54 protein-coding genes, 3 tRNA genes and 3 pseudogenes (2 of these 60 running past the window's edge) are annotated in these 55434 nt (G+C 68.3%); 23 read left to right on the top strand and 37 right to left on the bottom strand.

Features of this window, described 5'->3' with window-relative positions:
- Positions 1 to 482: the 3' portion of an alpha/beta hydrolase family protein gene (locus HMPREF9062_RS01940; protein WP_034253520.1), read on the top strand. It extends 490 nt beyond the left edge of the window; 482 of the gene's 972 nt are visible here — the last part of the coding sequence; the start codon falls outside the window, past its left edge; the stop codon is at positions 480 to 482.
- Between the two features lie 147 nt (positions 483 to 629).
- Here HMPREF9062_RS01940 and HMPREF9062_RS01935 read toward each other — a convergent pair whose 3' ends face one another.
- The 4 genes from HMPREF9062_RS01935 to HMPREF9062_RS01920 all read right to left on the bottom strand — a co-directional run bounded on the left by HMPREF9062_RS01935 (position 630) and on the right by HMPREF9062_RS01920 (position 4996).
- A complete protein-coding gene (locus HMPREF9062_RS01935; protein WP_009748323.1) occupies positions 630 to 2123 on the bottom strand; it encodes a CoA-acylating methylmalonate-semialdehyde dehydrogenase in 1494 nt (497 codons plus the stop codon).
- Positions 2124 to 2239: 116 nt separating this feature from the next.
- Positions 2240 to 3415: an AI-2E family transporter gene (locus HMPREF9062_RS01930; RefSeq protein WP_009748322.1), complete on the bottom strand. Its 1176-nt coding sequence runs from the start codon at positions 3413 to 3415 to the stop codon at positions 2240 to 2242.
- Positions 3416 to 3725: 310 nt separating this feature from the next.
- Positions 3726 to 4559, bottom strand: coding sequence for an alpha/beta fold hydrolase (locus HMPREF9062_RS01925; protein ID WP_009748321.1), 834 nt, complete (start codon positions 4557 to 4559; stop codon positions 3726 to 3728).
- 101 nt (positions 4560 to 4660) lie between these two features.
- Entirely contained in the window at positions 4661 to 4996 is a 336-nt protein-coding gene (locus HMPREF9062_RS01920) for a DMT family transporter (RefSeq protein WP_009748320.1), read from the bottom strand.
- 152 nt (positions 4997 to 5148) lie between these two features.
- Here HMPREF9062_RS01920 and HMPREF9062_RS01915 point away from each other — a divergent pair, with 152 nt between their 5' ends.
- Entirely contained in the window at positions 5149 to 5694 is a 546-nt protein-coding gene (locus HMPREF9062_RS01915) for a TetR/AcrR family transcriptional regulator (protein ID WP_009748319.1), read from the top strand.
- Positions 5695 to 5776: 82 nt separating this feature from the next.
- Here the strand turns inward: HMPREF9062_RS01915 and HMPREF9062_RS01910 are convergent, their stop codons facing one another.
- The gene (locus HMPREF9062_RS01910; RefSeq protein ID WP_050795301.1) at positions 5777 to 6169 is read right to left on the bottom strand and encodes a YvaD family protein; all 393 of its coding nucleotides are present in this window, start codon (positions 6167 to 6169) and stop codon (positions 5777 to 5779) included.
- 182 nt (positions 6170 to 6351) lie between these two features.
- Here HMPREF9062_RS01910 and HMPREF9062_RS01905 point away from each other — a divergent pair, with 182 nt between their 5' ends.
- Complete coding sequence (locus HMPREF9062_RS01905; protein WP_034254512.1) at positions 6352 to 6843, top strand: S-ribosylhomocysteine lyase; 492 nt, start codon at positions 6352 to 6354, stop codon at positions 6841 to 6843.
- Between the two features lie 76 nt (positions 6844 to 6919).
- Here HMPREF9062_RS01905 and HMPREF9062_RS01900 read toward each other — a convergent pair whose 3' ends face one another.
- Entirely contained in the window at positions 6920 to 9814 is a 2895-nt protein-coding gene (locus HMPREF9062_RS01900) for a hypothetical protein (protein WP_009748316.1), read from the bottom strand.
- Complete coding sequence (locus HMPREF9062_RS01895; protein WP_009748315.1) at positions 9811 to 12786, bottom strand: MMPL family transporter; 2976 nt, start codon at positions 12784 to 12786, stop codon at positions 9811 to 9813. Before HMPREF9062_RS01895 ends, HMPREF9062_RS01900 begins: the two co-directional genes overlap by 4 nt.
- A gap of 193 nt (positions 12787 to 12979) precedes the next feature.
- On the opposite strand from HMPREF9062_RS01895, the gene HMPREF9062_RS01890 reads away from it, so the two are divergent.
- Both HMPREF9062_RS01890 and mtnN read left to right on the top strand, forming a co-directional pair.
- Positions 12980 to 13660: a TetR/AcrR family transcriptional regulator gene (locus HMPREF9062_RS01890; protein ID WP_009748314.1), complete on the top strand. Its 681-nt coding sequence runs from the start codon at positions 12980 to 12982 to the stop codon at positions 13658 to 13660.
- Between the two features lie 72 nt (positions 13661 to 13732).
- Positions 13733 to 14530, top strand: a complete 798-nt coding sequence (mtnN, locus tag HMPREF9062_RS01885; protein WP_009748313.1) for a 5'-methylthioadenosine/S-adenosylhomocysteine nucleosidase — start codon at positions 13733 to 13735, stop codon at positions 14528 to 14530.
- 35 nt (positions 14531 to 14565) lie between these two features.
- On the opposite strand, the gene HMPREF9062_RS01880 is transcribed toward mtnN, so the two are convergent.
- The 11 genes from HMPREF9062_RS01880 to HMPREF9062_RS01830 form a co-directional block, all read right to left on the bottom strand.
- On the bottom strand, positions 14566 to 15177 hold the full coding sequence (locus HMPREF9062_RS01880) for an Imm5 family immunity protein (protein WP_009748312.1): 612 nt from the start codon (positions 15175 to 15177) through the stop codon (positions 14566 to 14568).
- 32 nt (positions 15178 to 15209) lie between these two features.
- Positions 15210 to 15821: an Imm5 family immunity protein gene (locus HMPREF9062_RS01875; RefSeq protein WP_009748311.1), complete on the bottom strand. Its 612-nt coding sequence runs from the start codon at positions 15819 to 15821 to the stop codon at positions 15210 to 15212.
- Positions 15822 to 15854: 33 nt separating this feature from the next.
- Entirely contained in the window at positions 15855 to 16457 is a 603-nt protein-coding gene (locus tag HMPREF9062_RS01870; protein ID WP_034254504.1) for an Imm5 family immunity protein, read from the bottom strand.
- 37 nt (positions 16458 to 16494) lie between these two features.
- Positions 16495 to 17106, bottom strand: coding sequence for an Imm5 family immunity protein (locus HMPREF9062_RS01865; RefSeq protein WP_172634822.1), 612 nt, complete (start codon positions 17104 to 17106; stop codon positions 16495 to 16497).
- Between the two features lie 33 nt (positions 17107 to 17139).
- Positions 17140 to 17751, bottom strand: a complete 612-nt coding sequence (locus tag HMPREF9062_RS01860; protein ID WP_009748308.1) for an Imm5 family immunity protein — start codon at positions 17749 to 17751, stop codon at positions 17140 to 17142.
- A gap of 21 nt (positions 17752 to 17772) precedes the next feature.
- Entirely contained in the window at positions 17773 to 20052 is a 2280-nt protein-coding gene (locus HMPREF9062_RS01855) for a hypothetical protein (protein ID WP_009748307.1), read from the bottom strand.
- Positions 20053 to 20573: 521 nt separating this feature from the next.
- Entirely contained in the window at positions 20574 to 21953 is a 1380-nt protein-coding gene (locus tag HMPREF9062_RS13405; RefSeq protein ID WP_009748306.1) for an Acg family FMN-binding oxidoreductase, read from the bottom strand.
- A complete protein-coding gene (locus HMPREF9062_RS01845; RefSeq protein WP_009748305.1) occupies positions 21950 to 22720 on the bottom strand; it encodes a TetR/AcrR family transcriptional regulator in 771 nt (256 codons plus the stop codon). The genes HMPREF9062_RS13405 and HMPREF9062_RS01845 overlap by 4 nt, the downstream gene beginning before the upstream one ends.
- Positions 22721 to 22830: 110 nt before the next feature.
- Positions 22831 to 23787, bottom strand: coding sequence for a siderophore-interacting protein (locus tag HMPREF9062_RS01840; RefSeq protein ID WP_009748304.1), 957 nt, complete (start codon positions 23785 to 23787; stop codon positions 22831 to 22833).
- 144 nt (positions 23788 to 23931) lie between these two features.
- Complete coding sequence (locus HMPREF9062_RS01835; protein WP_009748303.1) at positions 23932 to 24360, bottom strand: carboxymuconolactone decarboxylase family protein; 429 nt, start codon at positions 24358 to 24360, stop codon at positions 23932 to 23934.
- Positions 24361 to 24375: 15 nt separating this feature from the next.
- The gene (locus HMPREF9062_RS01830; protein WP_009748302.1) at positions 24376 to 25017 is read right to left on the bottom strand and encodes a MerR family transcriptional regulator; all 642 of its coding nucleotides are present in this window, start codon (positions 25015 to 25017) and stop codon (positions 24376 to 24378) included.
- A gap of 88 nt (positions 25018 to 25105) precedes the next feature.
- Between HMPREF9062_RS01830 and HMPREF9062_RS13400 the strand changes: the two are divergent.
- Positions 25106 to 25207 (top strand): annotated as a pseudogene (locus HMPREF9062_RS13400) (thiamine-binding protein); the annotation flags it as partial.
- Here HMPREF9062_RS13400 and HMPREF9062_RS01825 read toward each other — a convergent pair.
- Positions 25207 to 26070, bottom strand: a complete 864-nt coding sequence (locus tag HMPREF9062_RS01825; protein ID WP_009748301.1) for an SDR family oxidoreductase — start codon at positions 26068 to 26070, stop codon at positions 25207 to 25209. The pseudogene HMPREF9062_RS13400 and the gene HMPREF9062_RS01825 overlap by 1 nt on opposite strands.
- A gap of 65 nt (positions 26071 to 26135) precedes the next feature.
- Here HMPREF9062_RS01825 and HMPREF9062_RS01820 point away from each other — a divergent pair, with 65 nt between their 5' ends.
- Complete coding sequence (locus HMPREF9062_RS01820) at positions 26136 to 26492, top strand: winged helix-turn-helix transcriptional regulator (RefSeq protein ID WP_009748300.1); 357 nt, start codon at positions 26136 to 26138, stop codon at positions 26490 to 26492.
- A 12-nt stretch (positions 26493 to 26504) separates the two neighbouring features.
- Here HMPREF9062_RS01820 and HMPREF9062_RS13755 read toward each other — a convergent pair whose 3' ends face one another.
- From HMPREF9062_RS13755 to HMPREF9062_RS12350, 4 genes and pseudogenes are all read right to left on the bottom strand, one after another.
- Complete coding sequence (locus HMPREF9062_RS13755) at positions 26505 to 26639, bottom strand: hypothetical protein (protein ID WP_301280139.1); 135 nt, start codon at positions 26637 to 26639, stop codon at positions 26505 to 26507.
- Positions 26640 to 26971: 332 nt separating this feature from the next.
- Entirely contained in the window at positions 26972 to 27616 is a 645-nt protein-coding gene (locus tag HMPREF9062_RS01815) for a DUF4276 family protein (protein WP_009748299.1), read from the bottom strand.
- Positions 27613 to 28764 (bottom strand): AAA family ATPase, encoded by a 1152-nt coding sequence (locus tag HMPREF9062_RS01810; RefSeq protein WP_009748298.1) that lies wholly within the window; start codon positions 28762 to 28764, stop codon positions 27613 to 27615. Before HMPREF9062_RS01810 ends, HMPREF9062_RS01815 begins: the two co-directional genes overlap by 4 nt.
- Before the next feature lie 9 nt (positions 28765 to 28773).
- Positions 28774 to 28944, bottom strand: a pseudogene (locus tag HMPREF9062_RS12350) (phosphorylase family protein); the annotation flags it as partial.
- A gap of 207 nt (positions 28945 to 29151) precedes the next feature.
- On the opposite strand from HMPREF9062_RS12350, the gene HMPREF9062_RS13870 reads away from it, so the two are divergent.
- Together HMPREF9062_RS13870 and HMPREF9062_RS01805 are read left to right on the top strand one after the other, a co-directional pair.
- Positions 29152 to 29559, top strand: a complete 408-nt coding sequence (locus tag HMPREF9062_RS13870) for a hypothetical protein (RefSeq protein WP_441293812.1) — start codon at positions 29152 to 29154, stop codon at positions 29557 to 29559.
- A gap of 30 nt (positions 29560 to 29589) precedes the next feature.
- Entirely contained in the window at positions 29590 to 30192 is a 603-nt protein-coding gene (locus HMPREF9062_RS01805) for an Imm5 family immunity protein (protein WP_009748295.1), read from the top strand.
- A 104-nt stretch (positions 30193 to 30296) separates the two neighbouring features.
- Here the strand turns inward: HMPREF9062_RS01805 and HMPREF9062_RS13395 are convergent.
- A pseudogene (locus HMPREF9062_RS13395) lies at positions 30297 to 30404 on the bottom strand (5'-methylthioadenosine/S-adenosylhomocysteine nucleosidase); the annotation flags it as partial.
- A 101-nt stretch (positions 30405 to 30505) separates the two neighbouring features.
- On the opposite strand from HMPREF9062_RS13395, the gene HMPREF9062_RS01800 reads away from it, so the two are divergent.
- The 3 genes from HMPREF9062_RS01800 to HMPREF9062_RS12345 all read left to right on the top strand — a co-directional run bounded on the left by HMPREF9062_RS01800 (position 30506) and on the right by HMPREF9062_RS12345 (position 33904).
- Positions 30506 to 31108 carry a phosphoribosyltransferase gene (locus tag HMPREF9062_RS01800; RefSeq protein WP_009748294.1) on the top strand — a complete coding sequence of 201 codons (603 nt, stop codon included), beginning with the start codon at positions 30506 to 30508 and terminating at the stop codon, positions 31106 to 31108.
- A gap of 98 nt (positions 31109 to 31206) precedes the next feature.
- The gene (locus HMPREF9062_RS01795; RefSeq protein ID WP_009748293.1) at positions 31207 to 33603 is read left to right on the top strand and encodes a carbon starvation CstA family protein; all 2397 of its coding nucleotides are present in this window, start codon (positions 31207 to 31209) and stop codon (positions 33601 to 33603) included.
- Positions 33604 to 33664: 61 nt separating this feature from the next.
- Complete coding sequence (locus tag HMPREF9062_RS12345) at positions 33665 to 33904, top strand: YbdD/YjiX family protein (RefSeq protein WP_253270631.1); 240 nt, start codon at positions 33665 to 33667, stop codon at positions 33902 to 33904.
- A 49-nt stretch (positions 33905 to 33953) separates the two neighbouring features.
- On the opposite strand, the gene HMPREF9062_RS01785 is transcribed toward HMPREF9062_RS12345, so the two are convergent.
- Positions 33954 to 35156, bottom strand: coding sequence for a TIGR04053 family radical SAM/SPASM domain-containing protein (locus HMPREF9062_RS01785; RefSeq protein WP_009748291.1), 1203 nt, complete (start codon positions 35154 to 35156; stop codon positions 33954 to 33956).
- A 298-nt stretch (positions 35157 to 35454) separates the two neighbouring features.
- A complete protein-coding gene (locus tag HMPREF9062_RS01780) occupies positions 35455 to 36456 on the bottom strand; it encodes an alpha/beta hydrolase (RefSeq protein ID WP_253270630.1) in 1002 nt (333 codons plus the stop codon).
- Positions 36457 to 36540: 84 nt separating this feature from the next.
- Here HMPREF9062_RS01780 and HMPREF9062_RS01775 point away from each other — a divergent pair, with 84 nt between their 5' ends.
- Positions 36541 to 36975 carry a VanZ family protein gene (locus tag HMPREF9062_RS01775; protein WP_009748288.1) on the top strand — a complete coding sequence of 145 codons (435 nt, stop codon included), beginning with the start codon at positions 36541 to 36543 and terminating at the stop codon, positions 36973 to 36975.
- A gap of 63 nt (positions 36976 to 37038) precedes the next feature.
- Here HMPREF9062_RS01775 and HMPREF9062_RS01770 read toward each other — a convergent pair.
- A tRNA-Leu gene (locus tag HMPREF9062_RS01770) sits at positions 37039 to 37122 on the bottom strand.
- Between the two features lie 262 nt (positions 37123 to 37384).
- Here HMPREF9062_RS01770 and HMPREF9062_RS01765 point away from each other — a divergent pair.
- Genes HMPREF9062_RS01765 through pknB form a run of 7 tightly spaced genes read left to right on the top strand, consistent with a single transcriptional unit; the run spans position 37385 to position 46264 of the window.
- Entirely contained in the window at positions 37385 to 38092 is a 708-nt protein-coding gene (locus tag HMPREF9062_RS01765; RefSeq protein ID WP_009748287.1) for an FhaA domain-containing protein, read from the top strand.
- Entirely contained in the window at positions 38089 to 38559 is a 471-nt protein-coding gene (locus HMPREF9062_RS01760) for an FHA domain-containing protein FhaB/FipA (protein ID WP_009748286.1), read from the top strand. The genes HMPREF9062_RS01765 and HMPREF9062_RS01760 overlap by 4 nt, the downstream gene beginning before the upstream one ends.
- Complete coding sequence (locus HMPREF9062_RS01755) at positions 38556 to 39926, top strand: PP2C family protein-serine/threonine phosphatase (RefSeq protein WP_009748285.1); 1371 nt, start codon at positions 38556 to 38558, stop codon at positions 39924 to 39926. Before HMPREF9062_RS01760 ends, HMPREF9062_RS01755 begins: the two co-directional genes overlap by 4 nt.
- A gap of 11 nt (positions 39927 to 39937) precedes the next feature.
- Positions 39938 to 41617, top strand: a complete 1680-nt coding sequence (locus HMPREF9062_RS01750; protein WP_034254481.1) for an FtsW/RodA/SpoVE family cell cycle protein — start codon at positions 39938 to 39940, stop codon at positions 41615 to 41617.
- On the top strand, positions 41614 to 43107 hold the full coding sequence (locus tag HMPREF9062_RS01745) for a peptidoglycan D,D-transpeptidase FtsI family protein (protein WP_009748283.1): 1494 nt from the start codon (positions 41614 to 41616) through the stop codon (positions 43105 to 43107). The genes HMPREF9062_RS01750 and HMPREF9062_RS01745 overlap by 4 nt, the downstream gene beginning before the upstream one ends.
- Complete coding sequence (locus HMPREF9062_RS01740; RefSeq protein ID WP_009748282.1) at positions 43104 to 44366, top strand: serine/threonine-protein kinase; 1263 nt, start codon at positions 43104 to 43106, stop codon at positions 44364 to 44366. The genes HMPREF9062_RS01745 and HMPREF9062_RS01740 overlap by 4 nt, the downstream gene beginning before the upstream one ends.
- Positions 44363 to 46264 (top strand): Stk1 family PASTA domain-containing Ser/Thr kinase, encoded by a 1902-nt coding sequence (gene pknB, locus HMPREF9062_RS01735; RefSeq protein WP_009748281.1) that lies wholly within the window; start codon positions 44363 to 44365, stop codon positions 46262 to 46264. The genes HMPREF9062_RS01740 and pknB overlap by 4 nt, the downstream gene beginning before the upstream one ends.
- Before the next feature lie 251 nt (positions 46265 to 46515).
- Here pknB and HMPREF9062_RS13070 read toward each other — a convergent pair whose 3' ends face one another.
- Together HMPREF9062_RS13070 and HMPREF9062_RS01725 are read right to left on the bottom strand one after the other, a co-directional pair.
- Complete coding sequence (locus HMPREF9062_RS13070; RefSeq protein ID WP_009748280.1) at positions 46516 to 46671, bottom strand: hypothetical protein; 156 nt, start codon at positions 46669 to 46671, stop codon at positions 46516 to 46518.
- Positions 46671 to 47432 (bottom strand): class E sortase, encoded by a 762-nt coding sequence (locus HMPREF9062_RS01725; protein ID WP_034253516.1) that lies wholly within the window; start codon positions 47430 to 47432, stop codon positions 46671 to 46673. Before HMPREF9062_RS01725 ends, HMPREF9062_RS13070 begins: the two co-directional genes overlap by 1 nt.
- A gap of 165 nt (positions 47433 to 47597) precedes the next feature.
- Between HMPREF9062_RS01725 and HMPREF9062_RS01720 the strand changes: the two genes are divergently transcribed.
- Entirely contained in the window at positions 47598 to 47930 is a 333-nt protein-coding gene (locus HMPREF9062_RS01720; protein ID WP_009748278.1) for a cell division protein CrgA, read from the top strand.
- Between the two features lie 37 nt (positions 47931 to 47967).
- On the opposite strand, the gene HMPREF9062_RS01715 is transcribed toward HMPREF9062_RS01720, so the two are convergent.
- The gene (locus tag HMPREF9062_RS01715) at positions 47968 to 48834 is read right to left on the bottom strand and encodes an aldo/keto reductase (RefSeq protein ID WP_009748277.1); all 867 of its coding nucleotides are present in this window, start codon (positions 48832 to 48834) and stop codon (positions 47968 to 47970) included.
- A 126-nt stretch (positions 48835 to 48960) separates the two neighbouring features.
- Positions 48961 to 49521 (bottom strand): hypothetical protein, encoded by a 561-nt coding sequence (locus tag HMPREF9062_RS01710; RefSeq protein ID WP_009748276.1) that lies wholly within the window; start codon positions 49519 to 49521, stop codon positions 48961 to 48963.
- A gap of 162 nt (positions 49522 to 49683) precedes the next feature.
- Between HMPREF9062_RS01710 and HMPREF9062_RS01705 the strand changes: the two genes are divergently transcribed.
- A complete protein-coding gene (locus HMPREF9062_RS01705) occupies positions 49684 to 50205 on the top strand; it encodes a peptidylprolyl isomerase (protein WP_009748275.1) in 522 nt (173 codons plus the stop codon).
- Between the two features lie 154 nt (positions 50206 to 50359).
- On the top strand, positions 50360 to 51202 hold the full coding sequence (locus tag HMPREF9062_RS01700) for a rhomboid family intramembrane serine protease (RefSeq protein ID WP_009748274.1): 843 nt from the start codon (positions 50360 to 50362) through the stop codon (positions 51200 to 51202).
- Positions 51203 to 51747: 545 nt separating this feature from the next.
- Here the strand turns inward: HMPREF9062_RS01700 and HMPREF9062_RS01695 are convergent.
- The 6 genes from HMPREF9062_RS01695 to gyrB form a co-directional block, all read right to left on the bottom strand.
- Positions 51748 to 51820 (bottom strand) — tRNA-Ala (locus HMPREF9062_RS01695).
- Positions 51821 to 51825: 5 nt separating this feature from the next.
- Entirely contained in the window at positions 51826 to 51960 is a 135-nt protein-coding gene (locus HMPREF9062_RS13190) for a DLW-39 family protein (protein ID WP_009748272.1), read from the bottom strand.
- 29 nt (positions 51961 to 51989) lie between these two features.
- Positions 51990 to 52063, bottom strand: a tRNA-Ile gene (locus tag HMPREF9062_RS01690).
- Between the two features lie 49 nt (positions 52064 to 52112).
- Positions 52113 to 52583 (bottom strand): DUF3566 domain-containing protein, encoded by a 471-nt coding sequence (locus HMPREF9062_RS01685; protein WP_009748271.1) that lies wholly within the window; start codon positions 52581 to 52583, stop codon positions 52113 to 52115.
- Positions 52580 to 55225: a DNA gyrase subunit A gene (gene gyrA / locus HMPREF9062_RS01680; protein WP_009748270.1), complete on the bottom strand. Its 2646-nt coding sequence runs from the start codon at positions 55223 to 55225 to the stop codon at positions 52580 to 52582. The genes HMPREF9062_RS01685 and gyrA overlap by 4 nt, the downstream gene beginning before the upstream one ends.
- A 102-nt stretch (positions 55226 to 55327) precedes the next feature.
- A protein-coding gene (gene gyrB, locus HMPREF9062_RS01675; protein ID WP_034253513.1) for a DNA topoisomerase (ATP-hydrolyzing) subunit B crosses the window boundary here: on the bottom strand, positions 55328 to 55434 show its final stretch. 1990 nt of this gene lie beyond the right edge of the window; only the last 107 of its 2097 coding nucleotides appear in the window; its start codon lies off the right edge, out of view; its stop codon occupies positions 55328 to 55330.

Here is a 55434-nt window from a genome sequence, read left to right as displayed (position 1 = left end):
CCGCCGCCGACGGCTGGGAGGCCGTTGACCCTCGGCGAATCGTTCTGCAGGGCGTCAGCCAGGGCGGAACGGTCAGCACCATCACCGCCGCCCGCCACCCGGAGGAGATAGCGGGACTGGCGCTGTGGTACCCGGCCTTCTCCATCACCGAGGACCTCCACCACGTCTTCACCTCCCTGGACGAGGTTCCCCAGTCCGTCACCCTCGGGGGATACAGCCTGGGCCGCATCTACGCCGAGGACATGTGGGACTACGACGTGTACGCCGATATGGGCCGCTATCCCTCACCGGTCCTCATCGTCCACGGCACCGCCGACCCCACCGCGCCCATCAGTTACTCCGAGCGGGCCGTGCGCACCTTCCCCGATGCCGAGCTCGTCACCATCGACGGCGCGGGTCACGGTTTCTCGGGGCAGGCGTGGGACCGGGCCATGGGAGGCACGACCGCCTACCTGCAGCGGATCGGCATGCTGGGCGACTGAGCCCCGGGGGCGGACCGACCGACAGACTGCCCGGCTCGGTCGCCCGGCCGAAGCCGAGCGGCCCGAGGCGGACCGCCCGACCCGCCTCGCCTTCGTCACGCCGCCCGATCGGGGCGGCGTGACGAAGGCGATGACGGCGCGAATCGCTCACTCCTCGCGCTGGAAGGACATAGTGGCGGCGTAGGTCTTCTCCGTGGGCCAGCGGCTGGTGACCGCCTTGGCCCGGGTGTAGAACCGGACGCCCTCGGGGCCATGGATGTGGGTGTCACCCAGGAGCGACTCCTTCCACCCGCCGAAGGAGTAGTAGGCCACCGGGGTGGGGATCGGCACGTTGATGCCCACCATGCCGGCCTCGACGTCGAGTTCGAAGCGGCGGGCCACACCGCCGTCGTTAGTGAAGACGGCAGCGCCGTTGCCGAACGGCGAGGAGTTGACCTGCCTGATGGCCTCCTCGTAGGTGTCGGCGTGGACGATCGCCAGGACCGGGCCGAAGACCTCCTCGGTGTAGAGCGAGGACTCCAGCGGGACGTTGTCGACGATGGTCGGGCCGAGGAAGTGGCCCTTCTCATGGCCGGGGATGACCAGCGGGCGACCATCGAGGACGATCTCGGCGCCCTTGGCCTCGGCGTCGTCGATGAGACCGACGATGAACTTCTTGGACTTGGCGTCGATGACCGGCCCCATCTCGACGCCCTCGTCCATGCCGTAGCCGACCTTGATCCTCTCGGCGTGGGCCTTGACGCGGCGGGCCAGATCCGGACCGCAGCCGCCGACGGCGACAACGACTGGCAGGGCCATGCAGCGCTCGCCGGCGGCGCCGAAAGCGGCGGCGGAGATGTGCTGGGCGGCGAAGTCCAGATCGGAGTCGGGCATGACGATGGCGTGGTTGTTCGCCCCGCCCAGCGCCTGAACGCGCTTGCCGTGGGTGATGCCCGTGTTCTGGACGATGTGAGCCACGGGGGTGGAACCCACGAAGGAGATGGCGTCAATACCGGGGTGCTCGAGCACTTTGGAGACCATGGTGCGGTTGCCGGAGACGACGTTGAAGACGCCGTCGGGCAGACCCGCCTTCTTGTAGAGCTCGGCGGTCAGCAGGGCGGCCGACGGGGTGGCGGAGGCCGGCTTGAGGATGAAGGCGTTGCCGGTGGCGATGGCCAGCGGGTGCATCCACATCGGCACCATCGCCGGGAAGTTGAAGGGGCAGATGCCGGCGACCACGCCCACGGGCTGGCGGAGCGTGTGGATGTCCACGCCGGTGGACACGTCGAAGGAGTACTCGCCCTTGAGAGCCGCATTGATGGCGGTGGCGAAGTCGAGGGTCTCGCGACCGCGCTGGATCTCGCCGACGGCGTCGGAGTAGTTCTTGCCGTGCTCGGCCACGATCATGCGAGCCATCTCGTCCTGATGGTCCAGGACGAGCTGACGCATGCGGAACATGATGGCCGTGCGCTTGGCCAGCGGCACCCGGGCCCACTCCTTCTGGGCGCGACGGGCGACGTCGACCGCGTGATCGAGATCGGCGTCCGAGGCCTGGAGAAGCTCCGCCTCGATATCGCCCGTGCCCGGGTTCTCCACCTCGAAGCGCCCGGTGGGGCTGCCCTCGTAGTACTGGCCGTTGATCCAGTGGGGAATCGTCTTCATTCGCACTCTCCTCGCACCCTCCGGGCGTCTTCGTCGACAGTCGCGCGACCGGACATCCGCGACGAGGACCAGCATAGGGCCTTCCTGTCACTTTGTCATTACATATGTCGTGATATTCACTCGTCGTTCACGCGCCGGACGACCGACTCCCGCACGTCGGCGCCATCCAGATCGAGCTCCTCGACGACATCAGGGTCGAGCTCGTCGGGCCGCAGCACCGGATTGTCACCGGCCGACAGGAAGATGCTCACCCAGCGCGAGCGGTCGTCGGAGTCGATGAGCATGCATTTGACGAACAGCGTCAGCGGCACCGCCAAGATCGCCCCGAGCGCACCGATGACCTGGCTCCACAGGAGCAGGGACAGGAAGGTCGTCGTCGTGTTCAGACCCACGGCGTCACCGGTGAACTTAGGCTGAATGAGGGACTGGATGACGAAGTTGAGAACGGAGTAGATGACGATCACCCACAGGGCCGTCCACGGCCCCGAGTCCACCAGGGCCAGCAGAGCCGGCGGAATGACGCCGATGAAGAAGCCGATATTGGGGATGTAGTTCGTGATGAACGACAGCACGCCCCATGTCACCGCCATGGGCACCCCGAGCAGGCCCAGAGCGACGGCGTCGAGCACCGCCACGATCAGGCCGAAGATCGTCGAGACCAGCCAGTAGGAGCGCACCGCTCCGGCGAAGTCCGCGAGCGCGGCGGCGATGCCGGGCTTGAGGATCGTCAGCGCCCGGGCGCGCGCCTCAATGCGGGACATGTCGAACATGAGGAAGATGACCGTCAGCGCCATGACGCTGAGGATGGAGCCGAGGCTGCTGATCTGGGAGAGGAGCCCCTGAGCCACCATGACGATGCGGCTCGTGTCCACCGCCTTCGAGATCTGGTCGAACAGTGAGGACCAGTCCACGCCGAAGCGCTCCAGGAGGGTCTGCGAGTTATGCCAGATCGTCTGGAACTTGGCCGTGTAATCGGGCAGGGTGTCGATGAGCTGGATGACGGCCACGCCCAGAGCCGCGAACATCGCCAGCACGAAGGCGTAGATGAGGAGGATCGCGCCGATGGCGGACACCGGTCGGGGCACGTGGTGACGGCTGGCCAGGCTCACCAGGGGGCGGACGGTGATGACCAGTGTGAGGGCGAAGAAGGCGGGCCCGATCAGGTCGCGCGCGCAGTAGACACCGACGCCACTGATGACGAGGGTGGCGATGGTGATCGCGATGGACTCGCCCTGAAGTCGACCAGTGGTTGCGGACTCGTATCCTCGGGCGGGTGCACAGGTGTCACTCATGGACGCATCCTCCCACGGGGAGGCGGTCGCCCCGCCGCGCCCGCCCCCTGCACGGCGCGTTCCGTCGGCGGACGGGGCGAGCCGTCCTGTGCGCGAGGTGTGGGAACGATCAGAGAGGCGAACCGGCCGATGGAGAAGGCGGGCGAGGATCTGATGGGCGCCGGTGATCCGGCGACCAGCCCCGCGGGCTCTCAAGGAAGCTCGGCGCCTTTGCCGAGCCGGGTCGATCTTACGCGTCCGGCTCGAGTCCCGTTACGGGGCCGCCGCCCACCCGACCGCTCCCGTCCGACTCACGCTCGGGATTGGTCGTTCACCGCAGGTGGTCGGCCAGCCAGGGATCGACGACGGCGTAGAACCCGTCGGGTCGACTGCGCCGCACGTCGTGGGCGGCCCCCGGCACGAGCGCCGTCGTCACGTGCGGGTTCGCGATTCGCTTCACGACCTCCAGTCCCTCGGGCCCCACGCGCGCCGCGCCGGGCCGGTCGCCGGTGACCAGGAGCGCGGGGACGGCCAGTGCCGCCATCGTCTCCGCCCACTCGGCCTCCGGGGCGACGACGCCGGTGCGCAGCAGCGCGGGGTCCATGCGCTGGCCGGCCCACACCCCTACGACCGCCTCGGAGTCGGGAATCTCGGCGTCGGCCAGCGCCCGCCTCACCGCTGCGGGCGGATCGGCGAGCTCAGCGGCGCGGGCCCGTTCGCGCGCGGCCCCGCGGGCCAGCAGCTCGGCCGGGCTGCGGGAGCCGTAACGGGCCGGGTCCGCCAGTACGACGCCGGTGAGCAGCTCGGGGCGGCGCGCCGCGACCACCATGGCGGTGGCCGCACCCATGGAGTGGCCGATGACGACGGGCGGGTCGGTTGCGGGCAGCCCCAGGGCGCGCCGACCGCGGTCCTGGACGAGGAGATCCTCCAGGACCGCGACGGCGTCGTCGACGAGGACCTCACCGGCGCGCTCCAGCTCCTGCGGCGCCCAGCGCGGTGACAGACCGTGGCCGCGGGCGTCGACGGCGACCACCCGGTAGCCCAGGGCGGTCCAGTGGTCGATGGCGTCTGTCTGGGAGAGCGCCGACGCCGTGATCCCGTGGAGGAGCACCAGGGTGGGGGCGTCGACGGGCCCGGCGGTGATGCGGGCGAGAGGATGACTCATGCCCTCATCCTGCCCCTCCGTCCGGTCCTACGTCCTGTGGTCGCGCGTGCCCGCGGCCGTCGCAACCGGCGGGAGCCGCGACGCCATCGGATCACATCGGATCAGGAATGGCCTCCGCGCCCGCACAGCTCGATGAGAAGAACGCCCGAGACGACCAGACCTATGCCGGTGATCACGGCGAACGACATTCTCTCCGAGAACACCAACCAGCCGACGACCGCCGTGGCGGCCACCCCCAGACCCGCCCACACGGCGTATGACTCCGCCAGCGGCGCACCGTGACGCAACGCGGCGAAGAAGAGGGCGAACGACGCCCCGTACCCGCAGACGGCGATCACCCACCAGATCCACGCCGCCGCGGCGGCCGTCGCAGCGCGCAGTGAGCTCGTCGCCAGCACCTCGGCGCCGATGGCGGTCAGCAAGAACCAGATGTGCATGCAGATGACTATACCGGACGTCCGGTATCACAATGTCGTCCATCCCGTCGAACGCTCCGCGTTCGTCGCGCAGGCCCTTGCCCGGCCCCGCAGTACCTGTAGGCTGAGATTGGAAAGCACGTCGCAAGGGGAAGCACGAGGAGGGCGATTCGGTGCCGGAATCTCAGCAGACCCTCACTCGTGACAGGATCCTCGACGCGGCGCAGAGAGTCCTGGTCCGCGATGGAGGGGATCGCCTGACGATCGCGTCCGTGGCCGAGGAGGCGCGTATCAGTAAGGGCGGCCTCTTCTACCACTTCGCGTCGAAGCAGGAACTCGTCGAGGGGCTGATCGAGAGGTACACCCAGGAGTTCGATCGTCTCCTCGAGGCGGCGGACGGCTCTCCGGGCTCGGCCGTCGAGGCCTACATCCAGTCGGCGAGCAGGTCCGACGGCCCGGCGTCCCGAGGGGTGATAGCGATGCTCGCCGCCGTCATCGTCAACTCGGAGGCGCTGGGGCTCCTGCGCCGGAAGTACGACGGCTGGAACGAGCGCCTGCACTCCGACGGAATTCCGCCTCACGTCGTCTCCACTGTGCGCTACGCCGTGGACGGGCTCTGGTTGGCCGACACGTTGCAACTCGCCGCCCCCAGCCAGAACTCCCGTGCCAAGACCATCGAGCTCCTCAAGGAGATGGTCAGGCCCTACCGGAAGGGCTGAACGGACCGACTGGTCCGGCGGGGCCGGTCGGGTCGAGCGGCGTCGGAGCAGACCGGAGCAGACCGGATCCATGTCCGGTCGACTACCGGTGAGGATCCTCGCGGAGGAGTGTCCCGCACACAACGCACGGAACGATCATCAGCATGATATTCGGCGCCCACCACCCGAGGTTAATGTCCCCGTAGAGCGCCCAGAAGGACACGGCCATGAGTCCCGCGCAGAAAGTGAGGGTCAGCCCGACTATCAGGATCTCCCTCCCGAACGGCCGCCCCCTGCCGACGAGGTGCGTCCCCCAGCAACCGAGCGTCGCGGCTAGAGAGTCCAGGGGGAGGAAGGACCAGTTCCAGGCCTGGATGGTGGCGTCCTCGTAGTCCTTGAAAGCTTTGTCGAGCGGAATGAGATGCATCGCGGTCGCCGCCCAGTAGGCCATCAAGCAGACATCCACGACCACGAGCACGACCCTGGCGTGACGCATCATCCCTCCCGATTCGTGCGATGATCCTCGCGCAGGACCTCATTCCCCAAAGGCCCGGCGGGCCTTCCCTGGTGCGGCGACCGAAGCCGACGAGGACCTCCCGGGGCGCATTCGACGACAACTATACCGGTCGTCCGGTTTACTTGTGAATGTGGGTCGGCCCACAGGTCTATGCTGACGACATGAGCGAGCGGAGCACGCACCGGATGAACGTGGAATCCTTCAACCTCGACCACACGCGGGTCGTCGCGCCCTTCGTGCGCATCGCCGACCGCAAACGCCTGCCGGGCGGCGACGAGCTGGTCAAGTACGACGTGCGCTTCTGCCAGCCCAATCGCGAGCACCTGGAGATGACGGCGGTTCACTCCATCGAGCACCTGACCGCCGAGCTCATGAGGAATCACACCGACCGGCTCATCGACTGGGGTCCGATGGGCTGCCAGACCGGCTTCTACGCCCTGACCCTGGGTCTGGAGCCGGCCGAGTTCCTGCCGTTGCTGGAGGCGACCTTCCGCGACATCCTGACGGCCACCGAGGTGCCCGCCGCCAACGAGGTGCAGTGCGGCTGGGGCGCCAACCACTCTTTGGAAGCCGCACAGGCGGCCGTGCGGGACTTCCTCGCGGCGCGCGATGAGTGGTCCGTCGTCGAGATCGACATGCCGAGCCGAGATTGACGGCGGCGACGTCGATCTCGTGCCGAAATGTCGATCTCGACGACGGGGCGCCGGGGCGGGAGCGATGCGCGCCTGCTCAGGCGCCCTGCGGCTCGGCGAGCTCGCGCCGCAGCGCTTCGACCGATGTGCTCCGTCGACGTCGTACCGCCAGGGTCATGGCCAGGGCCGAGGCCGCGGCCCACGCCAGGAGGACCGCCGTGGCGGCACTCACGCCCTCGCCGACCGTACCCAGCATGAGGCCCGACAGCGCCGAATGGAGCACGCCGACAGGTGCCACCAGAAGCGCACCGCTCGCCCGCGCCGCACTTCCGCCCAGAACCAGCACGCCCTGAGCGACGAGGGCCAGGAGGGAGACCGCCGCCCCTCCGCGCGGCCCGAAGACCGCCATGAGGGCCGCGTGCAGCACTGTCATCGCGACCGCGCCGACGGCGGTCAGCAGCACGGCTGGTCCGACGGACCCCGTACGGGCCCCGGCCAGAACGACGACGCCGATCAGCACGGGCGCCTGAACCAGGGCCAGACCGACGGCCGGCTTCAGCGAAGCGCCGGCAAGACGAGCCGGACTCATCGGGGCCTCGACCCGGCGCCGGGTCATCAGCCCCAGCCCGGAGACGACGACGAGCGCTCCGATCCACGAAGCGATGGCGATGGCGGCGGGGGCCGCCGAGGTCTCCGGTCGGGCGGAACCCGCCGCGCTCGTATCGACGCTGACCGGCTGAGCCAGCGCGGCGGCCAGGTCGGCGGCCTGCTGATCGGTGTAGGAGGGGACGGAATCCTCAGCGGTGCTCAGTCCGGTGGACAGGTCGTCGGCTCCGGTGGACAGGGTGCTCGCCCCGTCAGACAGCTGGGTGGCGCCGGAGGACAGGCTGCTCACGCCGTCGGACAAAGTGGTGGCTCCATCGGCCGCCGAGGTGGTGCCGGCGGCGAGCGAGGACGCGCCCGTCTCGAGTCGGGACAGGCCCTGGGAGAGGGTGTCGGCGCCGCCGGACAGTCGGGTGGCCCCGGTGGACAGACTGCTCGCGCCCGACGACAACTGCGACGTGCCGTCCGCGAGCGTGCTGGCGCCGTTGGACAGACTGTTCGCTCCGGTGGACAGCCGCGAGGTCCCGCCCGACAGGCTGCTCGCGCCCGACGACAGGGTGGAGGCGCTCGACGACAGAGTACTGGCCCCGCCCGACAGGGTGCTGGCCCCGCTGGACAGATTCGAGGCGCCGGCCGTCAGGTTGGAGCCCTGGCTGACGAGGGTGTTGAGGACTCCGGCCAGGGTTGCGCTGGAGGGGTCGGTCGGGTCGTAGAGGTCGGTGGAGCCGCCCAGACCGGTGCTGACGGCGGAGGCGGCGTCGGACAGGGTCTCCGACTGGTCGGACAGCGCTCCCAGGGCGCCGACCACGGTCGTCGGGTCGGTGGACGAGGGGTCGGTGCCGATCGCCTTCGATAGCCCGGACGCGCCAGTGGCGACCTCGGAAGCGCCCGAGGTGAGCCCGGCGCGCGGGGAACCTGGGGCTGTCGAACTCAGGGTGTTGAGAACACCGAGCATGGTGGCCCGCGACCCGTCGGTGTTGGCACCCGTGGCGGGGTCGTAGACGTCGGTGCTCCGGCCCATGCCGGCCGTGCTCGCCGCCAGGTACTGGCAGGTGGCGTCCTGCTCGCCGTGGTCGGAGACGCACTGCCGGTAGGCGGTCTCCAGCCCCGTGCCGGCCTGATTCGCCTGAGAGGCCAGGGTGTCGACGCCGGAGGTGTAGGAGTCGATGCCGCCCTCCAGCCGGTTCGCCCCGTCGGCGAGCGAGGACGCGCCCGTCACCAGGTTCGTGCCCGTGGCCGGATCCGTCGCGGTCAGCCTCTGGTGCAGCTGGTCGACGCCGGAGGTGTAGGAGTCCACGCCGCCCGCCAGCTGGGCCGCGCCGTCGACCAGGGAGGCGGCGGCGCCGTTCTGGGGGACGGTCAGGGCATCGCGGGCCCCGGTGACGCCGGTGACGTAGGAGTCCACGCCGGTGGAGAGGTTCGAAGTGCCGGTGGCCAGGGTGCTCGCACCGGAGTCCACCGTGGCCGCGCCGTCGGCCAGCGTCGAAGCTCCGGACGACAGACTCGACGCACCCGAATCCACCGAATCCGCACCATCGGCCAACGTCGAAGCCCCCGACGACAAACTCGACGCACCCGAATCCACCGAATCCGCACCATCGGCCAACGTCGAAGCCCCCGACGACAAACTCGACGCACCGTCGGACAGGTCCGCGGCCCCCGAGGAGGCCGAGGAGGTCCCGTCGGCCAGCTCGTCGGCGCCCGACTCCAGCCGGTTCAGCCCGTCCGCCAGCGTCGTGGCGCCCTGGGAGGCCTGGTCGGCGCCGGTGCTCAGGTCGTCGGCGCCCGACTCCAGAGAGTCCGCACCGGTGGACAGTCGATCGGCACCGCCGGCCGCCCGGCCGAGCTGATCCTTCATGTCGCTCAGCGACGTCAGCGACGCGTTGAGGTAGGCGACGGAGACGGTCGTGCCCAGGGAGGCGGCGGCCGCGGAGACGATCTCCTGACTGGCGGCACCGACCTCGGGGGAGGCGGTGCCGTTGGTCTGGACGTCGACGGTGGCGTCGCTCGGGGTGCCGCCGAGGGTGTCGACGACGGCCTGGCTGAAGCCTTCGGGGATGGTGATGACAACGTCGTACGTACCATCGGACAGACCCTGAGCGGCGGCGTCGGCCGTCACGACCGAGTAGTCCAGGGTGTCGGTGGTGGCGCCGGTGGAGGAGGAGGCGGTCAGAGCCGCGTCGGGGTCGGTCAAGCGGCCGAGCAGCAGTCGGCCGGCGGGCATGGTGGTGCCGTCGGAGGTGGTGGCGGGCGAGTCGAGATTGACGACGGCCGCGGGGATGGAGGCCGCCTTCGCCTTGGGCGCGGTCGCGGCGGAGACGACCATGAAGCCGGCGAGCGCCGGGACGAGAATGACGAGGATGGCCAGAATAATGGAGCGTCGTGTCATGAGGAGACCTCGGTTCCTTCGATTCCTTCCAGGGTGGGCCGGGTCCGGCGCGCGCGCCGGACCGTGCTCGGGGCGTTCGGGGCATCCGGGCCGCCCGGAGTGTCGGGGCTGTACGGGCCGTCGAGGCCGGCGATGCCCGGGTCGCCGGGGCTCTCGCCCTCGGACGGCGATCGGTCGGCCTGCGCCGGGGCCACGGCGCGGCGCTCGGGGGCGCGGCGGGTGTGCGCCGATCCGTCGGAGGCGATGTCGACGATCGAAGCGGGATCGACGTCGACGGGTGCGACCGAGGGCATGTCGGCGCCGCCGGTAACGACGACGGCGACGCCGTCGGCAGCGAGCTCGGCCACGCGCTGCCAGCGCCTGCCGCCGGGATCGTCGACGACGACGATGCGCACGTGCGGGGCGACATCGTCGTCGTAGGCGTGCACGGAGGTGGTGACGGTCTGGATGAAAGCGGTGCCGTCGGGCAGCACGTGGCCGTCGACGACAAGGACGCCGCTCGTCGGCTGGAGGCGCCCGCCGATGGCGGCGGCCAGCGCCCGGCGGGCCAGCGGGGTGGCGGCGCGCACGAGGGCGACCTCACCGGGAGCTACCGTCAGGTCCAGGTCGCGTACGGCTGCGCCGACGGCGTCGGCGAGGGTGACCGCCCGGGCGCGCAGGACGACATCACCGTGGGCGGCCGTCCACCTCTCATGCTCGAGGGTGCGCTCGAGCCCCTCGCCCTCGACGTCGATGACCGGAAGCTGGCGCTCCAGCCACCGGGGCAGCCACCAGGCCCTGGGCCCCAGGGCGGCCATGACCGCGGGGATGAGAGTCATGCGCACGATGAAGGCATCCGCGGCGATGCCCGCGGTCAGGGCGACGGCGATGGGTTTGACGTAGACGTTGTGACTGGGGACGAAAGCGGCGAAAACGCCGGTCATGATGAGAGCGGCGGCGCCGACGACGACCGCGGAGCCGGTGAAGCCCGACTCGACGGCGCGTCGGGCGTCATCAGGACGGCCCTGGCCGCGGATCCACTCCTCACGCATGCGCGAGACGAGGAACACCTCGTAGTCCATGGCCAGGCCGAAGAGCACGCCCATGACGATGACGGGCATGAAGGAGATGACCGCGCCGGTCCTGGACACGCCGAGGGCGTCGGCCATCCAGCCCCACCCCCATACCGCTCCGGCGGCGCCCATGCCCGCGGACAGGGAGAGCACGTAGCCGAGCGTAGCCGTCAGCGGCACCGCCACCGAGCGGAAGACGATCATGAGTAGGACGACGGACAACCCGACCACGACGATCCCGAACGGCAGCAGCGCCGCGTTCAGGGAGGTCGACACGTCGATGGCGACGGCGGTCTGCCCGGTGACCATGACATCGGTGATGCCGTACCGATCCTCGTAATCGGTGGCGCGGGAGCGGATGGCGCGCACCAGGTCCATGGTCTGCTCGTCGGCCTGCCCGGCGTCGGGGCGGATCTGGACGAGTCCCAGCGAGCCGTCCTCATTGGGGGTGGCCAGGGCGATGGAGGCGACACCGGGCAGAGAGCTGAGGTCGTCGGCAAGGTCGTCGACGACGCCGACGGGATCGGTGGTGGTGACGATGTCGGCGATGACAATGATGGGCGAGTTGTAGCCGGGGCCGTAGACCCGGGCGATGGCGTCGTAGGTCTCGCGCTGCTCGGTGCCCTTGTTGGCGAAGCCGTCGTCGGTCAGGGCCAGGTGCAGACTCCTGGCGGGGACGGCCGCCGTCCCCAGGATCACGACGACGACGGCGATGGTGGCCCACGGACGGCGGGTCACCAGGCCCACCCAGCGCCGGGAGGCGGGGGAGCGGGCGGCGGTCCGGCCGCTCCCGGCACGGCGGCCACCGCGCCGGGCCCCGATGTCGCGACGGTCGGCGCTGCGGCCGCCGGTCCCGACGCGTCGACGACTCGGACGCATCCGAGTGCCGGCCACGCCGATGAGGGCGGGCACGACGCTCAGGGCGACCGCGACGGCGACCGCCACCACGGCGGCGCTGGCCACGCCCATGACGGTCAGGAAGGGGATGCGGGCCACGGACAAGCCGCACAGGGCGAGGATGACGGTGGTGCCCGCGAAGACGACAGCGGACCCGGAGGTGGCTACAGCCCGTCCGGCGGCCTCATCGGGGGCCACGCCGTCGGCGAGGTACTCGCGGGCGCGGGAGATGATGAACAGGGCGTAGTCGATGCCGACGGCCAGGCCGATCATGACGGCCAGCACCGGGGTGGTGGAGTTGATGGAGGTCGCGCTGGCGGCCAGCAGGATGCCGAGCATGCCGACTCCGACGCCGATGAAGGCCGCCACCAGCGGGGCGCCGGCGGCCACGACCGAACCGAAGGTGGCCAGCAGGACGACGGCCGCGATCCCGACGCCGATGAGCTCGGTGGGGCCCAGCCCGATATCGGCGCTCTCGCCGATGGTACCGCCGAGCTGGATGGACAGATCGGGGTCGCCCGCCTCAGTGGCGGCGACGAGCTCGTCGAGAGCCTCGGACAGAGTAGCGGCCTTGTCCGTCTGCCCGGAGGTCATGCTGCCCACGGAGATGTCGGCCTGGATCTGGATTAGAACGTGGGCGCCGTCGTCCGAGACGGTGGAAGCGGTGGCCGGGGTGCTGCCGGAGGCGTCCGAGCCGAAGGGCTGGGAGACCAGGGCGACGCCGTCGAGGTCGGAGGCGGACTGGACGAAGCCGTCGACGGCGTCGCGGTGGTTCTCGATGTCACCGTCGTCGGCGGTGATGAGGACCTGTTCGGAGGTGCCGGCCGCTTGGGGGAGGCGCTGGGCGAGGATGTCCAGACCCGTCATGGACTCGGTGCCGGAGATGGTGAAGGTGTTGTTGAGCTTACCGCCGGTCAGCACGACGGCACCACCGAGCATGAGGATGATGAGGAGCCAGGCAGCCAGCACCCGGACGGCGTGTTCGGCGCACCAGCGGCCGAACCTGTACAGGAGTGCGGACACCCGGGATCCTTTCACATGTCGCGACGACGAGGCGGAAACAAGTTCAGTACAGGAACGTACTCGATACACTTCTGTATGAAAAATTCAGATGGTGTGAGCCCACTTACCACCGCTGCCCGGTACCATCGGTTCTAGCACTCGCCGTGCCGCCCTGACCGTCCTGATCGTCGACCCGAGACACCTGGAGCCCGCCATGCCGCCTACCGCGCGCCGCGCCACTCGCGAGTCCCGCAGCGGGCGCGGTCTGCGCAAGAGGGAGAACACCCGGGCTCGCCTGCGGGAGGCCGCGGCCGAGGTGATCATGGCCAAGGGGATGGAGGGCGCCCGCATCGACGACGTCGTCAGGCGAGCCGGTTTTACCCGGGGCGCCTTCTACTCCAACTACTCCTCGCTGGACGAGGTCCTCAACGAGGCGATCGTCGAGCGCCTGGCGGCGATGGTTGAACGGATCGAAGCCGCCGCCGACGCCATTGAAGGGGAGCCCACGATCGACTCGCTCATGGAGATGCTGGACTCGCTGCGCTCTGAGGCCCGCGTCATGTACATCATCTGCACCGAGCACATGCTCCATCGGATGCGCCATCCCGATTCGCCGCAGGTTCCCGCGGCCGGCCGTCGGGTCCTGGACACGGCCATCGCAGGCTGCGTCGAGTCCCTGCTGGCGCGGATGGGCAGGCGGCCGGTGGTAGCCGCGCAGGGCATCGGCGACGCCGTGTGCCTGTTCTTCCTCGACTCTCTGGCCGAGGAGGCGACGGGGATGACGATCGCGGGCCACGACGCCGACGACCCACGGGCCTACCTGCGGCACATCATCGGGGCGATCATCATGGCGCTGTCCGCTCCCGTGACCGAGGGCGACGCCGAGGCGAGCTGATGGCGCGGGAATGGTGCGGGTCGGCGGGGTGCACCCGACCGCTGCGGGCGGCACCCGCATAGGCTCAGGGCCATGAGCACGACTCCCGCATCTTCCCATCCCCGCCCGGTCGCCGCCGTCGTCGCCGTCGCCATGCCCGAGGAGGCCCGGCCGTTTTTGAAGGCTCTGCCCCGCTCCGACGCCGCCGAGCCCGTGGCACTGCACGGTGATGCCGAGGCGATCGCGCTCGTTGCGCCCAGTCCAGCCGGCAGCACAGTGCAGGGCGTCGGTCCGCGCGAGCTGCTCCTCGTGCGCAGCGGCATCGGACTGGTGGCGGCCGCCAGCGCCCTGGCCACCGCACTCACCCGGGTGACGCCCGACGTCGTCGTCTCGGCGGGCACGACGGGCGGGCTCGGGCTCGACGTCGAGGTCGGGGACGTGTGCGCCTCGACGGCCCTGGCCTTCACCGATGCCGACGCCACCGCCTTCGGCTACGCCTACGGGCAGACGCCGGGCCAGCCGGCCGTCTTCGAGGCGGACGCGGCACTGCTGACGCGGGTGGAGGAGGTCGGGCCCGCCGCGCTGGCGGGGGCGACGCCGTCGTCGGGTTCGGCGCGCATTCGCGTTGGCCGGATGCTGGCGGGGAATTCGTTCGTCACGGCGGCGACGGCGGGCCGAGTGCGCAAGCTGTTCCCGCGGGCGGTGAGCACGGACATGGAGTCGACGGCGTTGGCGCAGGTGGCCGCGGGGGCCGGGGTCCCGTTCGTCTCGATCCGCGGCGTCTCCGACCTGTGCGGACCGCGGGCCGGGCAGGACTTCCACATCGGCGTCGACGAAGCCGCCGCCCGCAGCGCCGCCGTCGTCCTGGCGGTCCTGGGCGGAACGCGCTGACGCGGCGACCCCTCACTCATCCTCTTCGTCGTGTTTTAGGTGGTCAGGGCCCAGGGGATGGCTTCGTCGAGGTACCAGGTCCAGAAGGCGCGGCGGGCTTCGATGTCGAGCTCTTCGGCGGGCTGCCAGTTCATACCACCGGCAGCAGCACTCGCACACGAATAGCTCGGCTCAAGAGCGTCAGGAAGAAGCTCATCATCGTCATCCTCATCCTCCGCAGTGTCATAGTCGGGGTTACGACAACACGCCGAGAAAACAGTCTTCGAAGCCGCATCAGCGACCCTAATAGCCGGCTCAAGATCAGGAGTCACATCGGTGCGGACAATAATGTCGTCGAAGAACTGCCCGGCTCGCTTCTCGGCCTGGCCGGGGTCCGCTTTGCGGTCGATGAGGGCCTGCGTCAGGGCGAGCATCTCCTCCACGCCCGGGTTCGACGGGAACGTGCGGTCCCAGTAGTGCTGCACATGACGCACGCACGCGATCTTCAAGTAGGTCCGGTGCCGGTAGGACGCCTCCGGATCATCCGGATCATCCATCGCCACCCAGATCCGCGTCCGCTGCGCAATACCGAGAATCCCCTCGCTGCTGGCGGCCAACTCGGCCCGACCGCGCTCAACCTCCCTATTCACAGCAACCATATCAATCATGAGTCTCGCCCCCTCCTTTCCTTCGTCGCATCTTAGGTGGTCAGGGCCCAGGGAATGGCTTCGTCCAAATACCAGGTCCAAAAGGCGCGGCGAGCTTCGATATCGAGCTCTTCGGCGGGCTGCCAGTTCATACCGCCGGCAGCAGCACTCGCACACGAATAGCTCGGCTCAAGAGAAGCCGGGAGAAGCTCATCATCGTCCTCCGTGCCATCTGCAATGTCATAGTCAGGATTACGATAGCAGGCAGTCATAGCCGTACCCGAAGCCGCATCAGCAACCCTAATAGCCGGCTCAAGATCAGGAGTCACGTTGGTGTGGGCCATAATGTCGTCGAAGAAGTCCTCGGCCCGCTCCTCGGCCCGCTTGGGGTCTGCTTTGCGGTCGATGAGGGCCTGCGTCAGGGCGAGCATCTCCTCCACGCCCGGGTTCGACGGGAACGTGCGGTCCCAGTAATGCTGCACATGACGCACGCACGCGACCTTCAAATACGTCCGGTGCCGGTAGGAGGCCTCCGGGTCATCCGGATCATCCATCGCAATCCAGATCCGCGTCCGCTGTTTGAGCGACAAGATCCCCTCGCTGCTGGCGGCCAACTCGGCCCGACCGCGCTCAACCTCCCTATTCACAGCAACCATATCAATCATGAGTCTCGCCCCCCTCCTTTCCTTCGTCGCATCTTAGGTGGTCAGGGCCCAGGGAATGGCTTCGTCCAGATACCAAGTCCAGAAGGCGCGGCGAGCCTCGATGTCGAGCTCTTCGGCGGGCTGCCAGTTCATACCACCGGCAGCAGCACTCGCACACGAATAGCTCGGCTCAAGAGAAGCCGGGAGAAGCTCATCATCGTCCTCCGTGCCATCCGCAATATCATAGTCAGGATTACGATAGCAAGCAGTCATAGCCGTACCCGAAGCCGCATCAGCAACCATAACGGCAGGTGCTGTAATCCTCGTAATGTCAGTGTGGGCCATAATGTCGTCGAAGAACTGCACGGCCCGCTTCTCGGCCCGCTTGGGGTCTGCTTTGCGGTCGATGAGGGCCTGCGTCAGGGCGAGCATCTCCTCCACGCCCGGGTTCGACGGGAACGTGCGGTCCCAGTAATGCTGCACATGACGCACGCACGCGACCTTCAAGTAGGTCCGGTGCCGGTAGGACGCCTCCGGATCATCCGGATCATCCATCGCCACCCAGATCCGCGTCCGCTGCTTAAGCGACAAGATCCCCTCGCTGCTGGCGGCCAACTCGGCCCGACCACGCTCAACCTCCCTACTCACAGCAACCATATCAATCATGAACCTCACTCATCCTCTTCGTCGCATCTTAGGTGGTCAGGGCCCAGGGGATGGCTTCGTCGAGGTACCAGGTCCAGAAGGCGCGGCGGGCTTCGATGTCGAGCTCTTCGGCGGGCTGCCAGTTCATACCACCGGCAGCAGCACTCGCACACGAGTAGCTCGGCTCAAGAGAAGCCGGGAGAAGCTCATCATCATCCTCCGTACCATCCGCAATGTCATAGTCAGGATTACGATAGCAAGCAGTCATAGCCGTACCCGAAGCCGCATCAGCAACTCCGATAGCCGGCTCAAGATCAGGAGTCACGTTGGTGTGGGCCATAATGTCATCGAAGAAGTCCTCGGCCCGCTCCTCGGCCCGCTTGGGGTCTGCCTTGCGGTCGATGAGGGCCTGCGTCAGGGCGAGCATCTCCTCCACGCCCGGGTTCGACGGGAAGGTGCGGTCCCAGTAGTGCTGCACGTGACGCACGCACGCGATCTTCAAGTAGGTCCGGTGACGGTAGGAGGCCTCCGGGTCATCCGGATCATCCATCGCCATCCAGATCCGCTGCCGCTGCGCAATACCGAGAATCCCCTCACTGCTGGCAGCCAACTCAGCCCGACCGCGCTCAACCTCCCTACTCACAGCAACCATATCAATCATGAACCTCGCCCCCCTCCTTTCCTTCGTCGCATCTTAGGTGGTCAGGGCCCAGGGAATGGCCACGTCCAAATACCAGGTCCAGAAGGCACGGCGGGCTTCGATGTCGAGCTCTTCGGCGGGCTGCCAGTTCATACCGCCGGCAGCAGCACTCGCGCACGAGTAGCTCGGCTCAAGAGCGTCAGGAAGAAGCTCATCATCGTCATCCTCGTCCTCCGCAGTGTCATAGTCGGGGTTACGGCAGCACGCCGAGAAAACAGTCTTCGAGGCCGCATCAGCAACTCCGATAGCCGGCTCAAGGTCGGGAGTCACATCGGTGTGGGCCATAATGTGGTCGAAGAATTCGTAAGCCTGCTTCTCGGCCCGCTTGGGGTCTGCTTTGCGGTCGATGAGGGCCTGCGTCAGGACGAGCATCTCCTCCACGCCCGAGTTCGATGGGAAGGTGCGGTCCCAGTAGTGCTGCACGTGACGCACGCACGCGATCTTCAAGTACGTCCGATGCCGGTAGGACGCCTCCGGATCATCCGGGTCATTCATCGCCACCCAGATCCGCTGCCGCTGCGCAATACCGAGAATCCCCTCACTGCTGGCAGCCAACTCGGCTCGACCGCGCTCAATCTCCCTATTCACAGCAACCATATCAATCATGAGCCTCACTCTCCTCCTTCACTAATGGTTCAGATACTTGCCCGGGAAAAGCTCCCCGAATGCGATCTGCTGCCCGGAGGGCATGGTGACGGAGCCGTCGGCACCGAAGATCCAGGTACCGTCCGGGTCAGTAACATACCAGGTCCGCCCCCGATGCTGGGCGAAATGACGGAACCAGTCGGGGCAGTCCTCGCACAGCTCCTTGGAGACGCCAACGGCCGGCGTCTCAGCGGTCAACGCCTCCTGTCGCTCCGCATGAGATGCATAATACCGCCCCGGCTCGCCATGATCTCTGCATCCTTTGGGTTCACGAGGATAACCCATGTCGTCCGTCACCCTGAGCACCTCGTCAACATTGGGATCTTGGAAGCCGCCCGGTCGCCGGCCCAGTCTCCACCCGCTGAGCGACTGAACACGATCAGCTGAAACAGTTTTGGTATTATACCGTTCAATCTTCGGCAACGACTCCTTCGCCCGCACCGCCCGTTGGTACGCGTCCCGCGACTCGAGGACCAGCTCGTTGTGGAACGCGTCAGCCGCCTGCCTGACCGCCTGCTCCTGAGCCTCAATGCCCTCCCTCATCGCCCGGCTCGCCGCCAGAGACTCCGCCGACGTCCGCACCCCCAGCCCCAGGGCCGAGCCGGGAATGAAAGTCAGAGCGAAGTCAAGCAGGTCGAGGGCCAGCTGGCCCGGCGTCACCGTCATGACATAGCCGCGGGCCGCGGCCCTTGGACTGCGCAGGAATGAGGCCAGGCCGTGCCCGTGGGAGAAGGCCCAGGTACCCACACCCACCGCACCGAGCGCCAGCGCCAGGGACAGGCCGCTCGCCGTCAGCACCAGCACACCCAACGCAGTCACGAGGATCTGCCCGGCAAGCCCCAGCGACTCCCACCACGCCGCCAGCCCGTCGAGCAGGCCCGCGAAGAACACGCCGTCGCCGTCGGCTATCACCGAGTGGCCGATGCCGCGGGCCACCAGCGTCCCGTACCAGCCGCACGCCGCCGCCCCCGCCACACCGACCACCAGCGCGACCAGCCGGAAGCGCCACCGCGCCCCGGGCTCGGATCCGGGGGTCGTGGCCGCCATCGCGTCGGCTCGCACACCGCGCACCTGCACTCCCATGGCCCGGCCGTTCGCCATCCGTGCGGCCCGGTCCATCGCGGGGTCCGCGTAGGCGCCCAGAACCACCGCCGCATCACTCCACGTGAACGCGACCAGCGCCACCACGGCCTGCACCACTACCCGCACCGGCGGCGGTGCACCGGCCAGACCGGGCATCGGCACCCGGGGCGCCTCGAACACGGTCCGCCCGGATGGGCCCGCCCCCAGCCGACGGTAGGCGTCGACGAGCAGGCAGACGAGGAACAGGCCCACCGAAACTCGCACCTGAAGGTGACCCCGCCCACCGGTCAACCACATGAGCCGCAGCCAGGCCGGGATCCCCTCGCCCGAGTCGACCCACGAGGAAGAGGAGGAGACGGTCGCGTTGTACCCGGCGTGGTCGGCGACCGCCATCGCCAGGGCCCCGACAGGGGGCACCCAGGACAGAAGACGACCGGCCGCCCTCAGCGGACGGCGCGCGCGCCACAGGGCGATGCCCAGACCGATCCCCATAGCCAGCGTCATCGTCGAGACCTGGTGACCCACGGTCATGATCGCCGAGGAATGCTTCCCGGTCAGCAGGTCGGTCAGGCCCGAGCCGGAGGTCGAGAAGCTGCCGGCGGTCCACGGGTTGAGCGAGTACCCGACCCTGTTCTCCCCCAGGATCGACTGCAGCAGCCCGGGCGCATTCAGACGGCGCACTCCGTCCTCGGCGATCGTGTACCCCGCCCCGGCCGCCAGACCCAGTAGCGCCCAGTCCGCCAAGGCGAACCGGCGCACCCGTCCCGGCGCCACCAGCGCGACCACCAGCAGCGGCATCAGCTTGCCCGGCTCCTCGACGAAGGCGGCGAGCGCGATCTTCATCCCGTCGTCCAACGGCGTCAACCCGCAGGCACTGCCGACCGCTTGAGTGACCAGAGCCACCACCAGGGCCCACGGGACGCTCGCCGACATCATCAGCGTCACCGACCGCCACGTCACCGTCCGCGTGCGAGCGGCCACCGTGAGTACCGCCAGGCACCCCAGCATGAACACCATGGGAACCAACGCGATCCCCAAACGCGGCACCACCACCAGGGCCACCACCAGGGCGATGAGTGCAGCCCGCTGACTTATGCGCGACAGACGGTACAGGACCCGGGCCAACGCCTCATGACGGCCGAGCCACCGCTTGTAGGCGGCCGAGACCCGCTCCCACAACTCAGGCGGGCCACCGGCGGCACCGGACGGCGGGCCACCGGCGACAGCCAGCGGACCGCCGGCAGGAGGCCTCGGGCCACCGGCTGAGCCCCCTGGGCTGACGTCGGGCATGATCCCGTACCCGGAGGTTGAACCGGCTGACGGCGCCCGAGCCGATGACGGACCGGTGACGTCCGACCACAGACCGTATCCGCTCCAGTCGCCGGGCGGACCAGGCGGCTCCGCTCCCGCACTCGTCATCGACTACTCGCCAGCATCGTCTTCGTCAGGGCCCTTCGACAGCGGAACTACGGACCAGAGATATCCGTCACAGTCCTACGGTACGCACGTCGTCGCCACTCGAGCAAGAGGTGGGAGCCCCGACGGCCCGCCGGGCCCGGTTCATTCGGCTCGTGACCGGCGGAGCAGCACCCGAGGGCCGACCCCTACGATGAGCCGGCGAGCGATGAGCCCGACCCCTCCGACAACGCTGCCAGCGCGACCCCCAGCACCTGCCCCCCCACCACCGCAGTATCTCACCCTCACGTCCGCACCGGCCGTCGAACGTCGTCGAGGGCGCGACGGGGGCTGCGGACGGCGTCGTGCTCGGGGTAGCCGACTCGGAAGGCGAGCAGACTCTCCCCCGCGGGGACGCCGGTGGCCTCAACCCAGCGGGAGGACAGCGGGTCCTCGTCCCCCAGCGCGGCGCGACGGGCGATGCGCTCGGAGACCTGATTCATGTGGTGAAGCCCCAGCCCGGCGACGGTGGCCGCCAGGTGCGTGCGCTGAAGCAGGCGGCCGCCCGCGATACGGGCCCAGGGATCGGCGACGTCGGGCACCCGGATGACACCCCACGCGCGCGCCGTCGCCGTGTGGACCTCCCGGGTCCGCTTGACCCAGAAGGAGTCCCCGGACTCCCGGGACTGCGCGGGCAGGATCTTCGCCGCGGCGAGGGTGGGGCCGTCCAGCCCCTGGCCGTCGAGCGTGAGACCGTCGCGATGACGCTCAATGCCGGCCCGGTCGCCCCGGAACCAGGAGAAGGTCTCGGCGGACATCTCCGCGTCGTCCGCGATCTCCTGGGTGGCGTCGACGTACAGGGACGCGAGGGCGGACATCGCCGCCGCCTCGGTGACCCAGACGAGCTCGGCGGTCGCTGTCCCGGAGTCGACGGGGACGTCCTCAGTGAGGGAGGCGAGCAGGTTCTCGTCCAGGTCCTGGGGGGAGTAGGGGCCGCGGTTAGAGCGGCGCGTCGCGATCGCCTTGACCAGCGACCGCTCGCGCTCGCTCGGCGGCGCGGCGGTGTCGATCACGACACGTGCCACATGGTCGGCTCGGGCGGTGCCGTCGATGCCGTCGGCGCTGTCGGGTCCGCTGACGCCGGGCCCGCCGTCCGGCCACAGGGCGACCCGCGCACGGTACCCGTCGTACCTCGCGGCGAGCGTGAGGTTCTCGATGGCGCAGCCGTAGCCGGCGGCCCGCTCGCGCCCGTCGGGGTCGTTGACCGGCATGGCCCGCTGCGGGTCCGCGTACAGGTCGATCGTCCCCTCGCCGACGGTGAAGGACCACGGCTGAATGTTGTGCGGGTTGGCGGCCAGCGTCGCGGCGGCGACCAATCGGTCCAGGCCGTCGGCCTCACGCCAGCTCTCCCACAGCTCGTAGGGCGCGCCCTGGCCCGCGTTCCACACGCCGTTCGCCGCCCCGCGCGCGCCGACGGCGCCGGCGCCCACGAGCAGGGCCGCCCCGCCGGCACCCGCGGCTCTGAGCACCGTGCGCCGGGAAGGGCGCCGTTGCGCGGATCGAGTGGATCGTGCGGGCCGCGGGAGGGAAGCGGGAGGCTCAAGGGCGATGCCGTCGTCGGGAGGCTCGGGAGCGCTCACGGGGTCCGGTGCGGAATCGGCTGAGGCGGATGAGGAACCGGTCATGCGAGTTCTTCCTGTCGGCTGTGCGGGACGGGCAGGTCGAGCGCGCGCCGTCCGGCGTCGGTGAGCAGCGGCTGCATGAGCGCGCGTCCGTAACGGCGAGGGTCGACCGTCGCGTCGCCGACGACGTCAGCGAAAGGTTGGGCGGTCTCCGAGACCAGCCACAGCAGACCGACCAGTTCGCCCACTGTCGTCGGCGGCTCGGGGCGGCGCAGCAGACCGGCGTCGATGAGCCCGTCGATCACGCGGACGAACTCGTCGCGACGGCTCGTGTAGCCGTGGCGGTAGGCCTCGGCGAGCAGCGGGTCGGCGTGCAGGAGCGGGAAGAGGTCGCGCAGGAAGAAGGCGTAGCGGGGGTCCGGCTGACGGGTGCGGGCAGCCCGCGTCCAGATCATCCGCAGCGCGTCTTCGGGGGTATCGGTCTCGTCGGAGGGGATGCGCATCTGCCGGCTCCAGTCCTCGAAGAGAGCGCGGACGACCTCCTCCTTCGAGGCGAACCAGTAGTAGAGGTTGCCGGGGCTGATTCCCGCGACCTCGGCGATGCGGTTCGTCGTCACCGCGTCGATCCCATGCTCGGCGAACAGCCGGCGGGCCGTCTCCAGGATGGCGGCACGGCGCGGCGCCGCCCGCTTCGGTACGCGTGCGGGCCGGGGACGGGGTGCGCAGGACGTCTGAGGCGCGCGGGACGCCCGCGCAGTCTCGCCGGGCTCTGCGGAGCCCGCGGCCCCGGCCGTCTCAGTGGGCTTGGTGTGTTCGTCGGGTTCGGCCATGCGGTGACCATAGCAATATTAGAGTAAACACTCTAATTAGGTTGGACGGTCTCCGGCGCCGGTTGAACGTCACCTGCTGCCGCCGGGTGCGGCAGGACCGGCCCGCGGACTCAGCTCTCGGCTCGACCCTGGCGCCAATAGCCCATGAAGGCCACCGAACGCCGGTCGATGCCTCGCTCGCCGACCAGGTGACGGCGCATCGTCCGCACCGCGGCCGCCTCCCCGGCGAGCCAGGCGTACAGGCTCGTGCGCCTGAGCGCGTCCCCTCCCTTGGCATGGCGGGGTACGTCCCACAGCAGCTCGCGGTCGACGTCGATCTCCTCGACCTCCTGCGGCACGCCCACCGGACACAGCTCCTCGGCGGCCCGGCGCATGCCCTCAACGAGCACCTCCCCGTGCGCGCGCCCGTCGCGTCCGGACACCCGCACTTCGATCCCCGGATGCGCGGGCAGATAAGCGACGTCGTTCCGGCTGGGCATCTCGACGACGGCGATTCCCCGGGCGTCGGCCGGCACGTCCTCCAGGATGCGGGCGATCGCGGGAGCGGCCGTCTCGTCCCCGCCCAGCAGGTATCGTTCAGTCATCTGCGGGGGCACGAAGTCCACGCCCCCGGCCTCACCGTCCCACTGCCGATTCGGTCCCAACAGCACCGCCCGGGTACCGAGCTCGGCTCCGTGGATCCAGCGCGAGGCCGGCCCCAGCGGATCGTGCACCACCATGTCCACATCCACCTCGGTCCCGGTTCCGGCTGTGCCACCGGAGTCCGGGACGTCGTAACGCACCGAGCGCGTCGTGTAGGTGCGAATCGGGCACCGGTGCTCCTCGGGCAGCCTCATCAGGCGGCCGTACCAGTCCTCGCCATCGGGCAACTGCTCGTAGCCCGATGCCGGCGCCGGCAGCACCAACTTGATCCGCTGGTCCCACCCCGGATCGGCGTAATGGACCAGCTCGTCCCCGATGAAGGTGAAGCGCCGCATGGAGGGCGTGATATCGCGGATCGTCGCCACCGCGACGTGGAAGAAGCGGAACGGGGAAGTCGGCGAGGCGGAGGGTCGTGCCGGGCTCATCTCGATATTTCCTTCGCGCGCGTCTGCAATAACTAAGGAAAAGCATACCTAACAATAAGCAGGTTGATGCAATAGCCCACGATGTCGTATCAAGACCCCGCTGCGTACGATCACCGATCTCGGCAGGGAGGCGGCAGCGGAGGTTCACTCGGCGGCATCGCGCTCGGCGAAGACCTCACGGGCAGCGAAGACGGCGTTGAGCGCCCGTGGGAAGCCCGCGTAAACCGAGGCGTGCAGGATCGCCTCGATGACCTCCTCACGGGTCAGGCCCACATTAAGAGCGGCCCCGATATGGATCCTCAGCTGCGGCTCACAACCGCCCAGGGCCGTGAGCACACCGATCGTCACCAGCTGCCGGCTGCGCGGCTCAAGGCCCGGGCGGGCGTAAACGTCCCCGAAGCCGAAAGCCGCGATGTGGTGGCCGAGCGCCGGGCTGATGTCGGCCAGCGAGTCAATGACGGCCTGGGCCGCCTCACCGTCGATCGAGCGGGCGACCTCCAGGCCGCGCTCGCGTCGGGCCAAGTTCTCGGGGCTGTCGACGTCGTACTGGGGATAGGCAGTCTCGGTGGTCATGATGGGTTCTCCTTGTCAGTGCTGGTGCGTTGGGGGGTTAGTGGTGCTGTCGGGAGCCTCGAGACGGCTCGTGCCGGGGCGACCGTTGGAGCCGCGGGTACTGAGGACGTCGTAGGTGGCGGAATCGAGTGATGAATGGCTGGCTTCAGTCGCCTCGTCGTCGGTGCCGTCCGCCGTGGCCTGGTCCTTCAGCTCCCGGGTGTAGGCAGCGATCTTGTAGTCGGTGGCGGCCAGTGCGAGCCGGAGCTCGTCGATCCGGGCGCGCAGCCCGTCGCGGTGCTCGGTGAGCATGGCCAGGCGCTCGGGCACCGTGTCCCGGCCGGCCTCGACCATCTCGACGTAGCGACGCAGGTCGCGGATCGTCATGCCCGAGGTCCGCATCCGGGTGAGGAAGACCAGACGCCGCAGGGCCGCGGCGTCGTAACGGCGGCGACCGGAGGCATCGCGCTCCACCCGCACGAGCCCGATCCGCTCGTAGTAGCGCAGGGTGTGGGCACTGGTGCCCAGACGGTCGGCGGTGGTCGCGATGTCCCACCCGGCCGCACCGGGCCCACCCGGCGGTCCGATGTCGTCACTGGGCGGGACGGAGGCGAGCCGCAGCGCCTCGCGGAGCCGGGCGTCGTCGGGCCCGTCGCCGGGCGCAGTCGCGTTGGTCATGACGCAGACCGTAGGACTTCGAGCGCGCTCGAAGGCAAGAGCCGTCGGAGCGGAGACCCGGGTGCCGCTACGGCGCCAGCCTGACCGCATGCTCCTCGCCTTCTCGGTATTCCCGACCACCACTGACGCACCCGACGGCTCGGTCTCCGAGGCAGTGGCTCGAGCCGTGCGCGTGGTGCGCGACTCCGGCTACGAGATCGCCAAGTCCTTCAGCCACTGCTCAACGGGACGCGGTCGAAGCCCCAGGAGCTCCTGGGCGCTGCCGTCCTCGGCGATGGTGCAGCCGTCCTGCGCGTTGAGGGCCCGGTACAGCTCGACGACCGGCGCCGCGGCCGGCCCGAAGAGCGGTGTGATGAGCTCGCCGAAGGCCTCCGGCGTGATGGCCTCGAAGTGGACCTCGCGACCCAGGTGGTTGGAGAAGGCCGCGGCCAGGTCCGCTCCCGTCAGACCGGGCCGGTGGCCGACGGCGACCGTCCCGCTGACGGAGGTATCCATCAGCAGGCGGGCGACGACGTCGGCCACGTCCAGGTGCGAGCTCCAGGAGACCGGGAACGACGCCGGAAGCGGGTACCGCAGGACGCCCTCCTGACGCGCGGGTGCCAGGACGACCGGCAGGAGCAGGTTCTCCAGGTAGAGGCGCGGGGCGACGACGGCCGTGGGGACGCCGCTGCCGGTTACGCCGTCGATGAGCGTCATGATGGGGCTGCCCGCGGCCGCCTGCAGCGGTGAGTCCGGCTGGTCGACGATCTGCCCGCTGGTGGAGATGACGACACGACCGGGGCGGGTCCGGTCGACCGCCTCGACGACGGCCCGGGCCTGGACGGCCGCCGCCTCGGGCGCGCCCATGGGCAGGTGGACGAAGACGCCGTCGGCGCCCTCGTAGGCGGAGGCGAGGGAGTCCGCCGAGGCCAGGTCGACCTGCCGAGCGGCGATGCCGCCGGGGACCGCCTCAGGATGGCGGACCGCCGCGATGGCAGTGCGTCCGGCAGCGGTGAGAGCGGACAGGACGGGAGAGCCTTGAGCGCCCGTGGCGCCGTGAATGATGTCAACCATGATGTCATTAGTGCATACGGTGCACCAGTTACGTCAACTGCACTAAAGGGATAGAATGCTCCGTCGTGAGTGACGCGGATCTCCCGGAATGCGGGGTCGCCCGGTTCCTGCTGCTGTTCGATGGACCGTGGGCCACGCTCATCGTGCGCGAGCTCCTGCACGGACCCCGGCGCTTCGGGGAGCTGCGCGCCTCCCTGCCGGGGATCAGCGCGCACACGCTGACCAGCCGGCTGCGGATGTTCGAGTCCCGCGGCATCGTCACTCGAAGGGCCTACCCCGAGGTGCCGCCCCGCGTCGTCTACGAGCTCACCGATCTGGGAAAGGGCCTGCGACCGGTGCTCGATGCGATGAACGAGTGGGGTGCGAGCGCTCCGGCCTCGGCCTTCGCCTCCCCGCATCCCGGGGCATCTCCCGGCCGATGAAGTTGACGCCCGTCATTCGCCTCCCCGCGTCCCGGGGCCGGGGACCTCGTAGACGCGGGTCAGCCCCCTCACCGAGATCGCGGGGCCACCGGGATCCCTGCGTTGCGGGGGAACCGATCCCGTGCGGGCCATCGGCTGTGCTGTCATGAGGCGTGCTCCTTCTGGTTCGGTCGACCGTCGCGGGGGATGCGAGGTGGCTCGTCGCGCTGTCTCGCCGCCCGCGCGGCTGTTGGGTCCGCCCCGCTTCCCCCACCATTCCGCAGTCGCGCGGTCATATCGATCCTGCTGGCCGGACAACGGGGTGGGGGTGGCCCCACCCCCGGCCCGGAGAGGAGTCCCGGAGACGCGCGCATCCGCCGTCGGAGGCGGGGCGGCTCCGACTGCACTCCGGCACCGTTGAGATGCACATGAACCGGGGGCCGACGGAGAGGTTCCGAGAGCCGGGAGGACCTCTGAGAATCGTCGAGCCCGGGGTGGTCTTAGGACAGGAGGTCCTCCCACCAGGCGGCGAAGGTGGGGCAGCGCGCCAGAACGGCCGACAGCCCGGCCTCGGCGACGAGCAGAGGGCCGGTCACGGTCTTGAGGTAGCCGGGATCGGCTCGCAGAAGGCGCTTGGACGGGGCGGTGGAGGGCCCGTGATCGATCCGCTCGGGACCTCCGGCGCGAGCGATCTCGCGGCGCAGTCGAGTCAGCCCCCGGGCCGGGATCAGCCCTTCCCCCCGCCCGGCGTCGATGGCGGCCAGGACGAGCGCCTCGATCTCGTGGAGGACGACGAGGGGCCGGAAACGGGAGTCGGGATACTGCTTATGGAGCCTCGCCATCAGTTCCGACTGCCGCGCGGGCCCGGAGCCTCCGACGTCGCATCCCGGAGCGCCGCGGGGATACTGGTAGTAGTCGATGAGAAGTCCGACTCGATGAAGGTGGCTCGCCTTGAACAGATTGCGGAGCCTCATGTCGTAGTGCCTCCAGCTGCCGCCTCCGCGGCGCGCACCGGCGGGGGTGGCCGACGTGATGACGATGACTGGTGCGAGGTGAACCCCTCGCGCCAGGGCGGCCGGCGCGAGGACCTCGTCGACAAGAGCCTCCTCGGTCTGCCCCTCGACGAGGACGACGACCCGCTTCATGAGGTCGGCCCCTCGTGCGTCGGGCGCCCGCCCAGCAGGTTCATCTCCCACAGGCTGCCGGTCGAGTAGTCCTCGAGGAAGGCTCCGAGAAACTCCTCATCGGGGCGGGAGGCCTGAGTGGCGCCCTCGGTCCTGTCCAGGATGATGATCTCGCGCAGGTTGAAGTGGGAGACCAGCGGTACCGACTGGGTGGCCAGGATGACCCTGTGCCCGCTGCGTCCCGCGATGCGGGCCATCTCGGCCAGAACGCCGATGGCCGCGGGATGGAGTCCGAGCTCGGGCTCGTCCAAGACTACGGTTCCCGGTAGATCGGGTCCCAGCAGCAGGGTCGCCAGGCAGATGAACCGCAGGGTGCCGTCGCTGGCCTCGCGCGCCAGGAAAGTGCGGTCCAGTCCCCGCTGCCTCCAGCGCAGCCGGATCCGTTCCGAGGGATCGGCGCGCAGGACGAAGTCGTCGAAGAAGGGCGTGACGCGCCGGACCGCGGAGACGATCCGCCGGTAGTGCTCGGGGTGCTCGCGCTGGACCCTGTGGAGATAGGCGGCGATGTTCTCCGCGTCCGACCGCAAGCTCAGGTCGTCGCCCACGGTCGACCAGCCCTTGACGGGGGCGTTATGGGAGACGTCGTCGAAGTGGAAGACACGGCAGCCTTCCAGAACGGGACGCACGTACGCGGCGAAGTTCCGGAGCTTTCCGGAGATCTCCGACTCGGCGATGCGGCGGACCCGGCTCTGCGTGCCGAAGCCCAAGTACTCGTCATAGGGGCGCCGGCGATGACGGCCCGCTTGGAAGAGCAACCACTCGTGCAACTCCGCCCGTCCCGAACCGCTCACGTCATCGGTCTGGAGCGCCACCCGGTAGCCGTTCCGCCTGTCATCCTCGTCGAACCCGGACATGAGCTCGATGCGAATCCGCTCCGCCCGGTCCTCCTCATCCTCGAACAGCAGGTTGCTGATCCCACCGCGCCTGCGCAGGTACTCCTGGAAGGAGTCGTCCCAGATGCGCGAGACGAGCTCCAGGGCGCTCACCAGGTTCGACTTGCCCGAGCCGTTGGCGCCGATGAGCACGGTGACGTCCGACGTCAGCTCCAGCTCCAGGTGCCTGATCGATCCGAGCCCCTCGACGAGGAGGTGCTCCAGTCCGGCAGTCATGCCGTCAGCCTAACGGCGCGGCCCTCGGTTCAGAAGCGCCAGCACCACGGCGGTGCTGCGGGCGGCGGCCTCCTCGGCGCCGATGTGGAAGTCCTGCCCGGCCTCGGGCCCGCACAGGTCCGAGACCCCGCGCACCGAGAGGAAGGGGATCCCCGTGCCCGCGGCCACCTGCGTCAACGCGGGTGTGAGGGTAAGGTGTTGGCGGTGCTGACAGGGTTGTCGGAAGAGGTTGAGTCATCGCTCGCCGGCTCATCATAGGGGTCGGCCTGCAGGTGCTGCTCCGCCGATTATGAGTCGGACGAGCCGGGCCAGTTGGCGCTCGATCTGGTCGACTTCGCTCTGACTTTCATTCTCGGCTCTCGGGTTAAGAGAGATCGTCAGAGGGCCGTGTCATCCGATGGTGTTCATACGCTCAGCGGGTGGGGCCTGGACCGGCGACCGGGCGGCTTCCAGGATCCCAATGTTGACGAGGTGCTCAGGGTGACGGACGACATGGGTTATCCTCGGACAGTTAAGGATGATTGGGATCATGGCGAGCCGGGGCGGTATTACGCATCTCATGCGGAGCGGCAGGAAGCGCTGACTGCTGAGAGGCCGGCTATTGGTGTCTCCAAGAAGCTGTGTGAGGATTGCCCCGGCTGGTTCCGTCATTTCGCCCAGTATCGGGGGCGGACCTGGTATGTTACTGACCCGGATGGTACCTGGGCCTTCTATACCGACGGCTCCGTCACCATGCCCTCCGGGCGACAGATCGCGTTCGGAGAGCCTTTCCCAGGCAAGCATCTGAATCATTAGTGAAGGAGGAGAGTGAGGATTGTGATTGATATGGTTGCTGTGAATAGGGAGGTTGAGCGCGGTCGGGCCGAGTTGGCCGCCAGCAGCGAGGGGATCTTGTCGCTCAAACAACGGACGCGGATCTGGGTGGCGATGGATGATCCGGATGATCCGGAGGCGTCCTACCGGCACCGGACGTATTTGAAGGTCGCGTGCGTGCGTCATGTGCAGCATTACTGGGACCGCACCTTCCCGTCGAACCCGGGCGTGGAGGAGATGCTCGCCCTGACGCAGGCCCTCATCGACCGCAAGGCAGACCCCAAGCTGGCCGAGGAGCGGGCCGAGGAGTTCTTCGATGACATTATGGCCCACGCTGACATTACGAGGATTACAGCACCTGCCGTTATGGTTGCTGATGCGGCTTCTGGTACGGCTATGACTGCTTGCTATCGTAATCCTGACTATGATATTGCGGATGGTACGGAGGACGATGATGAGCTTCTCCCGGCTTCTCTTGAGCCGAGCTACTCGTGTGCGAGTGCTGCTGCCGGTGGTATGAATTGGAAGCCCGTTGAGGAGGTTGATGTCGAGGCTCGCCGCGCCTTCTGGACCTGGTATCTGGACGAAGCCATCCCCTGGGCCCTGACCACCTAAAACACGACACCGACCCAACCCTTCTGCAGCAGAGAGACGGTGGATGTCGGTGCACACGCTGGGCGTCACGCTCTACGAGGCGGAGCTAGCCCGGACCTGCGTGGCGCCGTCGACTTCATGTCCGCGCTCACCGCCCGCGGGAACAGCTCGCGCACACGGCCCGCCGTCGCCGCCGTGACGAACGAATTCCCCGCAAGCATCCGCCCAACGCGGGCATGAGGGTGAGGGTTCGAGCCTCACGAACCGGTTCCCAGTCCGCCCGCCTCCGCGGACGCCGGAGCGGCGCTCTGCAACCGCCCTCTACGATAAAGTAATGAACCGTACCCAGAGCCCTTCTGACGCCACCTCGGGCACCCCGGCCGCAGACCCCTGCGCTGGCGACGCTGCATCCGACCGCGAGGAGATGACCTGGGAGCTCTTCGGCACCGCCGAGCGCGCGCTCAGCGCGCAGATCGTCGCCTCCGGTTGGCTCCCCGACCTCATCATCGCCATTGCCCGCGGCGGTCTCATCCCCGCAGGTGCTATCGGTTACGCCATCGGCGTCAAGGCCATGGGGGCGGTGAACGTCGAATTCTACACCGGAGTAGGTCAAACCCTTGACGAGCCGGTCGTCCTTCCCCCGTTCATGGACGCCTCAGAGCTGCCGGGCGAGAAGGCCCTCGTCGTCGACGACGTCGCCGACTCCGGCACGACCCTGCGCATGGTCATGGAACTGCTCCAGCACCAGGGCCTGAACCTGGGCGGGCGGACCGCGGCGCTCGACGTCCGCTCTGCCGTCCTCTACCGCAAGCCACGCAGTGTCGTCGAGCCGGACTACTGCTGGCGCATCACCGACAGATGGATCAACTTCCCCTGGTCGGTCCTTCCCGTCATCACCCCCGAGTCGGTGGCCCCGGGCCCGATGAGCCCGAGGTGAGCAGGCAGGTGCGGCCCGCCCGTGGAAGATCTACCCTAGAGGCGGCACGACCACGAGCCATACCTCCCCGGTTCCTCAACGACGAGAAGCGATCCCCCATGGACACCCAGGAACAATCAACCCTCCCCTCCTACTCGCCCGAGGAGGAGCGGCTCATCATCCGCAATAAGGCAGGCGTCCCCGTCGGCATCAGGCCCCACCGCAGGTGGACCCCGAAGAGTATCGCGATATGGTCCGTCATCACCGTCCTGGGCGTGCTCGGATGGTGGATGCTCGCCATCGTCCGCGGTGAGAACGTCAACACTGTTTGGTTCGTCGTCACCGCCGTGTGCACCTACGTGATCGGCTACCGCTTCTACGCGCTCTACATCCAGCGGCGAATCATGCGGCCCGACGACTCCAACGCAACACCGGCCGAGCGCATCAACAACGGACGCGACTTCGACCCCACGCACCGCGTGGTCCTCTACGGGCACCACTTCGCCGCCATCGCCGGCGCCGGTCCCCTCGTGGGCCCGGTGCTCGCGGCCCAGATGGGATATCTACCCGGCACCCTGTGGATCATTCTGGGCGTGGTCGCGGCCGGAGCCGTCCAGGACATGCTCGTCCTGTTCTTCTCCATGCGCCGCGGTGGCCGCTCCCTCGGCCAGATGGCCACCGACGAGATCGGCAGAATCGGCGGCGCCGTCGCCACGATCGTCGTCTTCGTCATGCTCATGATCGTGCTGGCCGTCCTGGCCATGGTGTGCGTCAACGCCCTGGCCTCCTCCCCCTGGGGCGTGTTCTCCGTGGGCTGCACGATCCCGATCGCCGTATGCATGGGCCTGTGGCTGCGCTTCGTCCAGCCCGGTAGGATCACCCAGGTCTCCGTCGTCGGCTTCACCATCCTCATCGGCGTCATCATCGGCGGCCGCTGGGTGGCGCAGTCCTCTTTCGGCCAGCACCTCCACCTGTCGCCCACCACGCTGGTGTGGGCCATGATCGTCTACGGCTTCCTCGCCGCCGTTCTGCCCGTGTGGGTGCTGCTGACCCCGCGCGACTATCTGTCCACCTTCATGAAGGTCGGCACTATCGTCGTCCTCGCGGCCGGCATCCTCATCGTGCGCCCCGTCGTCGAGATGGCGGCCGTCTCCGAATTCGCCTCCAACACCGACGGCCCGGTCTTCGCCGGCAAACTCTTCCCCTTCCTGTTCATCACCATCGCCTGCGGCGCTCTGTCGGGCATGCATGCCATGGTCTCCTCAGGCACGAGCCCCAAGATGATTCAGAAGGAATCCCAGACCCGCATGATCGGCTACGCGGGCATGCTCATGGAATCCTTCGTCGCCATCATGGCACTGGCGGCCGCCGTCTCCCTGAGCCCCGGCATCTACTTCTCCATGAACACCCCGACCGCCACCATGGAGAAGCTCGCCGGCCCCGAAGTCGTCGACGCCCAGCCCTGCGACACCAACAATGACCCCGACCACCACTGCGAGGAACTGGCCGCGACGGCCGTGGAGAACCTCGGGGTGACCGACGCCCACGGAAACGCGATGAACCCTGAGTGGGACTCCTGGGACGAGGCCGGAAATCCGACGACCTACACCGGCGCCGAAGCCCTGACGAGGCTCGCCGGCGACGTCGGCGAACCCAACGTCGTCTCCCGCACCGGCGGCGCACCGACGCTCTCCGTAGGCATGGCGCATATCCTCCACCAGATCGGCGGAGGCCGCACGATGATGGGCTTCTGGTACCACTTCGCCATCATGTTCGAGGCGCTGTTCATCCTCTCGGCGGTCGACGCCGTCACCCGCGTGGCCCGCTTCCAGCTCTCCGACGCCCTGGGCAACCTCTTCCCCAAGTTCAGAGACCCGTCGTGGCATGTCGGCGCCTGGGCGACCACCGGCGTCGTCGTCACCGCCTGGGGGTCGCTGCTGCTCATGGGCGTAACCGATCCGCGCGGCGGTATCCAGACGCTCTATCCGCTCTTCGGCATCGCCAACCAGCTCATCGCAGCGGTGGCTCTGCTGGTGGTCACCGTCATGGTCGTGCGCAAGGGATACGCGAAATGGGCCTGGATCCCCGCGATCCCACTGGTCTTCGACACGGCGGTCACCTTCGTGGCGTCCTGGCAGAAGATCTTCTCCAGCGACCCGCTCGTGGGCTACTTCCAGCAGCATCGCAACGCTCTGGCCAAGCTGGACACGCTCACCGACCCGGCGGCCATCGACGTCCAGCGGGCAATCGTTCGCAACACCATGATCCAGGGGACGCTGTCGGTCGTCTTCCTGGTCATGGTCGCCTTCATCATGGTCTGCGCCCTCATCCGCATCGTCCACACGATCCGCACGGGCGACACGACGACCTCCGAGGATCCGTACCAGGAATCGAACTTCTACGCCCCGGAGACCATGCTGACCACCAGGCTCCAGAAGAAACTCGTCAAGGAGTACGAACAGGTCGGCGACCCCGACCTCATCCCAGGCCGCTCGCACGCCCATGCGAACGACTGAGAGGACGGAAATGGGCCAGGCGGGACGGCGGCCGGACCGGCAGGGCGCGACACCGGCGGCGGTGCCGGGACGCGAGCGCCCCGGTCCGCCCTTCGGCGCCGCCGGACGGCTCGCACGCCTGCGCGCGACCCTGATCCGCGTTCGCGATCTGTGGCGCGATTTCACGGGCGAGTCCGCCTACGACCGCTACGTGGAGCGCCATCGGCGCACTCACCCCGACCACGAGCCCCTGAGCGAGCGCCAATGGTGGCGGGCCAGAGCCGACGTCGACGAGCGCAACGTCTCCACCGGCTGCTGCTGAGCCGACGCGGGGCGATCGCATTGTTCCGGCCTCGGACCCACCCGGCGCCTCACCCTCTCGCGCTCCGCCCGGGGCGCACCGGAGCGCGCAGGAGCTCGCGCGCGTCCTCGGCGTAGGGGAAGCTCCCCGGCTCGTAAGCGCACAGCGGCTCCTCGGCGTACAGGTTTCCGGTGGAGTTGTAGGCGCGCGCCCGCGACCCCCCGCACACGCGCTTGTACTCGCACACCCCGCACTTGCCCTCCAGGAGCTCGGGGTCGCGCACCCCGGTGAAGATCTCGCTGGTCCGATAGATCTCGGTCAGGGAGGACTCGCGCACGTTCCCGGCACTGGCCTCCAGGAACCCTGAGGGCGTCACGTCGCCCACGTGGGAGACGAACATGAAGCCGTTGCCGGAGCTGACGGTGATCGGCGGCCGGCGTCGGCGCTCGCCGTGGTCCAGACCCAGCTCGACAATCCGCTCACGCAGATCGCGGTACAGCGTCCCGAGGTGCATGGTCTCGATCATCGCTTCGCCCGTGACGCCGCGCCCAGCGAGCACGTGACGCTGCAGGGAGACTCGGCGGAAGTGATGGCCCTCGGTGGTGCGGACGGGAACGGCCTCACCCATGTCGTAGAAGGCGTTGAGGACATCCTCCACCTCGCGGGCGTCCAGGGACCCCAGGTCCACACCGCGCCCGGTGGGCACGAGTAGGAAGCCGGACCACGTCATCGCGCCGTTGTCGCGCACGAGAGCGGCGATATCCGGCAGCTCGTGGACGTTGTGCCGGGCGACGACGGAATTGATCTGCACACGCATGCCCAGTTCGCGGGCGGCCCGCCAACCGGCGATAGTGCGGTCGAAGGTCTTCTCGATGCCACGGAAGGCATCGTGAGTGGCGGCGGTGGCCCCGTCCAAAGACAGCGAGATGACATTCACGCCGGCATCCTGGAGCTCGGCCAGGGCGGCCTTGGTGAGTTTGTCGGTGCCCGACGGCGACAACGCCACATGCAGTCCCAGGCCCGACCCGTAAGCGGCGAGCTCGGCCAGATCGGGCCTCTCGAAGCAATCGCCCCCGGTGATGATGAAGATGACGCCGGGCTTGCCGAATGACGCCGCCTCATCCATCAGACCCCTGGCCTCCGCCGCACTCAACTCACGCGGGTCGCGGAAGGGGACGGCCTCGGCCCGGCAGTGACGGCAGGCCAGGGCGCAGGCGCGCGTAGCCTCCCACGTGACCAGCATAGGGCGCAGATCCGGGTCGTGGCGCTGCATGCGCACGGGCCCGGCGACGCCGCTGCGAACGCCTGTGCGCGGGACGTCCCCGGTCCAGCTCGAGGCCCTCGGCCGAGCGATCGATGGAACGGAGGGAACGGAAGGCACAGCCATCGATCGGCGCGGCCCGACCCGGCCGGTCGCCGACGGACCCGATCCGAGCGCGGAACGCGCGTTGCTGACGGCGTGTGCTGTCTGTACGGGTTCGTCGCTCACACTCGCATGGTACGAAAGGCCCAGGAAGGTGCCGGAGCCTGATCCGACCGGCGGGTGTGATTCCGGCGACTGACTCCCGCCGTCAATTCTCGTCCGCCAGGAGCACCTCGAGCGCCCGGTCCATGTGATCGGACACCATCTGCCAGCTGTGGTCAGCCTCCTCGTCGGGCTCGTAGACGACAGCGACCCCGCGCTCCGACGCCAGGTCGGCGAGGAACGGCGTGTCATCCACGTCCTCGTCCAAGGACTGACCACCCACGGTGAGGTAGAAGCGCAGCCCCTGCCTGACCTCGAAATCCGGGTCGGCCAGGTACATGGCGGGCGACTGGCGCACGTACTCATCCTCGTCCGCGAGCAGGACCGCCGCGTCGGGGCCGGGCTCGCCGTAGTCGGCCATGGCCGCCGCGGAGGAGAACATGTCCTGGTGCTGGAAGAGGAGATTCGTGGCGCAGAACGCCCCCATCGAGAAGCCCATGAGAATGCGATGGTCGGCGTCGGCATAGGTCGGATACGTCTCATCGACCCACGGGATGACGTCCTTGGTGAGGTAGGTGTCGATGAGCGGGCCGCCCGTGGTCGAGTCCAGGCAGCGCGTGTCGGACACCTCAGGCGTCGAGATCTCAGGGGAGACGGCGATGATCGGCGGGATCTCGCCGGCGTCGATGAGACTATCGAGGCGATTGGCCAAGGAGGTCCCGGACAGCCAGTCCGCCGACGCCCCGGGAGTGCCGTGGAGCAGGTAGACGACGCTGTAGCGCTCGGCCGACTCGGGATTGTAGCCGGGGGGCGTGTAGACGTAGGTCGTCGAGTCCGACGTCCCCAGATCGGCGTCGCCGTCGAACTCGATGCCGGTGACGGTTCCGCGCTCGGTCACCGGACTCTCCATCGAGCTCGAACTCTCGGAGGTCACGATGCCGCCCGAGGTCGAAGAGGCCATCAGGACGGAGGGCGAACTCGACGTCCTCGGGACATCGGCATCCGCACCCATGCCCTGAAGGCTCAGACCCGACGCGCACAGCATCGCGACGAAGAGACCCGCCGCGCAGCGGACCCGACGCCCGTTCAGTGCTCGCTTCCAACTCACCTAACGATTGTCCGCCCATCGAGCATGATAGCGCTGTGCATCGTGCCACGTTCGTTCGTCACACGGCACCGATACCCTCCATTCATGACCCGCCTGCGAGCCCCGCGTCCGCGTGTCGTCTGCCGCGCCGCCGCCGGACTCTACCTCGTCGCCGTCCTGGTCGCCGTCCTGTGGAGCTCGGGCGCGCAGATCGCCGCGTTCAAAGAATCGGCGGGACCGTGGTTCCTCGACGCCGCCGGCAAGGATGTCGTCCTCAATCTGGTCATGCTCTCCCCCCTGACTCTTCTGGCTCATCTGGGGTGGCCGCGGGTGGCGTGGTGGCGGTGGGCGCTGGCGGGATGCGCCCTGGGGGCGGGCGCCGAGTTCGTCCAGTGGGCGCTGCCCGCCCTCGACCGACGCGCCGCATGGACCAACGTCGTCGAGAATGCCGTGGGCGCCTGGGCCGGCGCCCTCGGGGCGCATGTCGCCTGGCGCAGCGCGCGCCTGCGCCGCCTTCTGGCTTCTGGCGGCGACGAATGACGGACGAATGACGAAGGCCCGGGCCGCCGATCATTCGACGGGCCCCGGGCCTGCGCTTCACCGTGCGCGGGGGGGGACTCGAACCCCCATGATCGTAAGATCACACGGACCTGAACCGTGCGCGTCTACCAATTCCGCCACTCGCGCGAGAAGCGGACATGACCATAACCGCAGGAGGGTTCCCGCGTCCACTTCGGCCCCCCGATCATCGGGTGAGTCCGCTCACCCCCACGCCCGGCCTGCCGCGCGCAGAGGCCCATTCCCCGGGACCGCAACACAGTCGCTGCCACGCCATCCCCGCCGTACGTGCCTCAGCCGTTACCATGGACGCGGTCTGCCTGGCGCCACCGTCCGGCACGACGTCCATCACGGCCGTCATGGCCGCGCCAAGCACACGGGGAGGTAGTCCATGGGTATCCTGGACAAGTTCGAGAAGGGTGTCGAGAACGTGACCAGTCGCGCCATGTCCCGTTTCTCGGACGACGTCGAACCCATTGAGATCGCCTCGAAGCTGCGCGAGACGATGGACAAGCGCGCCGCTTCCTTCGCCCGCGACCGCTCCGTGGTCCCCAACGTCTTCCGCATCCATCTGGCGCCCAGCGACATCACGCGCCTGGAGGCATGGGGAATGGATGAGATGGTCCGGCAGATGGAGGAGGTGGCCACCACCCACGCGTCCGAGCAGAGCTACTCCTTCGTGGGCCCGGTCAAGGTCTCCTTCACCCCCGACGCCGCCCTGACGGCCCCCGCCATCGAGATCGAGTCCTCCACACAGCGCGGCGGCGCCGCACCGGCCGCCTCCGCCAATGCGACGCCGGGCCATCCGATTCTGGACATCAACGGCCAGCGGTATCTGCTGACGGGCCCGGTCACCGTCATAGGGCGCGGCAGCGAGGCCGACATCATCGTCGACGACTCCGGCGTCTCCAGACGGCATCTAGAAGTCCGCCTCACACAGGGGCATGCGATCGCCACCGACCTGGGATCGACCAACGGCACGTTCGTCGAAGGCCACCGCGTGGATGCCGCGACGCTCCTGGACGGCAACACCCTGACCATCGGCCGGACCCGGATCATGTTCTGGGACGGCTCGCAAGGCACCGAGGCAGGCATGTGAGCGAGCTCGCCTTCACCGTCGCACGGCTCGGCTTCCTGGCCCTGCTGTGGTTCTTCGTCTTCCTCGTCGTCCGCGCCCTGCGCCACGACACCGCCGCCGAGGCCTCCGCACCCGCCGCGCCCCGCCGCCGCCTGAACCACGAACCCGCCTCCCCCGCCCCTCAGGGGCGACGGCGCGGCGCCACCCGGCTCATCATCACCGAGGGTCCGCTCGCAGGCTCGATGGTCCCGTTGACGCCGACGTCGATCACGATCGGCCGCGACCAGAACTGCACGCTCGTTCTCAACGACTCCTACGCCTCCTCACGGCACGCACGCGTCTTCCCCAAGGGCGGCACCTGGTGGCTCGAGGACCTCAACTCCACCAATGGCACCACCCTGGCCGGCCGCGCGGTCCACGGCGCCGTCGAGCTACCGATCGGCGTCCCTGTCCGAATCGGCCAGACCACTTTGGAGCTGCGCCCATGACAACCACTTTGCGCTACGCGGCACGCAGTGATATCGGCCTGGTGCGGTCCTCCAACCAAGACTCGGGCTACGCCGGCCCTCACCTCGCCGTCCTGTGCGACGGCATGGGCGGGCCGGCCGGCGGCGACATCGCCTCCGCCATCACCCTGGAGCATCTTGTCCCGCTGGATGCCGACTCCCACCAGGCCGGCGAGCTCCTCGGCCTGCTGCGCGACGCCGTTCAGCAGTCGCACTCCGAACTCGTCGCGCTGTCCGCCGGCAACCCCGATCTCGCCGGTCTGGGCACCACCTGCATCGCCCTCATGCGCAGCGGCAACAAACTCGCCATGATTCACGTGGGCGACTCGCGCGCCTACCTTCTGCGCGACGGCGAGCTGACTCAGGTGACCACTGATCACACCTTCGTGGAGTACCTGGTCGAGACGGGCAGGCTGACCCGCGAGCAGGCCCGTCGCCACCCTCAACGTTCCGTGCTGCTGCGCGTCCTCGGCGACGCCGAGGGGGATGTCCAGCTCGACGAGTCCATCCGCGAGGCGGTCCCCGGCGACCGGTGGCTCCTGTGCTCGGACGGCCTGAGCGGGCCGGTCACCGGCGAGACCATCGCCGAGGTCCTCTCCGGGGTCGCCGATCCGGGGCAGGCCGCCGACCAGCTCATCGACCTGGCGCTGCGGGCCGGCGGTCCCGACAACGTCACCGCCGTCATCGTCGACGTCGTCGAGGACGAGCAGCAGCCGCAGACCGACCCGCAGATGGTCGGCTCGGCGGCCAATCGGCGCGCGCGCCTGGAGCGCGCGGCATCCGGGGATTCCCCGGCGACGCCCGACTCCGAGGCGGATGCCGCACTCGCCTCGACGCCGGCCGCTAAGGCCGCGGCTCTCGTCGCCAGCCTCGACGGTTCCGATGAAATCCCAGCGCCACCCGGCCAGGAGGACGTCATAGCCGAGGAGGTGCGCGCCCAGAAGGCCAGACGCAGGCGGCACCGGCGCCAGTCCATCATCGCCTCCGTCATCCTGATCCTGGCCCTGGGCGCCGCATTCATGGGCTACCGGTGGACTCAGACCCAGTACTACGTCACGAGCACCGACGGCAAGATCGCCATCTACCAGGGAATCCCCCAGCGGATCGGGCCGATCAGCCTCAGCCACCTGGTGGAGACCTACGACGAGCCCCCTCTCGACGACCTCGACGACCTCATGCGCGAACGTCTGTCCGAGACGGTTTCACGGCCATCGCTGACGTCGGCCCGTGATTACGTCAATGGCACCGTCTCCAGCTATGTCACGACGCCGTCCGCAACCCCGACCGCCACGCCACCGGCGCCCACTCCCGCCGCGGAGCAGACGCCGTCGGCCGCTCCGGAGCAGTGACGAGCAGCATCATGAGTACCCCGCGTCCAGCATCGGCCTCCTCGATCACGCCCGGCAACGCGCACCCCAGTGGGCGCTGGGCCGAGGCGGGCCTTCTCGTCGTCTCCCTTCTCATCGGCCTGGGCGGTTTCATCCTGACCGCACTGAACCGCACCGGCTCCTCTCCGGCGCAGATCCTCCAGCTCGGTGGTTCCCTCGTGGCGGTGGCCATCATCGTCCACCTGTGGGTGCGGCGCACCGCTCCATGGGCCGACCCGGTGCTCCTGCCCACGGCGGTGGCTCTCAACGGGCTCGGACTGGCCATGATCCAGCGCCTGGACATGTCGTACGAGCGCATGGGTCAGACGCACGACTACGCCCCCAAGCAGGCCGTGTGGACCGGGATCGGAGTCGTGCTGTTCTGCGTCGTGCTCGTCGTGCGCGACTACCGTCTGCTGCGTCGCTGGGACCGCTGGGCCATGTGGGGCGGCCTGGGCTTCCTGATTCTGCCCTTCGTCCCAGGCCTCGGGCAGAGCGTCAACGGCGCCCAGATCTGGATCCACCTGGGCCCCATGTCCTTCCAGCCGGCTGAGCTGACCAAGGTCTTCCTGGTGGTGTTCTTCGCCTCCTACCTGGTGTCCAATCGCGACAACCTGGCCCTGGCCGGGCGACGCGTGCTCGGCCTGAACCTGCCGCGGGCGCGCCACCTCGTCCCCCTCATGATCGTGTGGGGCGTCAGCATCCTGGTGCTCGTCGCCCAGCGCGACCTGGGCTCCTCGGCGCTGCTGTTCGGCCTGTTCGTCGTCACACTCTACGTCGCCACAGACCGGCCGAGCTGGTTGATCATCGGTGCGCTGCTCTTCCTCCCGGCCGCCTGGTTCGCCGCCACCCACCTGTCCCACGTCCAGCAGCGCATCACCGCGTGGCTCGACGCCATGGACCCCACCGTCTACGACGCGCCCGGCGGCTCCTGGCAGCTGGTGACGGGCCTGTTCGGCATGGCCTCCGGCGGAGTGCTCGGGTCCGGCTGGGGCGAGGGATACCCGAACCTGGTGACCTTCGGCAACTCCGACTTCATCATCGCCTCCATCGGCGAGGAGCTGGGACTGACGGGGACGCTGGCCATCCTCATGCTCTACCTTCTGCTCGTCGAGCGCGGACTGCGCACGGCGATGAGTCTGCGCGACGGATTCGGAAAGCTGCTCGCCGTCGGACTGTCCTTCACGATCGCGCTGCAGGTCTTCGTCGTCGTCGGCGGCGTCACCCGGCTCATCCCCCTGACGGGTCTGACCACGCCGTTCCTCGCATATGGCGGATCCTCCCTCGTGGCGAACTGGATGATCCTGGCTCTGCTCGTGCGACTGTCCGACGCGGCCCGACGCCCGGCGACGACGGCGCCGCGCATCATCGACACCGCCGAGCTACCGACCGGCATCCGCAGGCACGTGCTCGATGCCCGGAACGACCCGGAACCCGCCCCCGCCGACGCGCCCGCCGCATCCGCACAGGGCGCGGCCTACGCCTCCCGGCCCGACGGAACCCCGGTACCGGACCAGCACGCCGCACCCGCGCCCTGGCCCACCGGCGCTTCGCCCAGCACCGCCCCGGCCCCCGGCCGGCACGCCGCACCCGCGCCACCGGAACCCCCGGCGCCGCCGTCCGACAACCAATTCGCCACCACCGTGATCAATCCCGAGGAGGAGCAGGCGTGAACCGGCAGATTCACCAGGTCACCGTCCTCGCCGTCGTCATGTTCCTGGCTCTGTCCGCCTCCGTGACGAGTGTGCAGGGTCTGGCCCGTCCCGCCCTGTGGCAATCCTCCAGCTCTCAGGGCACGTTGATCTCGGACTCCCGCAATTCCCGGACCGTCTACTCCGAATTCGGCACCGATCGCGGCCAGATCATGGTCGGGGACACCACCGTGGCCGACTCCGAGAAGTCCGACGACGCCTACTCCTACCAGCGCACTTACCCGGGCGGGGAGCTCTACGCCCCCCTCACCGGCTACTTCTCCACGACCTTCGCCTCGCTGACGGGGCTTGAACGCGCCGAGAACTCGGTGCTCAACGGCCAGGACCCCACCCTGTTCTCCAGCCGCGTCAAGGCTCTCATCACCGGGGAGACCCAGCAGGGCGGCGCTATCGAACTGACCATCGACTCACAGGTGCAGCAGGCCGCCTGGAACGCCCTGAATGGGCGACGGGGAAGCGTGGTCGCACTCGACCCGTCCACCGGCGCCATCCTGGCCATGGTCTCCTCCCCCTCCTACGACCCCAACCAGCTCGCCTCCCACGACTCGGGCACCGCCCAGTCCGCCTGGAACTCGTTGAGCGCGGATGAGGGCCAGCCCATGGTCAACCGCGCCATTGGAGGCGACCTCTATCCGCCCGGGTCCACTTTCAAGATCCTCACCGTGGCCGCGGCCCTGCGCGACGGAAAGGCCAACGCGGACACCGAGATGGACGCCCCCGACACCCTCACTCTGCCGGGCACGAACCACGCGCTGTCCAACTATGCGGGGGAGTCCTGCGGCAACGGGAAAGTGAAGCTGTCATACGCGTTCGCCGAGTCCTGCAACACCCCCTTCGCGCAGCTGGCCATGGACGTGGGTTACAAGGACCTGTCCTCGGAAGCGGAGGCCTGGGGATTCGACGACTCGCAGTCGATCCCGCTGACGGTCACGCCCTCGAGGTTCCCGGAGACCAACTCGGACGCCGAGACGGCCATGGCCGGCATCGGGCAGGCCTCCGTGCGGGCCACACCGCTCATGATGGCTCAAGTCGCCGGAACTATCGCCAACGGCGGCGACCAGATGAAGCCCTACCTCGTGGCGCAGACGCTCGACTCCGATCTCAACGTGGTGGACACGACTACGCCGAAGGTGGCTCGCACACCCATCTCCTCCCAAACGGCGCAGGCCCTGTCCTCCCTCATGCAGCAGGCCGTCAGCGACGGTACGGGCTCCAGCGCTCAAGTCGCGGGCGTGTCCGTGGCCGGCAAGACCGGTACGGCCGAGACCGGATCGGACGATGGCGGCCCGGTGACGTGGTTCGTCGGCTTCGCGGGGACCGACCTGTCCAAACCCTCGATCGCCCTGGCGATCGTCCTCGACGGCGGGGAGCAGACGGCCGCTACGGGTACCGGCGGCTCGGTTGCCGGCCCCATGGCGGCCAGCATCATCGACGCGGCGGTGGACCAGTGAAACCCGTCGTCGGGCTGGAGCTCCAGGGACGCTACCAACTGGTCGAACGAATGGCGCTGGGCGGCATGGGAGAAGTCTGGCGCGCCACGGATCTGCGCAGTGGGCGAGCGGTCGCCGCCAAGATTCTGCGCCCTGAGCTGGCGGGCGACGAGATCTTCCTCTCGCGTCTGCGGGCCGAGGCGACGAATTCGCGCGGGCTGCGCCACCCCAATCTGGCGATCGTTCTGGACGCCGGCGAGCGCGATGGTTCGGGCTGGATCATCATGGAGCTCGTCCAAGGCCGGGCCCTATCGGACATCCTCAGCGAGAAGGGCACCCTGGCCCCCGCGGAGATCCTGCCGATTCTCGCCCAGGTCGCCCGCGCCCTTCAGGTCGTGCACGATTCCGGCGTCGTCCATCGCGACGTCAAGCCGTCCAATATCCTCATCAACCGGGAGGGTCTGGCTAAGCTCACCGATTTCGGCATCTCCACCGGGGTCAACCAGCGTCCTATGACGGCCACCGGCATGGTCATGGGCACGGCCCAGTATCTCGCTCCCGAGCAGGCGATGGGAAACATGGCCACCGCCGCCGGGGACCTGTACGCGCTCGGCATCATCGCCTATGAGGCCCTCGTCGGTCATCGCCCATTCACGGGCACGACCCAGGTCGACATCGCCTTCGCCCACGTCAACGAGCCCGTACCGCCGTTGCCCGAGTCGGTTCCGGCCGAGGTCCGCGAGGTCGTCATGGATCTGCTCGCCAAGAAGCCGGCGGACCGGCCCGGTTCGGCCCGTGAGGTGGCGCGACGCCTGGACCGGATCGTCGTCAACCTGCCTCCGGACTCCTGGGACCCGCAGCAGGCCCCGACCTGGGCGTCCACGGGACGCTCCGCGAGTCCGGAGAGCATCGACGCCGGCCCGCACCCGCACGATTCACCGGAATCGGCCGGACCCGTGCGAAGACGACGACGGCGCGCGGCTCCCACCGGCCGTGACGGCGGGTCGGGAACCTCGACTCGCGCGATCCCGGCCACCGGTTGTTCGCGCGCCGCAGCCGCCGGGTGGGTCGAGATCCGGGCCCGCTCCACCCGCCACGCCTCGGGACGGAGCCTGTTCGGTCTGTCCGCGGCTCACGTTCGGCTGGCCGTCATCGTCGCCGTCGCAGTCCTCGCTCTTATCGTCATTGTCGCCACTGTAGGTACCCTTACGTCAGCGCAGTCAGGCATGCCGTACGAGCAGGCCGTCATGTCCGTCACCCCACCACAGGAGGCACTGTGACCGATCAGTTCCCCCAGGTCCTCGCAGGCCGCTACGAGGTCCGGGACCTCATCGGGCGTGGCGGCATGGCCGAGGTGCACCTCGGTTATGACAAGCGCCTGTCACGCATCATCGCCATTAAGCTGCTGCGCTCGGACATCGCCGGTGACGTCACCTTCCAGGCGCGCTTCCGCCGCGAGGCCCAATCCGCCGCGGCCCTGAACCACCCAACCATCGTCGCCGTCTACGACTCCGGTGAGGAGGAGCTCACCGACCCCAACGGCTCCGCCCGCTCGGTGCCCTACATCGTCATGGAGTACGTCGAGGGCCATACAGTGCGCGAGCTCCTCGGCGACGGGGAGGCCGTCCCGATCCCGGAAGCCGTCGAGATCACGACGGGCGTGCTGGACGCCCTGGAGTACTCCCACCGTGCGGGCATCGTGCACCGCGACATCAAGCCCGGCAACATCATGCTGACCTCCACCGGCGCCGTGAAGGTCATGGACTTCGGCATCGCACGCGCCATTGAGGACTCCGCTGCGACGGTCACCCAGACGCACGCCGTCGTCGGCACGGCCCAGTACCTCTCCCCGGAGCAGGCGCGCGGAGAGATCGTCGACGCCCGCTCCGACCTGTACTCCACCGGCTGCCTGCTCTACGAGCTGCTCACCGGTCAACCCCCCTTCACAGGGGATTCCGCGGTCGCGATCGCCTACCAGCATGTGCGCGAGATCCCCAAGCCGCCGTCGTCCCTGGCCGCGGACGTGCCCGAGTCCCTCGACCGGGTCGTCCTGAAGTCCCTGGCCAAGGCCCGCGACGACCGCTACCAGGACGCCGCCCACATGCGCGCCGATCTCCTGGCCGCCTCTCGCGGATTGGCCGTGGCCGCCCCGGCCACTGACAGCTGGCAGCAGGGCACCTCGGTTATGAACTCGCCGGCGGCGCCCTCACCGTCCCCTTCGGCACCGGCACCGCCGGCGCCCGTCCCGCAGTCCACCACCCCGGACGAGACCGTTGAGGACACGCCCCGCCGTCGCTGGTGGGTGTGGCTCCTCGCCCTTGCTCTTCTCATCCTGCTGGGCATCGCCATCGGCATGATCTTCTCGAACAGGCTCCCCGGCGGCAATGGCGGTGCTACGTCAACGCCGACGGCGACGGCGACCGCTGCGGTCGTGCCGGATGTGTCGGGCATGTCGCAATCCGATGCCAAGAGCGCCATCGAGAGCGCCGGTCTGGTTTTCGTCAAGGGCGACGACGTCTCCTCCGATACGATCGACGCGGGCCAGGCGGTCTCCTCGGATCCGGGAGCCGGTACATCGGCGCTCCTGGGTACCAGCATCACGGTGAGCTTCTCATCGGGCTCGGCCACGGTTTACGTCCCCGACGTCACGGGGATGAGCCAGTCCGAGGCGCGTAAGACGATCGAGGGCGCGAACCTGTCGTGGGGCGACGTCACCGTCGAGAACCCGTCCGACGGCAGCGTCGACGAGGGCGATGTCATCCGCTCCAGCCCGGCCAAGGGCACCCAGGTGACACGCGGCTCGACCGTATCCGTCGTCGTCTCCTCGGGGCGCACGACGGTGCCCAGCGTCATCGGTATGTCCCTGGAGGACGCGCAGGAGGCCATCAAGGCGGCCGGCCTGAACTCCAACTCGGACACCCAGCAGGCGGAGACCGCCGACCAGTCCCAGGACGACCAGTACATCGTCACGGCCGTCGACCCCGGGGAGAACCAGAGCATCGAGATAGGCAAGTCCGTTTCCCTCAAGGTGACGCACTACGTCTACAAGGCGGCGCCGCCCACGGCCCCTGTGGCGACGCCGTCGTCGAAGACCCCGACCCCCGCTCCGTCCCTCACGCCGGGCGGCGACAAGGGAGACAAGGGAGACAAGGGCGACAAGAAGGACGACGGGCACTGACGGCACTGAGGCGGCACTGGAACTGAAGCGGAGCTTCGGGTCGAGGCGGCGGCCGGAGCGAGCAGGCCATGGCAACCGTGAGCCGTCTTGGGGGCTCCGCTCGCTTCAGCCCTGCCGCGTCTTCGGCGTGCACGCGCACCGCGGCCGTCCGAAAGAAAGTCGGCCGCGGTGCGCATTCTCAGTTTCCTGCGGGGGTCTTGAGCCGATCTCCGTGAGTTCGACGGGTCGGGCGGGCCCTGCTCGAGCCCCTCTCAGACGGTCGCCTCGCCTGAAAGGTTCCATGTCTCGTTGGCCCAGGGGAAGACGACCTCGAACAGGAAGAGTACCGTCAGGGCCGTCAGAGCCAGCGCCTCAATGGCCTTGAACCAGGCCGGGCCGGGCAGATGCCGCCAGATCCATCCGTACATCAGTTGACCTCCGGGTCGCTCAGAACCGAGGCGGGGCGTCCCTCGGATCGGGGCATCCAGTAGGAGAACTTGGCGTGAACAACCCACCGGTGGTCGTTGCCCCATTCGCCGGTGGTCAGGGAGTGGCAGGTCGTCAGAGTCAGGTAGCGCTCCGTGGGCTGGGCGTTCTGGTCGCCCGGCACCGGAGCGATGACGTCGACCTGCGTCGGTTCGACGATTTCGTGCGAACTGACCGTGTAGACGTACCAGGTGTCCTTGGTGGCGACGATGATCTCATCGCCCTCCTCGAGGGTGTCGATCCGCAGGAAGGAATTGCCGTTGGTGCGTCGGTGGCCGGCGAGCGCGAAATTGCCGATTTCGCCGACCTGCTGAGTTTCGGGGTAGTGACCGGCCGCGGCCTGGTCGAGCACGTCGCTACCCGTGCCCTCAAGGATCGGCATGTTGTTGTTGGTCACGCCGTACCACTTGGGAACGACGAGCATGCCGACCGTCTGACCGTAGTCGGCGGGGTCGAACGCCGGTGGTGCGTCGGTGTGCTTGACGCCCTCGACCTTGGGGGACTCCACCTGGGTCTCGTGGAAGGCCGCCGTGTGCGCCTCGGCCTTCTGTCCGGCGGCGATCCCGGTCCACCACAACTGCCAGACCAGGAAAAGAGCGACGACGAGCCCGACGGTGATGAGGAGTTCGCCGAAACCCGACAGAACGCGATCGAGCGCCGAGCGAGGACGGCGCGACCTCGTCTGCTGACGATGGGATGCCATCAAGTCCTCCTGTGGCTTGGGAGTCATGTGCCGTCGGCCAGTCTAGGGGCCGCATCCCCGCATGCGACTCGTGCCTGACGGATCTCACTCCCGTATGCCCTAGGCTAGGTGCGAACCCGGTCGTGGATCCGGGTCCCCAACCGACCCGCCAGTGAGGAGGCCCGCGTGGCCAAGTCGAAGAAGTCCGACCCCAAGCGTTCGGGCAACCCCGCCAAGGCGGCCGCCGCGGAAAAGGAATCACGGGCCGCGGCGAATCGTGTCTCCCGCGTCCCTGTGAAAGTCAGGCGCACCGGCAGCCCCAACTGGTACGCCCCCAGCATGGTGACTCTCATGGTCATCGGGCTGCTGTGGGTCGTCGTGACCTACCTCTTCAAGGGCCAGTACCCGCTGCCGTACTTCACGAAGAGCCACGCCGGCGACTGGCTTCAGAACGGCAACCTTTACGTGGGTTTTCTCATTATGATGCTCGGTTTCCTGGGGCTCCTGCGCTGGAAGTGAGATCGCGGGAGGGACGCGGCCCGTCGCTTGTGGCGTCCTACATCTGCCGCTGAACGGTGTCGGGGTGGGATCCGGTGCGCAGGTTCCGATCCAAGGCGTCGAGCGCCGCCATCTGCTCGTCCGACAGGGTGAAGGAGAACACATCGGCATTGACATGCATGCGTTCAACGTGAGTGGTCTTGGGAATGACGACCAGGCCGTGCTGCAGGTGCCATCGGATAACGACCTGGGCCGGCGCGAGACCGAGCGCGGCCGCGATGTCGACGACGACCGGGTCCTTCAGCAGCCGACCCCGTCCCAGGGGCGACCAGGATTCGGTGACGATGCCGAGGCTGCGATGCACAATCCGCAGCGGCTCCTGGGCGAGGTAGGGGTGAAGTTCGATCTGGTTGACGGCCGGGGTCACACCGGTGGCCTCGATGATCGCGTGTAGATGCTCGGCCTGGAAATTGGATACCCCGATGGCGCGTACCCGCCCCGACTCCAGGATCTCGATCATGGTGCGCCAGGTATCGACCAGGTCGATGCCGGGGGAGTCGGCCAGCGGCCAGTGGACGAGGAAGAGGTCGAGCACGTCCAGACGCAGGTCGCGCATGGTGGCGTCGAAGCTGCGCAGGGCGTCATCGCGCCGGTGATTGGGATTGTCGAGCTTGGAGGTCACCCACAGCCGGTCACGCGGGATCCCCGAGGCGGCGATGGCGGCGCCGACTCCAGCCTCATTGCCGTACATCTGGGCGGTGTCGATATGCCGATAGCCAACTGCGAGAGCATCGGCCACCACGCGTTCGGCCTGATCGACGTCGACCTTGTAGGTGCCCAGGCCCACCTGCGGCATCGTGAGGGGAGCGGACTCGTTGGTTCCCCGAATCAGAGACGTCACAGGTGCGGGAACGGCAGTGTTCATGCTCCCAAGCCTATCCGCCCACGCCCGCGAATGCGGGCCCGTTGAAGAAGACCTGCGACCACAGGTGCGGTCGGTGCGCCCCGCAATGAGGGGAACGGCGCCGACCGCACCCGGTGGCATGCGATGTTACTGGTTGCTTGCCGCCGCCTCGCCGGCAGGAGCGGCGTCTCCCACGGTGACGGCCTCGCCCTCGTCGGAATCGGCCCAGTACTCCTCGGCCCAAGGATCCTCCACGGGCTGGCTGCGGCGCCATACGACGTAGACGGCGCCCGCGGCTGCACCGGCCAGCGTGAGCCAACCGAGCGTCTTGAGGACGGGGTGCTTCTTCTTCACGGGAACCTCCGGAATCTCGAGTGCCGCGTTCTTCGCGGCGGCGGCGATGCGCTGAGCGCGCTCAGTAAGCGTACCCCCGTCGGCGCCGGCCGCGGCCTGAGCGGCGACGGCAGCCCTCTGAGCGGCCGGGGCATAGTCCTCGACCACGCGGGTACGGGCCTCATCCACAACGGGCTGGGCACGGGAGTGAGCCTCCTTGGCGGCCTTGACGACCTCGGCGCGGGCCCGGCCCATGCGGGGCGCCGCCCACTCGGCAGCGCGTTCGGCCCGAACCGCGATGCTCTCGGCGAGGGAGGCGACCTCCTGACGGAGATGGTCGGTGTCGATCTTCTTCTCGAAGGTCTTGCAAGCCATGATGGCCTCCCTGGTCGGAACGATGAGGTCGCTTGGAGCTCATCGTCGCACCAATGGCCCACCCGACCCACGATCCGGGTACTCGTTTTGCCTGGGGTGAACAGGTGAGTCCACAGCCGAGCGTCTCGTCCTCGTCCGTGCCGCGCGTGCGACCATGCAGCCATGGAAGCGACACTGCACACCAACCTCGGCGACATCCGCCTCGAGCTCTTCCCGGAGCAGGCCCCTGAAACCGTCTCGAACTTCGTCGGCCTGGCGACTGGTGAGAAGACCTGGACCGACCCGCGAACGGGCGAGCAGTCCAACGCGCCCCTGTACTCGGGTGTCATCTTCCACCGCGTCATCCCGAACTTCATGATTCAGGGGGGCGATCCCCTGGGTACGGGCACCGGCGGTCCCGGCTACGTCTTCGACGACGAGATCGACCCGTCTTTGGCGTTCACACAGCCCTACATCCTGGCCATGGCCAACGCCGGCCGTCGCCTGGGCAAGGGCACCAACGGCTCCCAGTTCTTCATTACGACGGCGGCCACTGAATGGCTTCAGGGCAAGCACACGATCTTCGGCCAGGTCGCCGACGACGCCTCCCGCCAGGTCGTGGACGCGATCTCCGCAGTGTCGACCGATCCGCACGACCGCCCCCTCGAGGACGTCATCATCGACTCGGTCACCGTCGCGAAGTGACCCGAGCCCGCAAAGCGCGCACCGCTATTGCACAATGCGACGCCGCCGGCCCGCCCGCGGACCGGCGGCGTCGCCGTATCCCTACCCCGATCCTCGATCACCGCCTCCCGCCCCGCTAACCCGTTCCCACCTCTATGGCCCGACAGGAGAAGCCATGACCCAGCCCGCCACCGATCAACCGGCCGAACTTCCGGTGTGTCCTCGTCATCCGGACCGGGTGACCTATGTGCGCTGCCAGCGCTGCGGGCGGCCCGCATGCCCTCAGTGCCAAGTGCCGAGCGCCGTCGGCGTCCACTGCGTCGACTGCGTCCGCAGGGCCAGGTCCTCCCGTCGAGGAGCACGATCCCTACTCGGTGGACGCGCGGTCACCGACGCGCTGGTCACCAAGATCCTCGTGGTCGCCTGCGTGGCCGTCTACCTGATCCAGCTGACCCATCAGCCGCTCGAAAACCGGTTCGCCTTCGTACCGGCGGCAGCGATCAGCGAACCGTGGCGCTTCGTGACGACCGCCTTCCTCCACGCCTCGCTCTGGCATCTGGCCTTCAATATGTGGGCGCTATGGGTACTGGGCAGCGCCCTGGAGCCGGTGCTCGGGCGGTGGCGTTTCGCCGCTCTGTACGTGCTGAGCGCCGTCGGCGGATCGACCATGATCTACTGGCTGGCCTCGCCAGTGACGATGTCCTCATGGTGGGGTCTGACGGTGGGTGCTTCGGGAGCGGTCTTCGGACTGTTCGCAGCACTGTTCATCATTCAGCACCGCTTCGGTCGGGACACATCAGGGATCCTCGGGCTGCTCGCCGTCAACCTGGCCATCTCCTTCATGGGGGAGTACATCTCCTGGCAGGGGCACCTGGGCGGACTCGCGACGGGGGCGCTCATCGCGGCGCTGTACGCGTGGGCGCCTCGGGAGCGGCGCACCGCCTACGGGGTGTGGGGAACCGCGGGCTTAGCGGTACTGCTCGTCGGTCTGATCTGCCTGCGCGCAGCACTCGTGTGAGCGGGGCCCGTGGAACCCGCACCGGTCGAACACTTCTCCACAGGTCTGTCCATAGCTGTGGAACTGGGGAAGCACACGACTGTCATTCATCCACAGCTGTGCGCACACCTGTGGAAAAACAGCGCTGTCGTTCTCCACAGGCCTGCCCACAGGTGGGGAGAGTCCGGCGATGGAGCCGCACGCTCGTCCACCACCGTGAGCACCGGCCCGTGTGTTGCTCTGTCCACCGGTGTGCATCGCTGACGACGGACCTGTGGCTTCCGACCCGCGTGCAGTCCACTGGCGGACGAGACGCATCCGCTCCTTGTTCGACCGCTGCCGACGACCACCCGGCTACCCGTCCGTCCGGCCTCGCTGCTCCACCGGCGCCGAGGCCCACCAGGAAGCGTCCGAACGCCATCGTCGCCGGAGCATCCGGGGCCGGTGGACCCGGTCATCGCGGCGCCATGAAGGAATGGACCGACCGCCGCACCGATGAGAATGAAGGCCCCGCAGCCGACGCGCAGCGACTGCAGGACCCGGAATAGTACGACAATGTCAAAGGGTGGAGCTAACGGGACTCGAACCCGTAACCCCCTGCTTGCAAAGCAGGTGCGCTACCAATTGCGCCATAGCCCCGTGAGTCAGTCGACCGGATCGGTGACCTCGGCCCATGCGGCCCGCTCCGCACGGGCCGCTTCGATCCTCAACCATGCCGCATAGGACACCGCTCCGAGGAACGAGAAAACCGCGGCTACGACGAACTTGTGGTTCCGCATGAACCCTCCTCACGTCCTACCGCGGGCGGTGGGCCTAGCTGGACTCGAACCAGCGACCTCATCCTTATCAGGGATGCGCTCTAACCGACTGAGCTATAGGCCCGATGACGCGGAAGAGGGTATCCCACCGCGTCGATCGCCTTCAAATCAGATCACTCGTCCGCCAGTGTGAGATGAACCCCACCGACGAGCGTCGCCGTCAAGTTGTAGAGGAACGCCATCACTGTGGACAGCGCCGTCGTCAACGCCACGTTCACAACACCGATGATGATGGCCATCGAGACCGCGCGCTTGAAGGCCAGATACTCCACGAGTGCCGAATACGCATTGTTCTCGGACTCCATGATCGTGCTCGCCAGCTCCTTGATGGTGGAGAACACGTGCAGGGCGTCGAGCATGAGCCACACGAAGATCGCCGCGACGACGATCATGATGCCCACGGCCACGCTCAGCATGAAGGAGACCTTCATGATCGACCACGGGTCGACACGGGTCAGCGCCAGGCGCACGCGCCGTGGACCGGCGATCGTCTTGGCGGATTTCTTCCCGTTCCCGGACTTCCCGGCGGCGCTCGGGGACGCGCTGTCTCCCCCCACGGGCGGGAAGGACTCCGACTGACTCATGCCTGAACCTCACTCTCGTCGTCGCCCGAGCCTACCGCCTCAGCCTCCTCCGGCGCAGCGGTGATGGTGGCCGTCTTCGTAGGAACCGCCACGTCAGACTCGGCGAATCCGGCTTCGGACCCCGCAGCGTCGACTGCGAGCTGGTCATCGAACTCACGTTCGGTGCTGCGGGCCACAGCGATGATCCGGTCGCCATCATCAGGCTTGGCGAAAGTCACACCTTGCGTGGTCCGCCCGGTCCGGGAGACTTCGGACACAGCCGAGCGCACCACCTTGCCGGAGGCCATGATGCACATGATCTCGTCACCGGGAACAGTGACGAGCGCGCCCACGAGGTCGCCGCGGGTTTCGACGAGATTGGCGACCTTCACCCCGAGACCACCGCGCCCCTTCACGGGGTAGTCAGTGACGAGCGTGCGCTTGGCATACCCCCCCTCGGTCACGACGAACAGATCGGCGTCGGTCCACCCGGGGTCGACGACGTCCATGGCCAGCAGCGAATCTCCCTGTCGGAAACGCATGCCGGTGACGCCGGAGGTCGCCCGGCCGGTGGGACGCAGAGTCGCGCTATCGGCGGTGAAACGTAGGGACTGCCCCCCACGGGAGACCAGCAGCAGATCCTGACCGGTCGACAGCAGGCCCGCGGAGACGAGTTCGTCGGCGCGTCCCTCCTCATCCTGGCGCAGATTGATGGCGATGACGCCGCCGGAACGGTTGGACTCGTACTCGCTCAGGCGGGTCTTCTTCACCAGACCACGGCGGGTGGCCAGGACGAGGTAGTCGGCCTGGTCGTAGGTCCCCAGCTCCATGACCTGAGCGATCTCCTCGCCCGGCTGGAAGGCCAGCAGGTTGGCCACGTGCTGCCCCTTGGCGTCGCGTCCTCCCTCGGGCAGCTCATAGGCCTTGGCGCGGTAGACCCGACCCAGATTGGTGAAGAAGAGCAGCCAGCGGTGCGTCGTCGTGATGAAGAAGTGGCTGACGACGTCGTCCTCCCGCAAGGCGGCACCCCTGACGCCCTTGCCCCCGCGATGCTGGGAGCGGTAGGCGTCCGTGCGCGTGCGCTTGGCGTAACCGGAACGGGTGATGGTGACGACGACGTCCTCCTCGGGGATGAGGTCCTCCATGCTCATCTCACCGTCGAAGGGCACGATGCGGGTGCGCCGTTCGTCGCCGTACTTCCTCACGATCTCGGCCAGTTCGTCCGAGACAATGCTCCGCTGACGCTGCCGAGAGGCGATGATCTCCCGCAGGTCGGTAACCCTGGCCCGCAGATCCTCGCTCTCCTGCTGGATCTTGAGGCGCTCAAGAGCGGCCAGACGGCGCAGCTGGAGGGAGAGGATCGCCTCCGCCTGGGCCTCATCAACGCCCAGCAGACCCATGAGTCCGCTGCGCGCCTCATCGGTTGTGGGGGAGCGACGGATGAGGGCGATGACGGCGTCCAGCGCGTCAATGGCTTTGAGCAGGCCCTCGAGGATGTGCAAGCGCTCCTCGGCCTTGCGCAGACGATAACGGGAGCGGCGCACGATGACATCGATCTGGTGGGCCACCCAGTGACGCACGAAACCGTCCAAGCTGAGTGTGCGCGGCACACCGTCGACCAGGGCCAGCATGTTCGCCGGGAAGTTGTCCTGAAGCTGGGTGCGCTTGTACAGGTTGTTGAGGACGATCTTGGCGATGGCGTCGCGTTTGAGGACGATGACCAGGCGCTGACCGGTGCGCCCGGACGTCTCATCCCGGATATCGGCGATGCCGCCGATCTGACCGTCGCGCACGAGCTGGGCGATCTTGTCGGCGAGGTTGTCGGGGTTGACCTGGTAGGGCAACTCGGTGACCACCAGGCACTGCCGCCCTTGGATCTCCTCGACGTTGACCACCGCGCGCTGGGTGATCGAGCCGCGGCCGGTGCGGTAGGCGTCCTCGATGCCCCGACGCCCCAGAACAGTGGCGCCGGTGGGAAAATCGGGACCGGGAATGCGTTCGATGAGCGCTTCCAGGAGCTCCTCACGGGAGGCGTCCGGATGCTCGAGGAACCACTGCACTCCCGAGGCGACCTCACGCAGGTTGTGCGGGGGGATGCGCGTAGCCATGCCCACCGCAATGCCCTCCGAGCCGTTGACCAACAGATTCGGGAAGCGGGACGGCAGGATGATCGGTTCCTGGTTCTTCCCGTCGTAATTGTCCTGGAAATCGACGCTCTCCTCGTCGATGTCACGAACCATCTCCATGGCCAGGGGCGCCATCTTGCACTCCGTGTACCGCGGGGCGGCCGGCCCCAGGTTGCCGGGAGTGCCGAAATTGCCCTGCCCGGACACGAGCGGGTAGCGCAGGGACCACCACTGCACCAGACGAGCCAGAGCGTCGTAGATCGCGACGTCGCCGTGAGGATGGTAATTGCCCATGACCTCGCCGACCACGCGGGAGGACTTGGAGAACGAGGCGGCGGGACGATAACCGCCGTCGTACATGGCGTACAGGACGCGACGATGGACGGGCTTGAGGCCGTCGCGCACGTCAGGCAGAGCGCGTCCCACGATGACGCTCATGGCGTAGTCGAGGTAGGAGCGCTGCATCTCCATCTGGAGATCGACCGGCTGGATGCGGTTGCCGGTCGGTCCGAGCTCGGTAGTGATCTCGTCGCTCAACGTCGTTCCTTCTCGTTCCCTGGGTTGTCGTGAAGCAGCGGGTGCGTCCATCCGGCGGCGGGTGGAAGCGGACCGGTGCGCTCATCCGGCGGTCCGACCCGCTCAGATATCGAGGAAGCGCACGTCCGCAGCATTGCGCTGAATGAAGGAGCGCCGCTGCTCGACGTCGTCTCCCATGAGAATGGAGAAGGTCTCGTCGGCGTCGGCCG

Origin of the sequence: Actinomyces sp. oral taxon 448 str. F0400 (assembly GCF_000220835.1) — a bacterium.
In the GTDB taxonomy this organism is placed as follows: Bacteria; Actinomycetota; Actinomycetes; order Actinomycetales; family Actinomycetaceae; genus Actinomyces.
This window is presented reverse-complemented; position numbering and strand designations above follow the sequence as displayed.

What these genes read in the sequence shown, in the direction of transcription:
- HMPREF9062_RS01810 (WP_009748298.1), bottom strand. Translation starts at nt 28,764, where the DNA reads ATGACTGCCGGACTGGAGCACCTCCTCGTCGAGGGGCTCGGATCGATC.
- HMPREF9062_RS13755 (WP_301280139.1), bottom strand. Translation starts at nt 26,639, where the DNA reads ATGACAGCACAGCCGATGGCCCGCACGGGATCGGTTCCCCCGCAACGC.
- HMPREF9062_RS01800 (WP_009748294.1), top strand. Translation starts at nt 30,506, where the DNA reads ATGAACCGTACCCAGAGCCCTTCTGACGCCACCTCGGGCACCCCGGCC.
- HMPREF9062_RS01785 (WP_009748291.1), bottom strand. Translation starts at nt 35,156, where the DNA reads ATGCAGCGCCACGACCCGGATCTGCGCCCTATGCTGGTCACGTGGGAG.
- HMPREF9062_RS01755 (WP_009748285.1), top strand. Translation starts at nt 38,556, where the DNA reads ATGACAACCACTTTGCGCTACGCGGCACGCAGTGATATCGGCCTGGTG.
- HMPREF9062_RS01830 (WP_009748302.1), bottom strand. Translation starts at nt 25,017, where the DNA reads ATGACCAACGCGACTGCGCCCGGCGACGGGCCCGACGACGCCCGGCTC.
- HMPREF9062_RS01815 (WP_009748299.1), bottom strand. Translation starts at nt 27,616, where the DNA reads ATGAAGCGGGTCGTCGTCCTCGTCGAGGGGCAGACCGAGGAGGCTCTT.
- HMPREF9062_RS01685 (WP_009748271.1), bottom strand. Translation starts at nt 52,583, where the DNA reads ATGAGTCAGTCGGAGTCCTTCCCGCCCGTGGGGGGAGACAGCGCGTCC.
- HMPREF9062_RS01860 (WP_009748308.1), bottom strand. Translation starts at nt 17,751, where the DNA reads ATGATTGATATGGTTGCTGTGAATAGGGAGATTGAGCGCGGTCGAGCC.
- HMPREF9062_RS01845 (WP_009748305.1), bottom strand. Translation starts at nt 22,720, where the DNA reads ATGGCCGAACCCGACGAACACACCAAGCCCACTGAGACGGCCGGGGCC.
- HMPREF9062_RS01900 (WP_009748316.1), bottom strand. Translation starts at nt 9,814, where the DNA reads ATGACACGACGCTCCATTATTCTGGCCATCCTCGTCATTCTCGTCCCG.
- HMPREF9062_RS13190 (WP_009748272.1), bottom strand. Translation starts at nt 51,960, where the DNA reads ATGCGGAACCACAAGTTCGTCGTAGCCGCGGTTTTCTCGTTCCTCGGA.
- HMPREF9062_RS01920 (WP_009748320.1), bottom strand. Translation starts at nt 4,996, where the DNA reads ATGCACATCTGGTTCTTGCTGACCGCCATCGGCGCCGAGGTGCTGGCG.
- HMPREF9062_RS01910 (WP_050795301.1), bottom strand. Translation starts at nt 6,169, where the DNA reads ATGCGTCACGCCAGGGTCGTGCTCGTGGTCGTGGATGTCTGCTTGATG.
- HMPREF9062_RS01875 (WP_009748311.1), bottom strand. Translation starts at nt 15,821, where the DNA reads ATGATTGATATGGTTGCTGTGAATAGGGAGGTTGAGCGCGGTCGGGCC.
- HMPREF9062_RS01925 (WP_009748321.1), bottom strand. Translation starts at nt 4,559, where the DNA reads ATGAGTCATCCTCTCGCCCGCATCACCGCCGGGCCCGTCGACGCCCCC.
- HMPREF9062_RS01805 (WP_009748295.1), top strand. Translation starts at nt 29,590, where the DNA reads ATGGTTGCTGTGAATAGGGAGGTTGAGCGCGGTCGGGCCGAGTTGGCC.
- HMPREF9062_RS01705 (WP_009748275.1), top strand. Translation starts at nt 49,684, where the DNA reads ATGGAAGCGACACTGCACACCAACCTCGGCGACATCCGCCTCGAGCTC.
- mtnN (WP_009748313.1), top strand. Translation starts at nt 13,733, where the DNA reads ATGAGCACGACTCCCGCATCTTCCCATCCCCGCCCGGTCGCCGCCGTC.
- HMPREF9062_RS01840 (WP_009748304.1), bottom strand. Translation starts at nt 23,787, where the DNA reads ATGAGCCCGGCACGACCCTCCGCCTCGCCGACTTCCCCGTTCCGCTTC.
- HMPREF9062_RS01795 (WP_009748293.1), top strand. Translation starts at nt 31,207, where the DNA reads ATGGACACCCAGGAACAATCAACCCTCCCCTCCTACTCGCCCGAGGAG.
- HMPREF9062_RS01905 (WP_034254512.1), top strand. Translation starts at nt 6,352, where the DNA reads ATGAGCGAGCGGAGCACGCACCGGATGAACGTGGAATCCTTCAACCTC.
- HMPREF9062_RS01880 (WP_009748312.1), bottom strand. Translation starts at nt 15,177, where the DNA reads ATGATTGATATGGTTGCTGTGAATAGGGAGGTTGAGCGCGGTCGGGCC.
- HMPREF9062_RS01935 (WP_009748323.1), bottom strand. Translation starts at nt 2,123, where the DNA reads ATGAAGACGATTCCCCACTGGATCAACGGCCAGTACTACGAGGGCAGC.
- HMPREF9062_RS01715 (WP_009748277.1), bottom strand. Translation starts at nt 48,834, where the DNA reads ATGAACACTGCCGTTCCCGCACCTGTGACGTCTCTGATTCGGGGAACC.
- HMPREF9062_RS13070 (WP_009748280.1), bottom strand. Translation starts at nt 46,671, where the DNA reads ATGTACGGATGGATCTGGCGGCATCTGCCCGGCCCGGCCTGGTTCAAG.
- HMPREF9062_RS01775 (WP_009748288.1), top strand. Translation starts at nt 36,541, where the DNA reads ATGACCCGCCTGCGAGCCCCGCGTCCGCGTGTCGTCTGCCGCGCCGCC.
- HMPREF9062_RS13405 (WP_009748306.1), bottom strand. Translation starts at nt 21,953, where the DNA reads ATGACCGGTTCCTCATCCGCCTCAGCCGATTCCGCACCGGACCCCGTG.
- HMPREF9062_RS01835 (WP_009748303.1), bottom strand. Translation starts at nt 24,360, where the DNA reads ATGACCACCGAGACTGCCTATCCCCAGTACGACGTCGACAGCCCCGAG.
- HMPREF9062_RS01700 (WP_009748274.1), top strand. Translation starts at nt 50,360, where the DNA reads ATGACCCAGCCCGCCACCGATCAACCGGCCGAACTTCCGGTGTGTCCT.
- HMPREF9062_RS01725 (WP_034253516.1), bottom strand. Translation starts at nt 47,432, where the DNA reads ATGGCATCCCATCGTCAGCAGACGAGGTCGCGCCGTCCTCGCTCGGCG.
- HMPREF9062_RS01865 (WP_172634822.1), bottom strand. Translation starts at nt 17,106, where the DNA reads ATGATTGATATGGTTGCTGTGAGTAGGGAGGTTGAGCGCGGTCGGGCT.
- HMPREF9062_RS01765 (WP_009748287.1), top strand. Translation starts at nt 37,385, where the DNA reads ATGGGTATCCTGGACAAGTTCGAGAAGGGTGTCGAGAACGTGACCAGT.
- HMPREF9062_RS01825 (WP_009748301.1), bottom strand. Translation starts at nt 26,070, where the DNA reads ATGGTTGACATCATTCACGGCGCCACGGGCGCTCAAGGCTCTCCCGTC.
- HMPREF9062_RS01710 (WP_009748276.1), bottom strand. Translation starts at nt 49,521, where the DNA reads ATGGCTTGCAAGACCTTCGAGAAGAAGATCGACACCGACCATCTCCGT.
- HMPREF9062_RS01930 (WP_009748322.1), bottom strand. Translation starts at nt 3,415, where the DNA reads ATGAGTGACACCTGTGCACCCGCCCGAGGATACGAGTCCGCAACCACT.
- HMPREF9062_RS01870 (WP_034254504.1), bottom strand. Translation starts at nt 16,457, where the DNA reads ATGGTTGCTGTGAGTAGGGAGGTTGAGCGTGGTCGGGCCGAGTTGGCC.
- HMPREF9062_RS01750 (WP_034254481.1), top strand. Translation starts at nt 39,938, where the DNA reads ATGAGTACCCCGCGTCCAGCATCGGCCTCCTCGATCACGCCCGGCAAC.
- HMPREF9062_RS01890 (WP_009748314.1), top strand. Translation starts at nt 12,980, where the DNA reads ATGCCGCCTACCGCGCGCCGCGCCACTCGCGAGTCCCGCAGCGGGCGC.